Raw genomic sequence first — 56,599 nt, 5'->3', positions numbered from 1 at the left:
CGGATGGCAACGCTCTACGAGGAGGTCGCCGAGGCCGTCGCCGCGGACGTCACCGCGGGCCGGGTCCCCCTCGTGATCTCCGGCGACTGCACCACCTCGCTCGGTGTCGTGGCGGGCCTGCAACGCGCGGGGCTGCGTCCGGCACTCGTGTGGTTCGACGCTCACGGCGACGTCCAGACCCCGGAGACGTCGACGTCCGGCTACCTCGGCGGCATGCCGGTCCGTCAGCTGGTGGGCGGCGCGGACCGGACGGTCGCGCATCGCCTCGGACTTGCCGACGTGCCCGAGCAGGACGTTCTGCTGGTCGACGCGCGCGACCTGGATCCGCCGGAGGAGGTCTTCCTCGCCGGTTCGGCGATCCGCCGCGCGCGGGTGGACGACATCGCCGGAATCGCCGTCGGCGGCCCGGTCTACCTGCACATCGACGTGGACGTGATCGATCCGCGCGACCTGCCCGGTCTGCTGTTCCCCACGCCGGACGGCCCCCGCCTACCCGCCGTCGCGGCCGCGGTGGGCCACGTCCTGGCCGGCTGCGAGGTCGCCGCCATCGGCCTGGCCTGCACCTGGAAGCCGGGCAGCGGCGCCGACCGGGTCCTGGCCGGGCTCGCCGGCGAGCTCAGCGCGGCGATCTGAGCTGCCGACCCGCGTCGCGGGTCCGGGCCGCCCGGATTGTCGGGGGGCTGCCGCATCATGGGTGGCGTGCGTGTACTCGACGGTTTCTCCGCCGCCACCCGTGAGTGGTTCGGCGGTGCCTTCGTCGCGCCCACCGCGGCGCAGGAAGGCGCGTGGAGTGCCGCTCAGGCCGGCAAGCACGCCCTCGTCGTCGCGCCCACCGGTTCGGGCAAGACGCTCGCGGCCTTCCTGTGGGCGCTCGACCGGCTGGCCACCGGGCCGCCTCCGGAGGAGCCACGGCACCGCTGCCGTGTCCTGTACGTCTCCCCGCTCAAGGCCCTCGCCGTCGACGTACAGCGCAACCTGCGCTCGCCGCTGGCCGGCATCCGGCAGGCGGCGCAGCGCCTCGGGCTCCCGGTGCCGGACATCGCCGTCGGCATGCGCACCGGCGACACCCCGGCCGACGAGCGCCGCCATTTCGCCCGCACCCCACCCGACGTCCTGGTCACCACACCCGAGTCGCTGTTCCTGATCCTCACCTCGGCAGCGCGCGAGTCGTTGCGCGGGGTCGAGACCGTGATCCTCGACGAGGTGCACGCCGTCGCAGGCACCAAGCGCGGCGCCCACCTCGCGCTCTCGCTGGAGCGCCTCGACGAGCTGCTCGAGAAGCCCGCCCAGCGGATCGGGCTCTCGGCCACCGTGCGGCCCATCGACGAGGTGTCCACGTTCCTCGCCGGAGCGCGTCCGGTCGAGGTGGTGCAGCCGCCCATCCCGAAGACGATCGAGGTCGCGGTCGAGGTGCCGGTGCCCGATCTCGCGGCCCTCGACGAGCGTCCCGCGCCGGGCAGCTCCGACGAGGAGGTCATCGGATCGGCGGCCGGCACGGCCGAGCGGCCGTCGATCTGGCCTGCCGTGGAGCGGCGGCTGCTGGAGCTCGTGCGCGCCCACCGCTCCACGATCGTGTTCTCCAACTCCCGCCGGCTGGCCGAGCGGCTCACCGCGCGGCTCAACGAGCTCGCGGCCGAAGAGCTGGAAGGTGAGATCCAGGAGCTCGACGCCCTGCGGAGCGACACCGGAGCGGGCACCAGCGCCTTTCCGGCCGAGGCGATCGGCCAGTCCGGCGTCGGGAGCGGCGCCGCGGCCACGGTGGCGAAGGCCCACCACGGGTCGATGTCTCGCGAGCAACGCACCCTGGTCGAGGAGGAGCTCAAAGGCGGCCTGCTCCCCTGCGTCGTGGCCACGTCCAGCCTCGAGCTGGGCATCGACATGGGCGCGGTCGACCTCGTCGTGCAGGTGGAGGCGCCGCCCAGCGTCGCTTCCGGCCTCCAGCGGGTCGGGCGTGCGGGCCACCAGGTGGGCGCGGTGTCCCGCGGTGTCGTCTTCCCCAAGTACCGGGGCGATCTGGTGTCCTGCGCCGTCGTCGCCGAACGGATGACGTCGGGGGCGATCGAGTCGATGCGCTACCCGCGCAACCCGCTCGACGTCCTCGCGCAGCAGATCGTGGCGATGGTGGCGATGGAGCCCTGGCAGCTCGATCAGCTCGCGCAGGTCGTGCGCCGGGCCGCGCCGTTCGCCGCACTGCCCGATTCCGCGCTGCGCTCGGTGCTCGACATGCTCGCCGGGCGCTACCCGTCGGAGGAGTTCGGCGAGCTGCGCGCACGGATCACGTGGGATCGCGTCACCGACCAGTTGCAGGGCCGTCCCGGCGCGCAGCGGCTGGCCGTCACGTCGGGGGGCACGATCCCCGACCGCGGGCTGTTCACGGTCACCACGCCCGGCGGGGCCGACGGCCGCGGCTCGCGGGTGGGCGAGCTCGACGAGGAGATGGTCTACGAGTCGCGGGTGGGCGACACGTTCCTGCTCGGCACGTCGAGCTGGCGGGTGGAGGACATCACCCACGACCGCGTCATCGTCACGCCCGCCCCGGGCCAGCCCGCCCGCATGCCGTTCTGGAAGGGCGAGTCGATCGGCCGCCCGCTGGAGCTGGGCCGGGCGGTCGGGGCGTTCGTGCGCGAGATGTCGGCGCTGCCCGACGACGCCGCCCGGGAGCGCGCCACCGCGGCCGGGCTCGACGAGTGGGCCACCGACAACCTGCTCTCCTACCTCCACGAACAGCGCGACACCACACGCCACGTGCCCAGCGACCGCACCATCCTGATCGAGCGGTTCCGCGACGAGCTGGGCGACTGGCGGATGGTGGTGCACTCGCCGTTCGGGTCGCAGGTCAACGGTCCGTGGGGGCTCGCGATCGCGGCGCGGATGCGCGAGCGGCGCGGGGTCGAGGTGCACGCCGCCAGCGCCGACGACGGCATCGTGCTGCGGCTGCCCGACGCGGTCGACGAGTCCGGCGCCGAGGTCGTTCCCTCGGCCGAGGACCTGCTGCTCGACCCGGCCGAGGTGGAGCAGATCGTCGTCGCGGAGCTGGGTGGCTCGTCGCTCTACGCGTCACGGTTCCGGGAGTGCGCGGCACGCTCGCTGCTGCTCCCCCGCCGCGATCCCCGGCGGCGCAGCCCGCTCTGGCAGCAACGCCAGAAGTCGGCTCAGCTGCTGGCGGTGGCCGGGCGGTACGAGCAGTTCCCCATCACCCTCGAGGCGATGCGCGAGTGCGTGCAGGACGTCTACGACCTGCCCGGGCTACGCGAGCTGATGAACGACGTGCAGGCCCGCAAGGTGAAGGTCGTCGAGGTGGCCACGCCTGCGCCGTCGCCGTTCGCGCGGAGCCTGCTGTTCGGCTACGTCGGGATGTTCCTCTACGAGTCCGACGCACCGCTGGCCGAGCGGCGGGCCGCCGCGCTGGCACTCGACTCCACCCTGCTCGCCGAGCTGCTCGGTTCCGAGGCGATCCGCGAGCTGCTCGATCCGGAGGTGCTGGCCGAGGTCGAGGCGTCACTGCAGCGGCTCACCGACGAACGCCGCGCCCGCGACGGTGAGGGAGCTGCCGACACGCTGCGGTTCCTCGGCGACCTCACCACTGCAGAGGCGGCGGCGCGCGGGATCCGGGCGGAGTGGCTCGCGGAGCTGGAAGCGGCCCGCCGGATCATCCGGGTGCGGATCGCCGGCGAGGAGCGCTGGCTCCCCGTCGAGGACGCCGGCCGGGTGCGCGACGCGCTGGGCGCCGCGCTACCCGTCGGGGTGCCGGAGACGTTCACCGAGCCCGTGGCCGATCCGCTCGGCGACCTGGTGCTGCGATACGCGCGCACCCACGGGCCGTTCCCGGCCGCGGAGTGCGCCGCGCGGTTCGGGCTGGGTGTCGCTGTGGTTGCGGGCGTGCTCGACCGGCTGGTCGGCTCGGGGCGGCTCGTGCGTGGGGAGCTGCGGCCCGCGTCCATGGGCGGGCAGAGCAGCCTGGAGTATTGCGACGCCGACGTGCTGCGGCGCCTGCGGCGGGCATCGCTGGCCCGGCTGCGGGCCGAGGTCGAGCCGGTCGAGCAGCAGGCGCTGGGCCGGTTCCTGCCGGCCTGGCAAGGGGTTCAGGCGGGCGCGGGCGGTGAGCGGCGCGGCCGGATGCGGCGGGCGCCCGGTGCCGAGGACGTGCTCGGGGTGGTGGAGCAGCTTGCCGGCGCACCCCTCCCGGCGAGCGCGCTGGAGTCGCTGATCCTGCCCGCGCGGTTGCCCGGCTACACCCCGGCGTTGCTCGACGAGCTCACCGCGGCGGGCGAGGTCACCTGGACGGGATGCGGCCCGCTCGCCGGCACCGACGGCTGGCTCGCCGTCGCCCCCGCCGACGTCGCCGATCTGCTGTTGCCCGAGCCTGAGCCGGACATCGCGGACACTCCCGTGCATCGGGCCGTGCTGGCTGCGCTGGGCTGGTCCGGCCCCGGCGACGGCCACTCCGGCGGGGCGCTCTTCTTCCGTGAGCTGGCCGACCGGGCGGGGCGCACCCTCGTCGAGAGCGGGGAGACGGGGCCGTCCGACGAGGCCGTGGTCACCGCCATCTGGGATCTCGTGTGGGCCGGTCTGCTGAGCAACGACACCCTGGCCCCGCTGCGTGCGCGGCTCGGGGGCACGGGCAGCCGCGGCGGCCCTGCGCACCGCACCCGGCGATCCGCACCCCGGGGCCGGTACGCCCAGCTGCGTGCCGGGCGTCCGGCGATGCCGAGCAGGAGCGGACCACCATCGGTCGGCGGGCGCTGGGCGCTCGTCCCCGCGCGGGAGCCCGACCCCACACGCCGCGCCCATGCCCGCGCCGAGGCGCTCCTCGAACGCCACGGCGTGCTGACGCGTGGCGCCTTGGCCACCGAGCGGATGAGCGGTGGCTTCGCCGCCGTCTACAAGGTGCTGCGGGCGATGGAGGATTCCGGCCGCGCGCGCCGGGGCTACGTGGTGGAGGGCCTCGGTGCGGCGCAGTTCGCCGTGCCGGGCGCGATCGACCGCCTCCGTTCCCTGTCCCAGCCCGACGGGTCGGTGCCGACGCTCGCTCCCGACCAGGGCTTCGGCCCGGATGGGCGCGAGTACGGCGCCGATCGTCGGTACACCGGGCCGGCAGGCAGCGACGGCGCCGGCCTCCCCCGTGTCGTCCTGGCGGCGGCCGACCCGGCGCAGCCGTACGGCGCGGCGCTGCCCTGGGCCGCCACCGTGGGCGACACCAAGCACCGCCCGGGACGCAAGGCCGGGGCGCTCGTCGTCCTGGTCGACGGCGCACCTGTGCTGTACGTCGAACGCGGCGGGCGTTCCTTGTTGTCGTTCACGGTCGACCGCTCGCGACTCGCGGCCGGGGCTCAGGCGCTCGCCGGCGCTGTCCACGAGGGCTGGCTCGGCTCGCTGGCCGTCGAGCGTGCCGACGGCGTCGGTTCGCTCGGCTCCGAGCTGGCCGAGGTGCTCACCGATGCCGGCTTCCGCGTCACACCCAAGGGGTTGCGCCTGCGGGCGTGATCGCAGCGCTTCCTCAGGTCTGCGCGCCGCCCGGGAGCGCTCTTGCCTGGTCATCGGCGTACTCGCGCGCTCCGAGCATCCTGCCGACGATCAGCACCACGTAACCGCGAACGACCTCCTCGAGGCCCAGCTCACCGTCGTCGTGAAACCAGGTGCTGATCCCGTTGAGCACGCCGAACGCCGCGAACGCGGCGAGCCGGGCATCGGTCGCGGTGAACTCCCCGGACCTCATCCCGGCCGCGATCACGTCCCGCACGCGGCGCTGGTAGTAGCGCCGGTAATCGTCGATCTCGGCGCGGTGGGCCGGAGTGAGCGCGGCGAGCTCGTGCAGCCCCACCATGTGCTCGACGCGGCGGGGGTGCAGGAACTCGAGGTGCGCGCGTACGAATGCGGCGAGGCGCTGTGCGGGCGTGCCCGGTGCGTCGAGAAACGGGAGGTTCTGCTCGTTCAGCTCCCGGGTGACGGTCAGGCAGACCTCGTAGAGGATCTCTTCCTTGGCCGGGAAGTGGTGGTAGAGGCTTGCACCTCGGATGCCGACCGCCTCCGCGATGTCGCGCATCCCCACGGCCGCGTAGCCCTGCCGGGCGAAGATCCGCGCGGCCGCGGCGACGATCTCCTCGCGGCGAACCCGGCCCGACCGCCGCGCGGCCGGAACGGGCCGGCCCGGGGCCGGCTCGTCGATCCGCTTCGGGGCACTCACGGCGGAATCTCCACCGTGCGCAGCTCACGCTTGAGGATCTTGCCCTGGGCGTCCACCGGCAGCTCCGCCACGACGTGCACGGCCTTGGGCACCTTGAACGCCGCGAGCTGCTCCCGGCAGAACGCCACGATCGCGTCGCGCTCGGGGGTGGCTCCGGGCCGCGGCACGACGAACGCGGTGACCGCCTCGGACCACACCGGGTCGGGCCTGCCGACCACCGCGGCGCGCAGAACGGCGGGATGTGCCTGCAGCACCCGCTCCACCTCCTGCGACGAGACGTTCATCCCGCCCGACTTGATCACGTCGGTGAGCCGGTCGTGAAAGAACAGATTGCCCTCGCCGTCGATCCGCACGATGTCGCCGGTGTGCAACCAACCACCGCGGAGCACGTTTTCCGTCTTCGCGGGTTCCCGATGATATCCGAGCATCACCGAGGGCGACCGGCATACGAGCTCGCCGAGCTCGGTGTCGTTGCCGTCGGCGTCGACCACCCGCACCTCCAGGTGCGTCACCGGCTTGCCGATCCAGGACGTGTCGCCGCCGGGTACGTCGGCCAGGGTGGAGAACCAGCCCACCGTGCCGAGCTGGGACAGCTCCGACTGCCCCCAGTAGGTGCCCCACAGCACTCCGGGAGCGGCCTCGGACCAGGCCTCGATCACCGCGGGCGTGACCTGCCCGCCGTATGTCAGGCAACGGCGGACGGCGCTGACGGCGGCGGGTCCGAACCCTGCCTGCCCGGCAAGCCCGAGGTAGAACGTCGGTGTCTGCGCGATCACCGTGACGCGTTCGCGGGCGATGATCTCCAGCGACCGCGCGGCGTCCGTGCTCGCGGGCAGCACCAGGGTGGCGCCCATCAGCGTGAGCGTGGTCATCGAGCCGAGCCCTGAGATGGTGTGGAAGGGCATGACGAAGAGCCAGGTGTCGTCCGGGCCGGTCTGAAGACCCCAGCCCCATGCCGGTGCCGTGGAGATCAGGTAGTTGCGGTGCTGGATCAGCACGCCCTTCGGCGCTGCCTCCGTGCCGCTGGTGTAGACGAGCATCGCGACGTCCTGCTCGTCGACATCGGCCACGGGCTCGGTGTCGGGTTGCTCGGCGAGCGCGCGTTCGAGGGTCTCGTCGAACGTCAGGAGCGGGGCACCGGGGTTAGCCGCAGAGACGCGGTCGGTGAACTCCTTGTCGGTGACTACCACCACCGGCCCGGCATGCGTGAGCTGCTGGCCGATCTCCCGCTGCCCGAACATCACGTTGACGGGGCTCACCGCGGCGCCGATCTTGAGCGTCCCGTAGTAGAGCGCGACGACGTCCACGCTGTTGCGAGCGACCACGGCGACGACATCCCCCCGGCGGACCGAGCGGCCGAGCAGGAGATGCGCGAATCGGTTGGCGCGGCGATCGAGCTCCCCGTAGGTGATCCGGGTGCGCGCCCCCACGGCGTCATAGGCGACGAACGCGGTCTTGTCCGGCTGGGTGCGGGCGTGGCGGCGCAGCTGGTCGCCGATGGTGGCCCGGCCGACCGGGGCCCGGTGCTGCCATGCGATGTCGGACACGGTGGTCAGTCCCTCTCCACGAGCACCATCGTCGCTGCGGCCCCGGCGACGGAGTCAGCGGGGTGCGCACCATCCCTGGGCGTGGCCCGGGTGAGCTCCATCAGTCTCGACTTCCTGTCTGCGGTTAGGAATGAACCGGCCGGTCATCGGCAACAGTACAGACGTCAAGATGCCGACTTCTCGTGTTCACCTAACGATGGTTAGCCTTGCAACATGACCCCAGCCGGCGATGCCCTCACCGATCCCACACCGGGTGCACCGCTGGACCGCGGGTCGCTGACCACGGCCGTGGAAAGCGCCAACCTGCCGACGCTCGTCGTGGTGCTCTACCAACTCACCGGCGATCCCCGCTGGCTCGCCGACCCGTACCGCCCCACCCGGGGTCGCGGGATGGACGACAACGACGACGGCGGGTTCGCCGAGCCGGTGCGGGCTGAGATCCGGGCCGCGGCGGTCGATGCGGTGCTGGCCTGGTCGGCGGGCCGGGAGCCCGCCGTGCCCGCCCCGACCGGCCCTTTTCTCGTCGAGTTGATGAGCCTCGCCGTGGGCGAGCCGGTTCCCGCCGAGTACGAGGCCATGGCGGCGGAGGACATGGGCTTCCGCACCCCGGAACCCGCACGGGCCGTTGCGCCGGGCACGGGGTTCCGGGTCATCGTCATCGGCGCCGGCCTGTCGGGCATGCTCGCCGCGATCCGGCTCCGGGAGGCGGGGATCAGCTGCGTCGTCCTGGAGAAGAACGACGATGTCGGCGGCACGTGGCTGGAGAACGGCTATCCCGGCGCCGGGGTCGACACCCCGAGCCACCTGTACTCCTTCTCGTTCGCGCCGAAGCAGTGGAGCACCCACTTCGGCAAACGCGACGAGGTGCTCGCCTATCTGCGCGAGGTGGCCGACCGCTACGACCTGCGCGGGATGATCCGGTTCGGCACCGAAGCGGCAGGCGCTACCTACGACGCCCGTAGGCAGCGCTGGACGGTACGCACCACGGCCGGCGAGGAGTTCGACGCGAACGCGGTGATCACCGCGGTGGGTGTGCTCAACCGTCCGAAGGTCCCCGACCTGCCCGGACTCGGCGACTTCCGGGGTCCGATCTTCCACTCCGCCCGCTGGCCCGCCGACCTCGACATCACCGGCAAGCGCGTGGCCGTCGTCGGGACGGGGGCGAGCGCGATGCAGATCGTGCCTGCGATCGCCGGCCAGGCCGCCCACGTCACGGTGTTCCAGCGCTCCCCGCAGTGGGTCGCGCCGAACGCCGTCTACTTCGCGCCCATCCCCGATGGCGCCCGGCTACTGATCGAGCGCGTGCCGTTCTACCGCCGCTGGTACCGCACCCGGCTGGCCTGGACCATGAACGACAAGGTGCACCCGTCGCTGCAGATCGACCCGGAATGGCAGCACCCCGAGCGTTCGGTCAACGCCATCAACGACTCGCACCGGCGCTACTTCACCCGCTACCTCACGGACGAGCTCGACGGGCGCGACGACCTCGTGCAGAAGGCGCTGCCGGACTACCCGCCGTTCGGTAAGCGGATGTTGCTGGACAACGGCTGGTTCGCCGCGCTGCGCCGCGACGACGTCGATCTCCTCACCCAGGCGGTCGCGGCGATCACCCCCACCGGCGTCCGGACGGCGGACGGCACGGAGGTCGACGCCGACGTCGTGGTGATCTGCACCGGCTTCGAGACCTACAGGTACCTGCATCCCCTGGACCTGCGTGGACGCGACGGGCAGTCGGTGCAGGAGGTGTGGGGGCCCGAGAACGCCGACGCCTACCTGGGCATGTCGGTGCCCGGGTTCCCGAACCTCTTCCTGATCGGCGGCCCCGGCACCGTGCTCGGCCACGGCGGCAGCTACATCACGATCGCCGAGAGCGAGGTCCGCTACATCATCGAGGCCCTGACGGTCATGACCGAACGCGGGATCGGCGCGATCGAGGTGCGGCCCGAGGTCTACGCCGACTACGCCCGCAGGCACGACGAGGCGCACGCGCGGATGATCTGGTCGCATCCCGGCATGGGCAACTGGTATCGCAACAGCGCCGGCCGCGTCGTCTCCGCGTTGCCGTGGCGGATCGTCGACTACTGGACGATGACGCGCCACGTCCGCTGGAACGACTTCACCACCGAACCCGCCCGCTGACCGCGCGACTCGCAGGCCGGAGTCAGCGGCGACGGCGGCTCCGGAGGTGGCCAGAGGCGTGCCGTTTGCGCTTGCCCGTTCCGCCACCCCCGGCCTGGGTCACGGTGGGAGTGGCGGGCGGCTCGGCCGGGACGAGTGCGGGCGTGGACGCGGCCGTCACCACCGGCACGGGTGCGGACGGGGTCGTGGGCAGGCGGCTGAACACGATCCGCTGCTGGACGAGGGTCCAGGCGTTGTTGGTCAGCCAGTAGATGAGGATCGCGATCGGGAACGGGAAGAACAGCCCGCCGACCAGCGCACCGAGCGGGAAGATCCACGGGGTGAACCGCATGGCCGACGCGGTCGGGCTGTCGGGCGGCTGCTGCTGCGCCGAGTGCCGCGCACTGAAGTGGGTGGCCACGGCCGCGACGAGCATCAACGGCAACGCCACGACCGCGACGTCGACGCGCTCCACGTGGCCCCCGAAGGAGTCCAGCAGCTGCTGGGGCATGCTCAGGTACGCCGACAGCGGCGCCCCGAACAGCCGGGCCTCGAGGAACGAGCGCACCTGGTCGGGTCCGAAGACGTAGTTCGGGAGGGCGGCGTTCTGCTCGAACGTCAGCCCGGGGCGGTTGAAGTAGCGCAGCACGTGCAGGAGCCCGAGGAACACGGGCAACTGCAGCAGCGCCGGCAGGCAGCCGCCGACGAGGTTCACCCCGTGCGCGCTCTGGAGCGCCTTCGTCTCCTTCATCAGCCGCGGACGGTCCTCGGCGTAGAGCTTGCGGAGCTCGGCGAGCTGGGGCGCGATCACGCGCATGGCCCGGGCGGAGCGCACCTGGGCGATGAAGGGCCGGATCAGCAGGGCCCGCAGGGTGAGCACGAGGAAGACGACCGACAGCGCCCACGCGACCCCACTGGACGGGCCGAGCAGCAGGCCGAAGAGCTGGTGCCAGCACCACATGACGGCGGAGACGGCGTAATAGACGGGATCTAGCACGACGCGCCCCCCGGGCAGGGGAGGGCAGGGACGACGAGACCGGGCATGGCGGGACTCCAGGGCAGCCGGAACAGGACTCGTCCGGCGGCGCCACGCGCAGCGCTACACCGCCGGGAGGAGCTCCGACGGGGCACGTGACCGGGTATGGCCGTCGGCGTCCGGGTCGCGCTGGCGGGGAACGGCGCGGGACGCGAGCGCCCGATGGTGCTCCCGCGTCGCCACGGCGACACGGGCCTCGGCACCGGCGAGGAGCGCGAGAGCGGGTCGGTGGGCCAGGCCCCAGGCGCAGAGCAGGGCTCCGAGCACACCCATGAGCAGCGACTGCTCGAGGATCACGGCGGTGCTGACGAGTACGGACCCGAGCAGGAGCAGGCCCAGTGCCTGCGCCGTCGCCGTCCTCATCCCGCAACCGTACCGTTTATCGGTGGCGCCGGGCCCGGCTTCGCACCAGGGTGGCGAGCCATGCGCCCCGTTCCGGCCGACGCACTGCCGCAGCTTCGTCCGTGGTTCGCCCCGGAGCGGCCTGGGCCGTTGATCTTCGAGCACGTCGTCCGTACGGGCCATGGCCGGTGCCGCGTGGACCGGTGGCCGCATCCGCAGGTGGTGCTGGCCGAGCTGCCCGGGAACTACGCCCTGCGCGGTGACCCTGCACAGCTGGGGCCCGGCGACCTCGACGACGTGGCCGGGTTCGTCGACGCTCCGCCGGAGTGGCTGCCCGCCCTGCGCACCGTGGATCCGGCCACAGGCGTGTGGGACAGGCTGGTCGCCGTACTCCCGGACGACGCGGTCGTGTCGCCACCCCGTGATCACGTCCGGCTGCTCACCCGGGCCGACGCACCGGCGCTCGCCGGGCTCGGCGCCGAGGACGCGTGGATCCACGAGACGTGGGGCGGTGTGGCCGGGCTCCTCGCCGCAGGTGTCGCCTATGCCGGCACCGTGGACGGCGAGCCGGTGTCGATCGCCGTGCCGTTCTACGTGGGCGGTGAGTACGAGGACATCGGCGTGGTGACGGTGCAGGCCCATCGCCGCCGCGGCCTGTCGACCGCGAGCGCTGCCGCGGTGGTCAGGGACATCAGGGCCCGCGGCCACGTCCCGTCGTGGACGACGTCCCCCGACAACACCGGAAGCCTCGCGGTCGCCGCGCGGCTGGGCTTCACGCGCGTCCGGGACGACGTCCTCTACGCCGTGCGCACGCCGATCCCGGTCTGAGCCGCGTCGGCGCTACTCTGGCACCAACAGGCCCCGCTGGTACCCGGCCGCCACCGCGGAGGCCCGGTCGCGCACCCCGAGCTTCGCGTAGATGTGCAGCAGGTGGGTCTTCACGGTGGCCTCGCTGATGAAGAGCTTCTGAGCGGCCTCCCGGTTGGTGAACCCCGCGGCCACCAATCGCAGCACTTCCAGCTCCCGGCCGCTGAGAGTGTCCTGGGCCGGCGCCCTGACCTGCCCCATCAGGCGCCCGGCAACAGCGGGCGACAGCACGGCCTCCCCGCGGTGCGCGGCGCGGACGGCCCGCAGCAGCTCATCGCGCGGGGTGTCCTTCAGCAGATAGCCGGTGGCACCCGCCTCGATCGCCGGCAGTACGTCACGGTCGGTGTCGAACGTGGTGAGCACGAGCACTCGCACCGACGGTGCGGCGCGGCGCAGCTGCCCGATGGCCTCGACCCCGCCCATGATCGGCATCCGCAGGTCCATCAGGACGACGTCGACGGGTTCGGCGTCCACGCGGGCGAGTGCCTCGGCGCCGTGCCCGGCCTCCGCCACCACATGCATGTCCGGCTGGCCGTCGATCACCCCACGCAACCCGTCACGGACGACCGGGTGGTCGTCGACGATCAGCACTCTGATCTTCTCGGTCACGCCCGCACCTCCGCGGGGATCGCCGGGACGGTCGCACTCACCGCTGCCCCCTCCCCGGGGGTGCTCTCCACGGCCAGCGTGCCCGCCACCCGCCGCACCCGCTGCTCCATCCCCGCGATGCCGAAGCCGGAGCCTGCGTCCGCTCGAGCGCCGAACCCGGGGGTGAAACCACGCCCGTCGTCGCGCACGTCGAGCACCACCACGTCGTCCATGTAGGACAGTGTCAGCCCGGCTCGGCCGGCCTCCGCGTGCTTCCCGACGTTGGCGAGCGCCTCCTGCGCCACCCGGAACAGCACGACCTCCAGCTCCGGCAGCAGCGGCCGTGGATCGCCGGTGGTCTCGACGACCAGCTCGACGCCCGCGGTCTCCGCCCACGACTTGCCCATCTGGGCGATGGCATCAGGCAGTTGCGTCTCGACGAGCTGTGCGGGCGCGAGCGCGTCGACGGAGCGGCGGGCCTCGCTGAGGCTCTCCCGAGCGAGCGCGCTCGCGGTGTCCATGTGGCGGCGCCGCACGTCCGGGTCGTCGTCGGCGGCACCAGCGGCCTCGAGTTGGGTGACGATCCCCGTCAGGCCCTGCGCAATCGTGTCGTGGATCTCCCGCGCCAGCCGCGCGCGCTCGTCGAGCACTCCGGCCTCCCGCGCTTGCACCAGTAGGCGGGCGTGCAGGCCTGCGTTCTCCTCCAGCGTCTCCGACAAGCGCCGGTTGGCCTCGTTGAGCTCGACGATCATGTCCTGCCTGCGTTGGGACTGCTGCGCCGACAGCACCCCGAAGTAGGTGAGCCCGCCCGCCATCGCGCCGTTGACCACCGCGAGCGCCACCCAGCCCGCGATGACAGCAGGGGTGAACTCGTCGACCAGCCCCCCGCCGAGCTGGGCGTACGCGGCGAGCACCGCCGTGGCCAACACGCCGGCCCAGCGCCAGCCACCACGCAGGTACACGAACGAGTGCGAGTACCCGGCGAAGGCCTGGAACCCGTAGAAGGGGGACATGTGGACGAGCGCCGCCATCAGAACCAGAAGGCCCCCCACGTACACCGAACCCAGCAGCGGATTCGACGCGCGGTCGGACGGCGGGGACGCGAACACGAGCGTCCAGCCCGCGTTGACGATCACGAGCGACCCCGTGACGAGCCAGAAACCCGGTGAGGAGGGAAGGACGAACGGAGTGAGCACGGTTCCGACGACCAGGCCGAAATACGGTGAGTAGCGGTCGAAGAGCGAGTCGAGCTTGCGCTCCCGGGCGTCGAGCCTCTCGTCGCTGCCGGGAAGGGGGCCGACCCCGCCGCTCGTGCACGACCCCGCCGTCGCCGCGCCCGCACCGGTGTCGTTCACGGCCTCACTCCCACCGGAAGAATCTAGCGGCCACCGCCGTCGCGGTCACTGCAATGACCGCCATGACCACGAGCTGTGACGGTGCCGGCCCGTCCCCCAGCCAGGCGGCCTGGAAGGCACCTGTTGCCGGCGGAACGAACTCACCGATGCGCACGACGACGTCAGGGAGCAGGAACTTGGGCAGGTACACGCCCGAGAAGAACTGCGTCAGGAAGAACGCGACGGTGCCGATTCCCGTGGCCAGCCGGGCGCGCGGCGCCAGAGCAGCGATCACGAGCCCGAGCGCGAACACCGCGGACGTGCCCAGCAGGAACGTGAGGACGAACCCGATCGGATGCCGAGGCGCCGGTACGTCGAGTACGAGCACGGCGACCATCAACATCAGCGCCGTACCGGCAGCCGCCGTCACGAGGTTGATGACCAACTGCACGACCAGCACCGCGGACGGCCGCATCGGCGTGGCCGAGAACCGGCGCAGGACGCCCTTCTCCCGGTAGGTCGCGAGCCCGGTGGGCAGGTTCTGCAAGCCGAGCACGGCGATGTTGAACGCCAGCAGGGCCGGCGCGAAGTAGTCCGTGAACCGCAGGCCCCCGAAGACGTCGCCGGGCTCGCGCAGGGCGGGCACGGCAGCGAGGCCCGCGAGGATGAGCGCGGGCAGAGCGATCGTCAGCAGCACGGTCACGGGGTCGCGCAGGAACAGCCGGGTCTCGGCCACAGCGAGCGCGAGCAGCGGGTTCGTCGCGCGACGCTGTTCGCGGATGGTGGCCGGCGCAACGGACGACAGCTCGTTCATCGGTCGGTTTCCTCAGTTCTCGGCCGCGCGGCCGGTCAGGGCGACGAAGGCATCGTCGAGAGTGGCCTGCTCCAGGCGCAGGTCAGCGGGGACGACCTGGTGGCGGGCCAGCGTCGACGTGACGGCGTGCAGCAGGTTGCCGCTCCCCGAGACCTCCACGTGCGGACCGAGGCGCCGTACCGACTCCACCTCGGCGAGGTCGGTGAGCACCGCGTCGAGGAACGGAGCCGACGGGCGGAACCGCAGCCGCTGACCGCCTGCGAGCCGGGCCACCAGCCCGGCCGGGGTGTCGGTTGCGATCACACGGCCCGCGTCGATCACGGCGATGCGGTCGCAGAGCCGCTCCGCCTCCTCCATGAAATGGGTGACCAGCACGACCGTCACGCCTCCGCGGCGGATCTGTTCGATCGACTCCCACGCGTCGCGCCGAGCCTGCGGGTCGAGCCCGGTGGTCAGCTCGTCGAGGATGGCCACGCGGGGGTTCCCGACCAGCGCGAGCGCGATCGACAGGCGCTGCTTCTGGCCGCCCGAGAGGTTCGCGAACGCGGTGTTCCGCTTCGCCGCGAGGCCCCAGCGTTCGAGCAGCTCCCGTGGCTCGGCAGGCGCCGGGTAGAACGAGGCGAAGAGCTCGACGGCTTCCGCGACACGCAGCTTGTCCGGCAGCTCGCTGGCCTGCAGTTGGATCCCGAGCACACGGCGCAGCTCCGTGCGGTCGCGCTGCGGGTCGAGACCGAGTACCGAGATCGTGCCGCCGTCCTGGGAGCGCAACCCCTCGATGCACTCCACGGTGGTGGTCTTCCCGGCGCCGTTGCGACCGACGATGCCGAAGATCTCCCCCTCCTCCACGGCGAGGGAGACGTCGTGCACCGCGATCTCGTCGCGGTAGCGCTTGTGCAGCCGATCCACCTCGATGACGGGCATGTCGACGATGGTGCTGCCGCGCGCGGCTGCGGAGATCGGCCGTCGCGACGGACTCCTGGGCGCCTGCGGTGGACCCCGGCTCCACCGATCGGTGGACCGAAGCGGCCCGCGCTACCGTCGGGCTCGTGCCGGAGGGCGACACCGTCTACCTCACCGGTAAGCGCCTGCATGTCGCGCTCTCCGGCCGCTCACTCGTGCGGGGGGAGCTGCGGCACCCCCGGCTCGTGGAGCACGACCTCGCCGGACGCACCGTGCTCGACGTCGCGTCCGTCGGCAAGCACCTGTTCACGCGCTTCGACGACGGCCGCAGCCTGCACAGCCACCTGCGGCTGGACGGGTCGTGGCACCTCTACCGGCCCGGAATGTCCTGGCAACGGCCCGCGCACCAGGCCCGTGCCGTGCTCGAGACCGCCGAACGCACCGCCGTCGGGTTCTCGCTGCACGACATGGAGCTGCTCCCGACCGGTGAGGAGGCGCGGCTCGTCGGTCATCTCGGGCCCGACCTGCTCGACCCCGCGTGGGACGAGACGCACGCCGCGGAAGCGCTGCGGCGGTTCACGACGCGGAGATCCTCCGAGCTCGGGCTCGTGCTCCTCGAGCAGCGGGTGATGGCGGGCCTCGGAAACCTCTACAAGACCGAGGTGTGCTTCCTTCTCGGGCTCTCGCCGTGGACGCTCGCGCGCGACGTCCCGGACCCGCCGGCCGCGATCGCGCTGGCCCGCGAGCTGCTGCTGCGCAACGCCGACCGCCCACAGCAGTCCACGACCGGTGAGCTGGCGCGCGGCCGTCAGACCTGGGTGTTCGAGCGGGGCGGGCAACGCTGCCGGTGCTGCAGCACCCGCATCCGCACCGCGGAGCAGGGAGACGGCGTCTACGCCCGCATCGCCTACTGGTGCCCCCGTTGCCAGCCGGGCCCGTCCCCACGTCCGGTGTCGCCCCGAAACGAGCGACGCCGCCCGTCCCCAGTGGGGGACGAGCGGCGTCAGCGCTGGTAGGAGGCCTGCTCAGGCGGTGCCGGGCTGCTGCTGCTTGTTGAGCTGCGGGTTGGCCGGAATGGCGGCGGTGTCGCCCGCCGTGACCTCGCCCGCAACCGGTGTGCCGTGCAGAGAGGCGCGGATCTGCTCCAGGCGGCTCGCCCCGGCCATGTCGACCGTGGACTGCTGCACCTCCAGCATCCGGCCCTGCACCGAGTTCTGCGCCAGCTCCGCGGACCCGATCGCGTTGGCGTAGCGCCGCTCGATCTTGTCGCGGACCTCTTCGAGGGAGGGCGTGTTGCCCGGCGCAGCGAGCTCGGACATCTGCCGCAGCGACGCAGCCGCCTGCTCCTGCATCTTCGCCTGCTCGAGCTGGCTGAGCAGCTTCGTGCGCTCGGCGATCTTCTGCTGGAGCATCATCGAGTTGCGCTCGACGGCCTGCTTCGCCTGGCCCGCTGCCTGGATCGACTGGTCGTGCAGCGTCTTGAGGTCCTCGACCGACTGCTCGGCGGTGACGAGCTGCGTGGCGAACGCCTGCGCGGACTGCTCGTACTGCCCGGCCTTGACCTCGTCGCCGGAGGCGCGGGCCTGGTCGGCCAACACGAGCGCCTGCCGGGCCGAGGCCTGCAGCTTCTCGATCTCACCGAGCTGCCGGTTGAGCTTCATCTCGAGCTGACGCTGGTTGCCGATCACCGCTGCCGCCTGCTGGGACAGCGCCTGGTGCTGCCGCTGGGCGTCCTCGATCGCCTGCTGGATCTGCACCTTGGGGTCGGCGTACTCGTCGACCTTGGACGAGAACAGCGCCATCAAGTACTTCCAGGCCTTCGTGAAACCGTTGGCCATCTGCTCCGCCCTCCGAGTGCGGCGCCGCTCGCCGCTGCATGTCGTTGTCCGGGCCTTCCGGCACGGGTCGCCGGTACGTCTGCTCCCATCGTGGCATCGGACAGGCCCGGCTTCCACCGCGCGCCGACGATATCGGGGATGATCCGGAGGCCACCGTCGGGGCGACCCGGAGGTCAGGCTACCGCTCCGGGCGGCTCCGAGGGACCCACGACGTGCGAATACACCACCGGCACCCGCCGCACAAGGCTGACGGGTGCCGGTGAGCGTACGTCGATAGTGGGACCTCAGGCCGCGGCGCAGACCGCCCCGACCGGCTGCAGCGCCACGGGCTGCGGCGTCGGCTGCGGAACCGGGTGGCGCGGGGCCACCGGGGACAACGGCAGGGTGGACGGAGCCGCAGGTCCGTCGGACGCGCCGGCGAGCCGCAGGTCCATGTGCCGCAGCCCGACCGGGCGACGCAGGGTGGCGGCCTCAGCGGCCAGCGCTTCGGCGGCGATCGTCTCGGCCGCCTCGGTGAGCAGTTCGTGCAGCGCGATGTCGAGTGCTTCGCAGATGGCGGCGAGAAGCTCGCTGGAGGGCTCCTTGCGGCCTCGCTCCACCTCGGACAGGTACCCGAGACTCACCCGCGCCCGCCGCGAGACCTCGCGGAGGGTTCGCCTGCGCTCCGTGCGCGCACGCCGCAAAGTGCCGCCGATCGCCTCTCGCATCAGCACCGCCATGCGACCCTCCTCGTCATCCGCCGGCCAACGTGGACACCGCGCCGGTGAGATCACCGTACCGATTCCTGCCGTGTGGCGTCTCCGGACGCGGCAGTCGGTCGCGTCCGCCCACGGCGAACACGCCGCCTACCTCAGCTCTTGTCGGGCACCGGGGCAGTGGCTGCGGACCGCAGCCGCGCCGCCCGGACGACGTAGTCGATTCCCGTGGCGACGGTGAGGGCGAGCGCCACCGCGAGCACCGCCCACCTCAGCGCCTCGACGGCGTCGGGTGCACCGAAGAGCTCGGTGAGCGGGAGCAGGTAGAGCCCGATCGCCAGCGCCTGGACGAGCGTCTTCGCCTTGCCTCCGCGGCTGGCCGGGATGATCCCGTGCCGCAGCACCGAGAACCGCAGCACCGTCACGCCGATCTCCCTGACCATGATCACGATCGTGACCCACCAGGGCAGCATGTCCAGCGCGGACAGCCCGATCAGGGCCGCGCCGGTGAGCGCCTTGTCGGCGATCGGGTCGGCGATCGTCCCGAACGCCGTGACCAGGCCTCGCTTGCGCGCCAGCTCGCCGTCGTACCGGTCGGTGATCGCGGCGAGCGCGAAGACACCGCACGCGGCGAGCCGCCAGCCCGTGTTCGTGCCGTCGTCGACGAACAGCACCGCGACGAACACCGGCACCAACAGCAACCGCACTCCGGTGAGCACATTGGCGATGTTCAGCAACGGCGGCGGGCCGGCGGGTGCAGAACTCACCCCGACTCCCGCCCGGCGCCCGCCCTGGCGGCGCTCCGGGGAGGAGCGGCGTTCAGGTCGCTGCGGGGCAACAGCTCGCGCGGCGAGACGACGAGGTCGGTGCCCTCGGTGCCGACGACGACCGCCCGCACCAGATCACCGACCTCGAGCCCGGAGCCCCGCTCGAACACGCACTCGCCGTCGACCTCGGGCGCCTGGTGCGCGGCCCGGCCGGTGCACTCGAAGTCCTCGTCCTCCTCCGCCTCGACGAGGACCTCGACCTCCGTGCCGATGCGGTCCTCCGCCCGCTGGGCCATGAGCTCGTCGACCAGCGCGCTGATCCGCGAGACGCGAGCGGTGACCTCCTCGGGCGGCAACTTGCCGTCGTAGCCCGCCGCCTCCGTGCCGTCCTCGTCGGAGTAGCCGAAGACACCGACCGCGTCGAGCCGCGCCCCGATGAGGAACTGCTCCAGCTCCTCCAGGTCCTCCGCCGTCTCCCCGGGGAACCCGACGATCACGTTGCTGCGGATCCCGGCCTCGGGCGCGAGGTCACGGATGCGCTCGCAGAGGTCGAGGAAGTTCTCCCGCGACCCGAACCGGCGCATCCGCCGCAGTACCGCGGGGCTCGCGTGCTGGAACGACAGGTCGAAGTACGGCGCGACGCCGGGCGTCGTCGCGATGGCCCGGATCAGGTCGGGGCGCACCTCCGCAGGCTGCAGATAGCTGAGCCGGACGCGGTCGACACCCGGCACGCTGCCCAGCCGGGGCAGGAGCTGCACCAGCGCGCGGGTGCCGCCGGGCAGGTCCTTGCCGTAGGACGTGGAGTTCTCGCTGACCAGGACGATCTCGCGCACCCCCTGCATCCCGAGCCAGGCGGCCTCCGCCACCACGTCGTCCGGCGGGCGGGAGACGAACGAGCCGCGGAAGGACGGAATCGCGCAGAACGCGCACCGGCGGTCGCACCCGGACGCCAGCTTGACCGGCGCGACCGGGCCGTCGGACAGGCGCGTGCGGGAGAGGTTCGGCACCCAGGCGTGACCCGGCACTGCGACGTCCAGCGCTGCGGCAGGCCGCTCGACCGGCGAGATCGGCAGCAACATGCGGCGGTCGACCGGGACGTGCGGAGCGGGCGCGTGGCCGCCGATGACGTCGGAGAGGCGTTCGGCGAGGTCGGGGTAGGCGTCGAAGCCGAGCACGGCATCGGCCTCCGGCAGGCTCTCGGCCAGCTCGGCGCCGTAGCGCTCGGCCAGGCAGCCGACGGCCACCACCTTCGCGCCGGTGGCCTTCGCGGCGTCCGACGCGGCGAGGAGGGTGTCGATCGAGTCCTTCTTCGCCTGCTCGACGAAACCGCAGGTGTTCACGACGATCACGTCCGGGGCCGAGCCCTCGCCGTCGGCATCGACCAGCTCCCAGCCGGAACCCTCCAGCCTGCCGGCGAGCTCCTCGGAGTCGACCTCGTTGCGGGCGCAGCCGAGCGTGAGGAGGGCGGCCCGCCGTGGAGCGCCGCCATCACCGCGTGGAGGGATAGCGGGGTGGGGCACGGCAGGGCGGGGTTCTGGCACGGGCACCAGGGTATCCGTGCCCCCGTGATCTAGTCTGACCCGTCGTGGCAACGGTGGCCGTCCGGCGGGCGAGGACCGCCGACGTGGGGACGATCAAGCAGCTCGTGGATGCTTACGCGGGCCGCGTGCTGCTGGCCAAGGAGATCGTCACCCTGTACGAGTCGGTGCAGGAGTTCCTGGTCGCCGAACTCGACGGAGAGGTCGTCGGCTGCGGCGCGCTGCACGTCCTGTGGGAGGACCTCGGCGAGATCCGCACGGTGGTCGTGCACCCGCGGGTGATGGGCCGCGGCGTCGGCCACGCGATCGTCACCGGACTCATCGGCAGTGCGCGCGAGCTGGGGCTGCGCCGGCTGTTCGTGCTGACCTTCGAGAAGCAGTTCTTCGCCCGCCACGGCTTCGCCGAGATCGACGGCACTCCGGTCGAGCCGGACGTCTTCGCCGCGATGCTGCGCTCCTACGACGCCGGTGTCGCCGAGTTCCTCGACCTCGCCCACGTCAAGCCGAACACCCTCGGCAACGTACGGATGCTCCTGCAACTGCCGGTGGAGCCGGGTGGGGGGAGCGGCCCGCGGTAGGCCGGGCTCGGCTGCGAGGTGCCTCGTCCGCCCGCGACGATTTCCGGCACGGCGACGATTTCCGGCGCGTGCCTGTCGGACCTCGCCGGTAGCCTGCCCGTTATGGCGGCTTCGATCGGCGCTTCGGCCGGCGATGTGCAGCGTGCGCCCGCTCCCGGCTCGTGGCGGATGTGTGCGCGCCGGCCGGCCGTCCCGGTGCGCCCGTACGTGAGCGGCTACGCGGGCTACCGCACGGAGGCCTCGCCGCGCTCGGTCCACCAGGGCGTGGCCTCACCCCATCTCACGTTCGTGCTCTGCCTCGACGGCAAGGTCGAGATGGTCGCCAACCCCGACCGGAGCAAGCCGCCCGGCGCGTTCGTCGCAATGGTCGCCGGGCTGCATCAGCAACCTGCCGAGATCGCCCACGGCGATCCGCAGACCGGCCTTCAATTGCGGCTCACGTGGCGCGGCACCCGCGCGCTGTTCGGAGTGCCCGCCGGGGAGCTCGCAGGCGATGTCGTCGACCTCGAGGCGCTGCTGGGACGGCGCACGGAACCACTGCTGGCCAGGCTCGCCGCGGCCACCGGCTGGGCGGAGCGGTTCGCACTGCTCGACACCGAGTTCGCGGCGCTCACCGCGCGCGGATCCGGCGACAGGGGCGTGCTCCCCGAGGTGGGATACGCCTGGGACCGGCTGGAGGAGTCGGGCGGCAACCTGCGGATCTCGGAACTGGCCCGCGAGGTGGGCTGGAGCCGGCGGCATCTCGGTGAGAAGTTCCGCGTCGAGACCGGCCTCTCCCCGAAGACCGCCGCGCGCGTGATCCGGTTCGAGCGGGCGTGCGACCGGCTACGCGGCCCCCGGCGTCCCTCTCTCGCAGCCGTCGCCGCCGACGCAGGCTACGTCGACCAGGCCCACCTCTCCCGCGACTTCCGCGACCTCGCCGGCACCACCGCCACCGCGTGGCTCGCCGAACGCCAGGCCCACTGACCAGCCCCGCGAGTCGCCCAGGATCAGGTCAGGATTTCAGGATGCCCTGGATGTCGAGGGTGATCTGGATCGTCGACCCCACCACCGGCACGCCTCGGGCGAGGATCTGCTGCCAGTTCACGGTGAAGTGCTCGCGGTGGAGCTCCGTGGTGGCGGTGCAGCCCGCGCGCATGCCGTTCCACTCCTGCATGCCGAGGTAGGTGGCGTCGAGCTGCACGTCGCTGGTCATCCCGTGCAGGGTGAGCTCGCCGTCGATCAGCCAGCGGTTGCCGCCGGGACGACTGAAGCGGTGACTCGTGAAGTGCAGCTTCGGGAAGCGTGCGACGTCGAGGAAGTCGGCCGAACGCAGGTGGGCGTCGCGCTTCTCGGCGTTGGTGAAGACGCTCGCGGCATCGATCAGCACCTCGACCTGGGAGTCCTCGAAGCGCTCGCCGATGTAGATCTGCCCGACGAACTCCATGAACTGCCCGTAGACCCGGGACATCGCGATGTGGCGCGCCACGAACCGGATCGCCGAGTGGTCGGGGTCGATCTCGTAGAGCCCCGGCGTGGGCACGGTGAGCGTCGCGTCCGGAATGAGGGTGAGGCTCCCGAGCGAACTGTGGGTGCCCCACTCGATCTCGGTGCGCTCGTGGAAGCTCTGGTAGCCACCCGCCTCTGCCCGGATGCGGTACGCGCCGGGCATCAGAGCGGCCGCGAAGAAGCCGTAGGGGTCGGTCTCCGAGCGGGCCACGCATTTGTTGGAGCGGTCGAAGATCGCGACATGGGCTCCCGCGAGTGGTTTGCCCTCGCCGTCGCGGACATCGCCGCTGACCAGCCCACCGGTGAGGGGAATCGACATGAGTGCGTGTCGTCCGCCCGTCTTCTGTTTCTTGCCGCTCCGGCGGCGACCGGACCACAACATGCCGCGGATACCTTTCCCGACGTCCTACGCATCGGGTGCGATCCACCCGAGTCACCACACTCTGGCACGTTCCGTGACGGCGCCCCGGAGTGACCCCGGTTTATGGGGTCACTCGACGGAGCGACGGCCCCACCATATGGAGCAGTGCGCGCACAGAGGGTGACTGTCAGTCGTCGGCGTCGTCGGAGTCGGGCTCGGGCCCACCACCGCCCCGCATCAGCCAGAGCACGCTCTCGAGCTCGTCCGGCTTGATCAGAACGTCGCGGGCCTTCGACCCCTCGGACGGCCCGACGACACCCCGCGACTCGAGCAGGTCCATGAGGCGGCCCGCCTTCGCGAACCCGACACGCAGCTTGCGCTGCAGCATGGATGTGGACCCGAACTGGGAGGTGACCACCAGCTCGGCCGCCTGCAGGAGCAGGTCGAGGTCGTCGCCGATGTCGGGGTCGACCTCCTTGGCCTCCCCCGCCTTCTGGGCCGTGACCCCCTCCGTATAGGTGGGCTCGGCCTGCTCCTTGACGAACGTGACGACCGAGGAGATCTCGTCGTCGCCGACGAACGCGCCTTGCATCCGGGTGGGCTTCCCGGCTCCCATCGGCAGGTAGAGCCCGTCGCCCATGCCGATCAGCTTCTCGGCGCCCGGCTGGTCGAGGATGACGCGCGAGTCCGTCAGCGAGGACGTGGCGAACGCCAGCCGCGACGGAACGTTCGTCTTGATCAAGCCGGTGACGACGTCCACCGAGGGCCGCTGCGTGGCGAGCACGAGGTGGATGCCCGCCGCCCTGGCCTTCTGCGTGATGCGCACGACCGCGTCCTCGACGTCACGCGGCGCGGTCATCATGAGGTCGGCCAGCTCGTCGACGATGCACAGGATGTACGGGTAGGGGCGGTACTCCCGCTCGCTGCCCAGCGGCGCGGTGATCTCGCCGGAGCGCACCTTGCGGTTGAAGTCATCGACGTGGCGGACCTTGTTGGCCTGCATGTCCTGGTAGCGCTGCTCCATCTCCTCCACCAGCCAGGCCAGTGCGGAGGCCGCCTTCTTCGGCTGGGTGATGATGGGCGTGATCAGGTGCGGGATGCCCTCGTACGGGGTGAGCTCCACCATCTTGGGGTCGATGAGGATCATCCGGACCTCGTCCGGAGTGGCCCGCGAGAGCAGTGACACGAGCATCGAGTTGACGAAGCTCGACTTGCCGGAGCCGGTGGAGCCCGCCACCAGCAGGTGGGGCATCTTCGCCAGGTTGGCCGTGAGGAAGTGGCCCTCGATGTCCTTGCCCAGGCCGATCACCAGCGGGTGCTGCTCGGCGCGGGCGGTGCTGCTGCGCAGCACGTCGCCGAGGCGGACCATCTCCCGGTCGGTGTTCGGCACCTCGATGCCGACGGCCGACTTGCCGGGGATCGGCGCCAGGATCCGCACGTTGTCGGTGGCGACGGCGTAGGAGATGTTCTTGGTCAGCTGGGTGATCTTCTCGACCTTGACCGCCGGGCCGAGCTCGATCTCGTAGCGGGTGACCGTCGGGCCGCGGGTGAAGCCGGTGACCTGGGCGTCCACCGAGAACTGGTCGAGCACGCCGGTGATCGACTCGATCATCGCGTCGTTGGCGCTGCTGCGGAGCTTGGCCACCGGCCCGGTGGGCAGCAGGTCGCTGGGCGGCAGGATGTAGGTGCCCTCCCCCTCGGTCGGGGAGACGGTGAGGCGCAACTGCTCGCCGACGGCGCCGTCGGGCTCCGGCTCGGCGGGCGGTGTGGCCGGAACCGTGGCGGGCGGCTTGCGCTTCGGGCGCGCCGCAGGCGGCTCGTCGGGGGCCGCGGTGGCCTCCGGTGCGGCCGGGGTCTCGTTGCCGGCGTCTTGGTCGGGGTCCGCCACCCGCGACGCCTGCCGCCGCCGCGACGGGCGCCGCAGCGCCACGGGCGGGGTGTCGGTGACGGGATCGGCCGTGGGCTCGGCCCCGTCGCCCTCGGCAAAGGCCGGGTCGCCCACTCCCGGCCCGAGCAGCCGCTGGAAGCGAGCGGGAACCTCGCGCACCGGCGTGCCCGTGAGCACCAGGAGCGCGTACCCGGACAGCAGCACCAGCACAGGCACCGCCACCCACGCCGTCAAGCCGGTGGCGAGCGGGGTGGCCGCCAGGTAACCGAGCGCGCCGCCGCCGTCGACCCACAGGCCGGGTGCGTCGGGCCGCCCCGCCGCGAGGTGCACGAGCCCGAGCACGCCGAGAGTCAGCAGCAGGGACCCGACCGCCACCCGCGGGCGGGCCTCCGGATGCGGTCGCGTGGCCATGAGGGCGGCACCGGCCAGCGCCAGCACCACCGGCAGCACCGCGGACCCCAGCCCGATGACGAAGCCGACCGCCGCGGACAGCCATCTGCCGACCGGGCCGCCTGCTCCCCACCAGATACCGGCCGCGCTCACGACCGCCAGCACGAGCAGCACGACGCCGAGCCCGTCGCGACGATGCGCGGGGTCGAGCTCACGGGTGCGCCCGAGAGCGCGACCCGCCCCACGACCGAGCCCGGCGATCCCGCGGCCGACCGCGTCGAGCCCGCGGTCGAGCAGGTCGGGCCCGCGGCGGGGCGGTGGCTTGCGGGCGGCGGGGCGGCGGGCGGGCGAGCGGCGCGCCGCTGACCGGGCGGAGTCTCGCACGGCGGGTTTGCGAGCAGCGGGCTTGCGCCCACTCGTCCCGCGGGACGCCGCCGCCGCGGTGCTCCGGCTGCCGCCGGCGGTCGATCGTCCTGCCATGACCCCCACGGTATCCGGGACCGCGCCCCGGTCCGGTGACCGACACCCGCCGGTCGTGTCCGCCGGGACGCCCGTGCAGGCAGTGTCGGGGGTCACTGAGAGAGTGATCGCCGTGACGGACGACGGGGCGCGCGCTTTTGACTTCATCCACGGCTCGTGGCGGGTGCAGAACAGGAAGCTGCGCGACACCACCGATCCGCGTTGCGAGGAGTGGGTGGAGTTCGACGCCACCAGCGAGGTGTTCCCGGTCCTGCGGGGCGTCGGCCACGTCGATCGCATGGACGTCCCGGATCCGCCCGACGGCGCTCCGTTCGAGGGCTTCACGCTGCGGCTGTTCGATCCGGCGGCCGGCACCTGGAACATCTGGTGGAGCTCCAGCCGCCACCCGGGCCACCTCGATCCGCCGATGGTCGGCTCCTTCGCCGGCGACCAGGGCGTGTTCCTCGCCGACGACGTCATCGGCGGCTACGAGGTCACGGTGCGGTTCGAGTGGCTGGCCGGGAAGACCCCCCGCTGGCAGCAGTCCTTCTCCTACGACGCCGGGCGCACGTGGAAGGTCAACTGGCTGATGGACTTCAGCCGGCGCGCGAGCGTTCCCAGCGGTATCTGAGCGGTATCCGGGTCCCGGGCTCAGCCGTACCGGGTGAGCACCACCCAGGTCGTGGTGCGCACGGTCTCCCGCCAGCCCGAGATCCGGTCCAGCACCACGTCGAGCTCGCCTGCGCTCGGGGCCGACACCAGCACGATCAGGTCGAACTCCCCCGTGACCGTCTCGATCTCGGTCACACCCGACAGCCCGCGGAGCCGCTGGACGTACCCCGCCACATCGGGTGTGCGGATCACGAGTCCGACGCGGGCCCGGTGCGCCGCGGCCTCCCCCGGCAGCACCACGTCGGCGCGATAGCCGCGGATCACCCCGGCGCGCTCGAGCCGCTGCACCCGGGCGAGCACGGCCGTGCGGGACAGCCCGATGCTGCGCCCCAGCTCCGCCATCGGGGCGCGCCCGTCGGCGGCCAGGAGCATCAGTAATCGGCGGTCCAGCTCGTCGAGCTGACGATCCGTCGGTGTCACGGGCGACATGGTGGCACTTCGCCGGTCAACACCGACGGATGACTGGCTGCGCCGTCAGGATCGCGTCAAGACACTGGACACATGCCCGAGACCGTCAGCCCCGAGCGCGTGCACGACAGCCTTCGTCGCCACCTCCTGGTGGACGGCTTCGACCTCGTCTTGGACACCCGTGAGAGCCGCGGCTCCTGGATCGTCGACGCGCGCAACGGGACGCGCCATCTCGACCTGTTCAGCTTCTTCGCCTCGGCACCGCTGGGCATGAACCACCCGGCGCTCACCGAGGATCCGGCGTTCATGGCCGAACTGGCGGCGGTGGCGGTCAACAAACCGTCCAACTCCGACATCTACACCACCCATATGGCGGCATTCGTCGAGACGTTCGCCCGCGTGCTCGGCGACCCCGCGCTGCCGCACCTGTTCTTCGTCGAGGGTGGCGCACTGGCCGTCGAGAACGCGCTGAAGACCGCGTTCGACTGGAAGCAGCAGCACAACGCCCTGCACGGGCGTCCGAGCGGGCGCGGCACGAAGGTGCTGCACCTGCGCAAGGCCTTCCACGGCCGCAGCGGCTACACCCTCTCCCTCACCAACACCGATCCGGTGAAGACGGCCCGCTTCCCCACGTTCGACTGGCCACGCATCGACGTCCCGGCGATCCGGTTCCCGATGGACGTCGGCGAGGTGCAGGCGGCCGAGGACCGGGCGCTGGCGCAGGCCAGGGCCGCGTTCGAGGCGCACCCGCACGACATCGCGTGCTTCATCGCCGAGCCGATCCAGGGAGAGGGCGGCGACAACCACCTGCGCCCTGAGTTCCTGCGGGCGATGCAGGCGCTGTGCCACGAGAACGACGCCCTCTTCGTGCTCGACGAGGTGCAGACCGGCTGCGGGATGACCGGCACGGCGTGGGCCTACCAGCAGCTCGACGTCGAGCCGGACATCGTGGCGTTCGGCAAGAAGCTGCAGGTGTGCGGGATCATGGCGGGTGGCCGTGTCGACGAGGTGCCCGACAACGTGTTCCGTGTGCCCTCGCGGATCAACTCGACGTGGGGAGGGGGACTCACCGACATGGTGCGCTCACGGCGCTACCTCGAGGTGATCGAGGCCGAGGGACTGGTGGAGCGGGCCGGCACGCTCGGCAAGAGGCTGCTCGAGGACCTGCGCGCGGTCGACGGGATCGACAACGTCCGTGGGCGCGGGCTGTTCGTCGCCTTCGACCTGCCGTCGCCGCAGGCCCGGGCGGCCGCGCTGCAACGTTTGCACCGCGACGAGAAGGTGCTCGTGCTCGGCGGTGGTGAGCGGTCGATCCGGCTGCGGCCCGCGCTGACGATCGGCGAGGACGATCTCGCCCTGGCCGTCGGGGCGATCGCCCGGGCGGTGGCAGCGTGAACGCGCCTGCTATCGGGTCGTTCATCGACGGCAAGTGGCGTGACGACGCTCCGGGTGGACGCCTGGCGTCGGTGGATCCGGCGCGCGGCGAGACCGTGGCGGAGGCCCTGCTCGGCGACGCCGGCACCTTCGTCGAGGCGTGCCGGGCCGCGCGGGCCGCGCAACGCGCCTGGGCCGCCACCCCGGCTCCGGTCCGGGGACGCGTGGTCGAGCAGATCGGCCGGCTCGTCGAGGCCAACGCCGAGGCACTCGCCGCGCTCGTCACGCGCGAGATCGGCAAGCCACTCGCAGAGTCCCGCGGCGAGGTGCAGGAGGTGGTCGACACCTGCACGTTCTTCGCCGGGGAGGGCAGGCGGCTCTACGGGCAGACCGTGCCCAGCGAGATGCCGGACAAGCAGCTCTTCACGTTCCGCGTGCCCGTCGGGGTGGCCACGATCGTGACGGCCGGGAACTTCCCGGTGGCGGTGCCGTCCTGGTACCTGGTGCCGGCGCTGCTCTGCGGCAACGCCGTGGTGTGGAAGCCCGCCGAGTACACCCCGGCCATCGCCGAGGCGTTCACCGAGCTGTTCGTGCGCGGCGGGTTGCCCGATGGCGTGCTGAACACCGTGCTCACCGACGGACCCGCCACGTTCGACGGGCTCACGGCAGCGCTCGACGCCGGCCTGGTGGACAAGATCGGGTTCACCGGATCGTCGGCAGTGGGCGTGCGGATCGGCGAGCTCGCCGGGCGCCATCTGCAGAATCCGTGCCTGGAGCTGGGCGGGAAGAACCCGCTGGTCGTGATGCCCGACGCCGACCTCGACCTCGTCGTCGAGGGCGCGCTGTTCTCCGGCTTCGGCACGGCCGGTCAGCGCTGCACGTCGCTGGGCACGGTCGTGGTGCACGAGAGCGTGCACGACGAGTTCCTGCGCCGCTTCGACGCCGCGGTCCGCGCGGCGGTGATCGGTGACCCGATGCGGGCCGACGTCCTCTACGGACCGATGATCTCTACGCGGTTCCTGGCGAACTTCGAGCGCCACCTCGACCTCGTGCGCCCGCACCACACGCTGCACGGCTCGTCCGGCACCGGCCGGATCACCGCAGCGAACCCGCGGGAGGCATTCACCGGCAACGCCGAGGCCGGTATCTACGCCCACCCGACGATCGTCGACGGCGTGCGGGCCGAGGACGAGATCTACCGGACCGAGACGTTCGGGCCGATCGTCGGCGTGGCACGGTTCGGGACGTTCGACGAGGCGGTCGAGCTGGCCAACGGACACGGCTACGGGCTCTCGGCGTCGATCTACACCTCCACGCCGGTGCACGCGTTCCGTTTCCGGGAGCGGGTGAGCGCCGGGATGGTGAGCGTCAACAACTCGACCTCGGGCGCGGAGGCGCACCTCCCCTTCGGCGGCAACGGGCGCTCGGGGAACGGCAGCCGCCAGTCGGGAGTGTGGGTGCTCGACCAGTTCACCCGATGGCAGTCGATGAACTGGGACTACGCCGGCAAGCTGCAGAAGGCGCAGATGGACACGGCGCAGCTCCCGGCCGACGTGGACTTCCGCCTGCCCGGTGCGCGGTGACAGCGGCCGCGTAGGAGAGCCGGCCCGGTCGTCGCAGGGCCGACGGACACTGCGACGACCACAGCGGGTGCGTCAGGCGTTCGTGTCGTATGTCGAGAGGCCGCGCTCGCTCCAGGCTTCCAACAGCCGCCGGTCCCCCGACGCAGCGACCAGGTCCTCGTCGGCCAGCTGCTCGGCTGCGGCGCAGTGGACGGCGTCGTAGCCACGCAGGCCGAGGGCGTGCGCTGCCTCCGCAGCGGCCAGAGCGAGAAGCTCGTCGAACTCGATCACCTCGACCTCGGCCCACAGCGCGTCCAGCAGGTGCCGGGCCCGCTCGTACTGATCCTTGTCGAGCCGAGCCATCCGCAGCGCCTGGGCGAGGGCCGCGGCCGTCTCGACGTAGAGCAACCGGCAGGACACCACAGCGTCGGCGTCGTCCCAGAACCGGCGGCAGGCCGGGCTTCCCGGTTCTGCGACGAGCAGTGGGACGAAAGCCGAGGTGTCGAGGTAGCCGATCACCGACGCTGATCGTCGACGAGATCGGTGACCGTCCCGGACGCCTCGACCGGCTCCGGTGCAGGTCTCTTCCGGCGAGACGCCGGGCGGACTCGTCCCTCGGCGCGCAGTTGCTCCAGGCGGTTCGGCCGGTCGATCGGCACGATACGAGCGATGGGCCGGCCGTGGTCGGTCACCGTGACCGTGGCGCCTGCGCGTACATCGGCGAGGTGCTTGCTCAGACCGTCGCGCAGCTCTCGGATCCCGATCTCCATCGCCGCTCCTTGGTGGCTATATTTCGCATGTCGATTATAGCCACTTCGGCGTTCTCATCCGCCCAGCGCGCGGGAGAGCGACGCGGCGACCACGCTCGGACGCCGCGTCAGGCGTTCCTCCGTGTCGGCGAGGGTCATCAGGCGCAGACCGGCGTTCACCAGCAGCCAGCGCAGCGGCTCCGGCTCCCACCGTCGTGAGCGGTGGCCCACCCACGGCAGGTCGGTGACGGGGTCGCCGCGGCCGAGGATCAGGGCGGCGAGGGTACGACCGGCGAGGTGGGAGGTCCCGACGCCGTCGCCGACGTAGCCGCCCGCCCAGCCGGCACCGCCGTCCGTGTCGTCGCGGTCGAGCCCGACGCCCGCGTGCCAGTCGCGCGGGATGCCCAGGGGCCCGCCCCAGGCATAGGTGAAGTCGGCGGGCCGCAGGGCGGGGAACAGGTCGATCGCCGCGGCGCGGAGCCCGTCGAACACCCGCGGGTCCCGGTCGAACGACGGCCGGATCCGCGAGCGCCAATGGTAGGGCGCACCGCGGCCGCCGAAAACGAGCCGGTCGTCGGCCGTGCGCTGGCCGTAGACGATGAGGTGGCGGTGGTCGGTGAACGTCTGCCCGTTCGCGAGCCCGGCCACCCACCAGAAGGACGGCGGCAGCGGCCGCGTGGCGACGATCAGCGAGTACACCGGGGCGACCGAGCGCGGCGCGAGCCCCGCGCTCCACGCCTCGGTGGCCCGCACGGTGACACCGGCCCGCACGGCCCCTCGGTCGGTCACGACCCGGCGCGCCCCGATCGATCGTGCGGTGGTGGCTTCGGCGATGCGTCCGCCTCGCCGCTCGACGGCACGGGCCAGCCCGCGGGCCAGTCGGGCGGGCTGGATGCGCGCACAGTGCGGGGTGACGGTGGCTCCCAGCACGCCGGACGCCCCGACCAGCCCTGCCGCCTCCTCGGGCCCGACCAGCGCGATCTCGTCGTCGCCGGAGCCCTCGGCCTCGGCCCGGGCCCTGATCAGCTGCGCGGGCGTGCGCGCCAGGGCCACCGTGCCACCCTTGCTCCAGTCACACGCGATCCCCTCCTCGACCACGACAGCGCCCACGTCGTCGACGGCGGCGCGCATGGCAGATCGCATCGCGAGCGCGGCCGCCTCGCCGTGGCGCCGCGTGAGGGCCGCTGTGCTCGCCGGGAACAGCGCGGAGCACCAGCCGCCGTTGCGCCCGCTCGCCCCGAATCCCGCCACCTCCCGCTCGACCACGACGACGCGCAGGCCGGGGTCGCCGCGCAGCAGGTGGTAGGCCGTCCACAGTCCGGTGTAGCCCGCCCCGACGATGCAGACGTCGGCGTCGGTGTCGCCGCCGAGCGGCGGTCGCGGCGTGAGCGGGTCCCCGTCGGCGACGACCTGCTCGTGCCAGAGGGAGAGACCGCTCAGAGTCGCGACCACGCCTCCGTCAGCACCCCCCGAAGGATCCCCTCGATCTCGTCGAACTCCGCCGGACCCGCGACGAGCGGCGGGGCCAGCTGGATGACGGGGTCGCCGCGGTCGTCGGCCCGGCAGTAGAGCCCGGCCTCGAACAGCGCCTTCGAGAGGAACCCGCGCAGCAGGCGCTCGCTCTCCTCCGCGTCGAACGTCTCCTTCGTGTCCTTGTCCTTGACGAGCTCGATCCCGAAGAAGAACCCCTCACCCCGCACGTCGCCGACGATCGGCAGGTCGAGGAGCTTCTCGAGCGTCGCGCGGAACACCGGGGACTCCCGGCGCACGTGGTCGTTCAGGCCCTCGCGCTCGAAGATGTCGAGGTTCGCCATGGCGACGGCCGCCGACACGGGGTGGCCGCCGAACGTGTAGCCGTGCAGGAACGAGGTGGCGCCCGAGCGGAACGGCTCGAACAGCCGCTCGCTGGCGATCATCGCGCCGATCGGCGAGTACCCCGAGGTCATGCCCTTGGCGCAGGTGATGATGTCGGGGACGTAGCCGAAGTCGTCGCAGGCGAACATGCTGCCGATCCGGCCGAACGCGCAGATCACCTCGTCGGACACGAGCAGCACGTCGTGGGCGTCGCAGATCTCACGCAGGCGCTCGAAGTAGCCGGGCGGCGGCGGGAAGCACCCGCCCGCGTTCTGCACGGGCTCGACGAACACCGCGGCGACCGTGTCGGCCCCTTCGGCGAGGATCGCCTCCTCCACGCGGTCGGCGGCCCAGCGGCCGAACGCCTTGAGGTCGCTGCTCACGTGGTGCGGCGCGCGGTAGGCGTTGGTGTTGGGCACCTTGAAGGCGCCTGCCACGAGCGGCTCGTACGGGATGCGCAGGTCGGGCACGCCGGTGATCGCGAGCGCCCCCTGCGTGGTGCCGTGGTAGGCGACCGAGCGGCTGATCACCTTGTGCTTGGTGGGCTTCCCAATGAGCTTGAAGTACTGCTTCGCGAGCTTCCACGCGCTCTCGACGGCCTCACCGCCGCCAGTGGTGAAGAAGACCCTGTTCAGATCGCCCGGTGCGTGCGACGCCAGGCGCTCCGCCAGGTCGATCGCGCCGGAGTGGGCGTAGGACCAGAGCGGGAAGTACGCCAGCTCCGACGCCTGCCGCGCCGCCACCTCGGCGAGCTCACGGCGCCCGTGGCCCGCCTGCACGACGAAGAGGCCCGCGAGGCCGTCGATGTACTCGCGGCCCGCGGCGTCCCACACCCGGCAGCCCTCGCCGCGCACGATGATCGGGACCTGCCCGCCGTCCTCGTACGTGGAGTGGCGGGTGAAGTGCATCCACAGGTGGTTGCGGGCGGCCGTGCCGCGGTCGGTGCCGCGGGGTGTGCGGCCGGCGGAGGTCGTGTGGTCGGACGCAGCGACGGTCTCGGGTGTCGTGGTCACCGGGTTCCCCAGTTGTAATGCTGCTTCCGCAGCTTCATGTACACGAACGTCTCCGTGCTGCGGACGCCGGGAAGTGCCCGGATCCGCCTGCCGACCAGCTCCAGAAGGTGCTCGTCGTCCTCGCAGACCGCTTCGACGAGCACGTCGAAGCTGCCGGCCGTGATCACCACGTAGTCGACCTCGGGCATCTCGGCCAGCGCGTCGGCCACGTCGACCACGTCCCCGTCCGTGCGCACGCCGACCATCGCCTGCCGGCGGAACCCGAGCTGCAGGGGGTCGGTGACCGCGACGATCTGGATCACCCCGGCCTCCTGCAGGCGCGCAACGCGCTGGCGCACCGCGGCCTCGGAGAGACCCACGCTGCGGCCGATGGTGACGTAGGGCCGCCGCCCGTCCTCCTGGAGCTGTTCGACGATGGCCTTGCCGACGTCGTCGAGCAGCGCATGAGAGGCCGGATGCGGCTCCGGAGCTGCGAGCACGGTCTGGACCATAGACGGTCGGCAACAATATGGAAACGAAATCCGTAGACGATCCGTCAACGAAACACGGATTTCACCGTGATCTCACAGATGGGTCTCGAATTCCGTCGTCTGCGACGCTAAGGTGCGCGTGCGTCACATCGGGTGACAGGGTGGCCAGGGGAGGAACCATGAGCACAGAGGCGAAGCCCCCGGTCACAGCGCCGAACGGCGCGGCACCCGGCGCGAAGGGCCTGAACGGTGGGGCCCTCGGGCTCGTCTCGGGCGTGGTGATCGGACTGGCGTCCACCGCCCCCGCCTACAGCCTCGCGGCCAGTCTCGGGCTGATCGTGGTGCTGGTCGGCGACAAGGCACCCTCGATCATGCTGCTGGCGTTCGTGCCGATGTACCTGATCGCGGTGGCCTACCGCGAGCTCAACCGCGCCGAACCCGACTGCGGCACCACGTTCACCTGGGCCGGCCGGGCCTTCGGTCCGTGGATGGGCTGGATGGGCGGCTGGGGCATCATCGCCGCCGACGTGATCGTCATGGCCAACCTCGCGCAGATCGCGGGCCAGTACTCGTTCCTGCTGGTGGGAGCCGACTCGCTGGCCGCGAGCACCTTGTGGACCACCGTCGCAGGCGTGGTGTGGATCGCGCTGATGACCTACATCTGCTACCGCGGCATCGAGGTGTCCGCGCGGCTCCAGTACGGCCTGCTCGGCGTCGAACTCCTGGTGCTCGCGGCATTCGCCGTGGTCGCGCTGGTGAAGGTCTACAGCGGTGAGGCCCCCGAGGGCGCGATCACCCCGAGCCTCGACTGGTTGTGGCCGGGCGGCCTCTCCCTCTCCGACCTCGTCGACGCGGTACTCATCGCCGTCTTCCTGTACTGGGGCTGGGACACCGCCGTGGCCGTCAACGAGGAGAGCGACGACCCGGGCCGCACGCCGGGGCGCGCCGCCGTGCTGTCCACGCTGCTGCTTCTCGCCACCTACGCGCTGGTGTCGCTCTCCACGGTCGCGTTCGCCGGAACCGGCACGGAGGGCATCGGCCTGGGCAACCCGGAGAACGCCGACGACGTGTTCGCCGCGATCGGCCCGGCCGTGTTCGGTGACAGCGGCCTCGGCCAGGCGTTCGTCATCCTCCTGATCATCTCCGTGCTGACCTCGTCGGCCGCCTCCACCCAGACCACGATCCTGCCGACGGCACGGGCCACCCTGTCGATGGGCGCCTACCAGGCGCTTCCGGCGCGCTTCGCCTCGATCCACCCGCGCTACCTGACGCCTGGTTTCTCCACCTGGGCCATGGGGATCGCGTCGATCGTGTTCTACGTCGGGCTCACGCTCGTGAGCGGGAACGTGCTGGCCGACTCGATCTCCGCGGTCGGACTGCTGATCGCGTTCTACTACGGGCTCACCGGTTTCGCCTGCGTCTGGTTCTACCGGCGGCAACTCCGCGGGCGCGACCTGTGGATCAAAGGCGTGCTGCCCGGGCTCGGCGGACTGATGCTCCTCGCCGCGTTCGTCCTCTCCAGCATCGACTACGCCTCGCCGGACGCGGGCTCCACCACGCTGTTCGGCATCGGCGGGGTCTTCATCATCGGCATCGGGGCGCTGGTGCTGGGCGCCGTGCTGATGCTGATCTACAGCCGGATGGCGCCGCCGTTCTTCCGCGGGGAGACGCTGCGACCGGGCACCGCCGACCTGCTGCTCGATGCGGACGGGACGATCCCGCACGTGAAGCTGCCCGACTCGGGCGACATGTCCACCGTGATCGCCCCGGACCGCTCGAACCTGCCGCCCGGCCAGGAGCCTCACGAACCGCGTCACGGCGACTGACGAGCACCCACTCCTCGCAAATCTGCGGTGTATGAGATCTTCTGTATCTCAACGTACTATCGCGCCGGTACCGATCGTCCGGCGTATCCGCAGGGAGTCATGAATGAGCGACCTCAACGATCAGGTCATCACCGAGTTCCGAGCCAACGCCGGGGACGTACAGGAGGCGATGGGCGGGCACTTCAAGAACGTCGAGCTGCTCCTTCTGCACGACGTCGGCCGCAAGAGCGGACGGGAGTTCGTCCATCCGTTGCTGTACCTGGCCCACGAAGGCAGCTACCTGCTCGTCGGGTCGGCAGGTGGCGCGCCTGACGAGCCGGCATGGGTCGGCAACCTCGCCGCGATGCAGGAGGTGACCATCGAGGTCGGCGGGCGCACGCTGACGGCGACGCCGACGGTGTTGCGGGAGGGGCCCGAACGGGAACGGCTGTACGCGGCGCTCGTGGACTACTGGCCCGACCTGCGCGAGTACGAGACCCACACCACCCGTACGTTCCCCGTGGTGCGCCTGGACCCGGCCTAGGAGGGTGCTGAACAGCTCCGCCCGTAGCGAGCGGTGATCCAGGTGGTGGCATCGCAAGGCGGAGGAGGGGCCGCTACCGCTGTTGTATCGGGCCCGACGACAACGCCGCGAGGGCGCCGCCTGGGCGCCGCGCAGTAGGGCCGAGTTGTTCAGCGCGCTCCTAGTGACCCTCTGCGTGCGGGGCCGGACCTCCGGCCCCGGCACGCGGGCCGGTCAGACCGGGATCACCGTGGGCACGATCATCGGCCGCCTGCGGTAGGTCTCCCCCACCCACTTCCCCACCACGCGGCGCACCGCCTGTGCGATGCGGTGGGTGTCGGTGATGCCCTCGGCCTCGGTGCGGGACAGCTCGTCCTCCACGAGAGGCAGCACCGCATCGAGCGCCTTGGGGTCGTCGGAGAACCCGCGGCCCGACAACGTGGGGCGAGACATGGCCCGGCCGGTGTTGGAGTCGACGGCCACGGTGATCGAGATGAAGCCGCCCTCGCCGAGCACGAGGCGGTCGCCGAGGGTGCTCTCGCCGATGTCACCCACGGCCAGCCCGTCGACGTACACGCGACCCACCTCGACACGACCGGTGATCGACGCCTTGCCGTCCACCAGGTCGACGACGACGCCGTCCTCGGCCAGCACCACCGACTTCTCCGGCACCCCGGTCTGCACGGCGAGCCGGCCGTTGGCCCGCAGGTGGCGCCACTCCCCGTGCACCGGCATGACGTTGCTCGGCCGCACGGCGTTGTAGAGGAACAGCAGCTCCCCCGCCGGCGAGTGGCCGGAGACGTGCACCTTCGCGTTGCCCTGGTGCACGACCGTGGCGCCCAGCCGGGTGAGACCGTTGATCACGCCGAACACGGCCGTCTCGTTGCCCGGGATCAACGAGCTGGCCAGGATGATCGTGTCCTCGGGCTTGATCCCCACCGAGCGGTGGTCGCCACGGGCCATCCGCGCGAGCGCCGAGAGCGGCTCGCCCTGGGATCCGGTGGAGACGATCACCAGCTCGTTGTCGGGTAGGTCCATCGCCTCGTCGAGCTCGACGAGCAGACCCTCGGGCACGTCCAGGAACCCCAGCTCGGCGGCCAGACCCATGTTGCGGACCATCGAGCGGCCGACGAAGCAGACCTTCCGCCTGTGCTCCGCCGCCGCGACGAGCACCTGCTGCACGCGGTGCACGTGGCTCGCGAAACAGGCCACGATGATGCGCGCGGGCGAGTTGTGGAAGACCCCGTCGAGCACGGGGCCGATCTCGCGCTCGGCGATCACGAACCCGGGGACGTCGGCGTTGGTGGAGTCGACGAGGAACAGGTCCACCCCCTCGTCGCCGAGCCGCGAGAATCCCGCCAGGTCGGTGAGCCGACCGTCCAGCGGAAGCTGGTCGAGCTTGATGTCACCGGTGTGCAGCACCAGGCCGGCCGGCGTGCGGATCGCGACGGCCAGGGCGTCCGGGATGGAGTGGTTGACCGCGAAGTACTCGCAGTCCCACGCCCCGTGCCGCATGCGGGCGCCCTCCTTCACCTCCAGCAGATGCGGGGTGAGGCGGTGCTCCTTGCACTTCTCCGCCACGAGTGCGAGCGTGAATCGGGAGCCGACGATCAGCAGCTCAGGACGCTGGCGCAGGAGGAACGGCACCGCACCGATGTGGTCCTCGTGGCCGTGGGTGAGCACGAGCGCGTCGATATCGTCAAGGCGCTCCTCGATCGCCCGGAAATCGGGCAGGATCAGGTCGACACCCGGAGAGTCCTCGGCGGGGAACAACACACCACAGTCGACGACGAGCAGTCTGCCCTCGTACTCGAACACGGTCATGTTGCGGCCGATCTCGCCGATGCCTCCTAGCGCGACCACGCGCAGGGCACCTTCCGGCAACGGCGGCGGGGGCGCGGCCGGGAGCTCGACAGGGTTGACCGCTTCTGGAGGAGCCGGGCGGCTCTGCTCGCGCCGGGGCGGCCGGAATCGGCGATCGGACCGGGAGCGGTCGGACCGTGCAGGGGGACGACTCAAGTAGTTTTCCTCGTGATAGTGGTGAAGGACGTGCCGAAGGCCGCTCAGCGGTAGGCGACCCCGACCTCGAGGCTTCCGGCACTGGATGCAGACAGGCCGCTCACCTCACCGACGCATCGGTACGCGTCGGGACCGAGCGGCACTTCGGCCGCGCGCAGGTCGGCCGCCACGGCCTCCACCTGCTCGTCGGTGGCCGGGGGCAGCGGTAGACGCGGGTTGCCGACGTCGATGCCGCGCAGCTGAAGCCCGACCTTCGAGAACACCGCCCCGCCGACGCGCCCCATCGCGCGGGTGATCGGCAGGCAGCTCGCGTTCACGGCGCGGGCGCGGCGCACATCGCCCGCCTCGAACGCGTCGAGCATCTCCCGCAGGCGGTCGGCCACGATGTGCCCGATCACGCTGACGAAGCCGACTGCGCCGACCGACAGCCACGGCAGGTTCACCGGGTCGTCCCCGGAGTAGTAGGCCAGGGACGTGGTGGCGATCACCTCGGTGCCGACACGGAGGTCGTTGCGCGCGTCCTTGACCGCCAGGATCCGCGGGTGCTCGGAGAGCCGCTGGAGCGTCTCCATCTCGATCGGGATGACGCTGCGGGGCGGGATGTCGTAGAGCATGACCGGTAGCTCGGTGGCATCGGCGATCGCCGTGAAGTGCAGCAGCAGGCCCGACTGGGGCGGCCGCGAGTAGTACGGCGTGACGACGAGCAACCCGTGCGCGCCCGCCTTCTCCGCGGCACGGGCGAGCTCGATGCTGTGGGCGGTGTCGTACGTGCCCGCCCCCGCCACCACGGTGGCGCGGTCCCCGACCGCGCTCACAACGGCCCGTACCAGGTCGGACTTCTCGCGGTCGCTGGTGGTGGGCCCCTCCCCCGTGGTGCCGTTCACCACCAGTCCGTCATTTCCCAGGTCGAGAAGGTGGGCGGCGAGCGCTTCGGCCTTGTTCAGGTCGAGGCGACCTTCGGCGTCGAAGGGCGTGACCATGGCGGTCAGCACCCGGCCGAACGGCCGGCCTGCCGAGCGCGCTCCAGGAGGGGTGGGGCTCATGGGGTGACGGTACCGCCCGGAAGACATCGAGTGACCCCCAGCGCCGGAGCCGGGTGCATCGAAATGCCCTCCGGGCGGGGCGGCCCGCCCCTAGATTCCGCGGGGTGTGGCGGCCACCGCCGCCACTGCCGCGGCGTCACCTTCCAGCTCGACACGCACGGCGTCGCGGCCGAACGCGTGCAGGACGAGCTCCCCGGGCTCACCCACGATCGTCACGAGGCCGGAGCCGGTGGTGATGACGTACTGGTCGCCGGAGGGGCGACGCAGCGCGATGCCCACTGGGCTGTGGCGGTAGAGCCGGCGCCCCATCCGGGTGATGGCGGACCAGAGTGCACCGTCGCGCTCGGCGTCGGGCCGGCGTGGCTCCCAGCCAGGTTCACCCCGTCGCACGTCCTCGTGGTGGACGAAGAGCTCGATGCCGTTGGCCAGCTCGTCGAGGTTGCCGATGCGAAACGGCGACCACACCGGCGGGCCGGAGCGAAGCTGGCCGACCATCTCGCCCCACGGCACGTTGTCGAAGCCGCGCATCGCCCATTCGGTGACCGGGGCCAGCACCGGCACCACGATCCCGGGCGCCGCCCACGGCTGGCGCTCGCGCACCAGGAGATGGGCGAGCAGATCGCGCGTCGACCACCCCTCGCACAAGGTGGGCCGCTCGGGCCCGACCCGCTCGAACTCGTCGCAGATCCGCGCACGCTCGTTGCTCGCCAGGCTCACCGCGCAGACCCTAGTGGCGCGCGCTCAGCCCTCGGTGACGAAGGGGCTCGACGCGATCTCGGTGCCGTCCTCCAGCGTCGCGATCTCGAAGTCGCCGAACACGTTGGGCACCTCGCGCTGCAGCTGGCGCAGGCACTCGATGGCGAGCTCGCGGATCTCGACGTCGGCGTGCTCGCTCGCTCGCATGGCGATGAAGTGGCGCCACGCGCGGTAGTTGCCGGTGACGACGATGCGGGTCTCGGTGGCGTTGGGCAGCACCGAACGCGCCGCCTGCCGGGCCTGCTTGCGTCGCAGCGTGGCGTTGGGGACGTCGGCGAAGCGCTTCTCCAGCCCTTCGAGCAGCCGCTCGTAGGCCGTGACCGATGCCTTGGCCGCCTCGGTGAACAGCTCGTGGAGCTCCGGGTCGCCGGCGATGACGTCGGGCTCGACCATGGCGGCGTCACGCTCGGGGACGTAGCGCTGGGACAGCTGGCTGTAGGAGAAGTGCCGGTGGCGGATGAGCTCGTGGGTGAGCGAGCGCGAGACACCGGTGAGGTAGAAGCTGACCGTGCCGTGCTCCAGCACGGAAAGGTGCCCGACCTGGAGGATGTGGCGCAGGTACCCGGCGTTGGTGGCCGTGGCCGGATTGGGCTTGGCCCAGGACTGGTAGCACGCACGCCCCGCGAACTCGGCGAGCGCCTGGCCCCCGTCGGCGTCCGTGCTCCACGGCACGCCCTCGGGTGCGACGAACTCGGTCTTGGCGACGAGCTGGACGCCCAGCGGCACGATCTGCGGCATGGGTCCGAAGGGTAGCCCGGCCCCTGACCATTCCGCGTGACACCGGCTGACGCCACGAACGCGTCAGGATTCTCCTTGACTGGCGTCATCGATGACGCCACAGTGATGTCATGGATCTCAGCCAGTACATCACGCAGCTGCGGGAGGACCTCTCCTCCGCAGCGGCCGCGGGTGACGAGCAGACACAGCGCACCGCTGCACTGCTCGGTGCCGCCATCGAGCCGGCCGCCCGGCTGGCTCTCATGAACGCGCTCTCCGATCTCGCGGCCGAAGTCACCGCCGCGCTGCCGGACCGCGTGGTCGAGGTGCGCCTCGACGGCCGCGACGTTCGCGTCGCGGTCAGCGCCGACTCCGCCGCCGAACCCGTCGCGGCGGAGTCGCAGAACCCGCCGCCGTTCCGCGGCTTCCCACCGGGAGCGGACGCGGGGGACATCAGCCGGATCACGCTACGGCTGATGGAGCAGATGAAGAACCAGGCCGAGCAGGCCGCGGCCGCACAGGGCGTGTCGCTCAACTCCTGGGTGGCGCAGGCCGTCCAAGGGGCACTGGCGGGGGGCGGACGGCGGCACGACCGCCGGGACTGGGCACAGGGCGACCGTGACGAGAGGCGCCTACGCGGATGGGTCGAGGGGTGAGCGGCGTGGACGACGCGACGGACTTCGGGACGGACGAGCCGACCGGCTCGGAGGAGCTCGTACGCCGGCAGAGCTGGCCGGTGGACGGCGGCGTCGAGATGGAGCTGACGGTGGACGTCGGCCGCATCCGCGTGCATCTCGACGAGCAGATCGGGGGCACGGGCGAGGGCAGCGCGGGTGACGTGCGCGTGGAGGTGCGCCACGACCCGTCCGCGGGCAACACCTGGACCCAGGGGCTCAGCGGCATCATCAACTGGCTCGGCGGCCACGGCGGTCCCGGCGTCGGGCGCAGCGTCGACGACCTCGCGGCCGACGCGGTGCGGGCTGCGGAGATCAGCTGGTCGGAGACGGGAAAGCGGCTCGTTGTCCGGTCCTCGCAGGACCTGCCGTTGCGCGTGGTGCCGCTGGCGATCACCGTGTCGGCGCCCGCGGGTTCGCGCCTGGCCGCGCGGGCAGGCGCCGGCGACGTCCGGGTGACCGGCCGTGCGGGGTGGGCGGGCGTGCGCACCGGCTCGGGCCGGATCTCCGTGGCCGCCGTGGGCGGCGACGCGGACGTCACCACCGGGTCCGGCGACGTCGAGATCGGAGCCGTGGCCGGCCGGATGCGGGTGCGTACCGGGTCGGGGAAGGTGGCGGTGGCCTCCACCGGAGGGCCCGCCGAGGTGCGCGCCAGCAGCGGGGCCGTCACGGTGGGCACCGTTGATGCCGACCTCGGCGTGCGCACGGGCTCGGGCGACGTCGAGATCTCCGACGCCCGCTGCGGACGCCTGGAGCTGACCACCGGCTCCGGCGGGCTGCGGATCGGTGTGCACCCCGGCGTCCGGGCCGAGCTGGATCTGACGTCCGGTTCGGGAAAGACCCGCAGCGACCTGGAGGTGACCGGGGTGGCTCCCGAGCAGCCCGCTGCGCTCCAGGTGCGCGGCCGCACCGGGAGCGGCGACGTGCTCGTGACACGGGCGGCCGCGGCCGTCTGACCTGCGGCGTCACGAGCGGGGGATCGTGCGCGGATACGGGTGCGGGGGCGCTCGTATCCGCGCACGAGTACATCAGCGCACGGTTCTACGTCAGTGAATGGCTTGCGTGCACGGCCGAGGCGAGCGGGGCGGCGAGATCGCCCCGTTCACCCGCCACCACGCCGTCGAGCTCGAGCCAGTCGGCCATCTCGCGCAATGCCCCCGCCAGCTCGGCGGTGACCCGTGGCAGGTCGGCCCCGGGCTCGGCGAAGGCTCCTGGCACGCGCAGCACCCCGGCCCGGCGGTCGGCCTTGATGTCGACCCGGGCCACCAGCTCGCCGTCGAGCAGGAACGGGAACACGTAGTAGCCGTACTCCCGTTTCGGCTCCGGCACGTAGATCTCGATGCGGTAGCGGAACCCGAAGATCCGCTCGGTGCGGGAGCGCTCCCAGATGAGCGGATCGAACGGGCTGAGCAGCGCCCGCCCGCCGATCCGGCGCGGGAGACGCGCACCCGGCACCCGGTAGCCCGGACGCGCCCAGCCGCGCACCTCCACCGGCTCCAGCTCCCCCGCCTCCACCAGCGCGAGCAGCGCCGCACGGTTGGCGGCCGGGGCGAGCCGGTAGTAATCCCGCAGGTCGGTCTCGGTGGCGACGCCGAGCGCCGCCGCCGAGCGCAGAACCAGCGCGCGGGCCGCCTCCTCTTGCGAGGGCGCAGGCGCCGCAAGCACGTGGGGCGGAAGAACCCGCTCCGGAAGGTCGTAGAGCCGTTGGAAGTGGCGCCGCGTGCCCGTGGTGAGCGCGCCGATGCCGAAGAGGTACTCGCAGATGCGCTTGACGTCGGAGCGCTCCCACCAGGACGCGCCGGGCGGACGCGGCCGCGACGGCCCGCCGACCGCCGTCTCGAGAGCGCCCGCGCCGATCGGGCCCAGCTCCTTGACCGCGGCGAGCACGTCGTCGACGAGGCCCGGGTGCCGCTCGACCAGCGCCCCGTAGTGGCGCCACCAGCCGTCGCGCTTGGCCCCGGCGCGCAGGAGGGGCCAGTCCTCCACCGGGAGCAGGCTGGCCTCGTGGGCCCAGTACTCGGCGAGCAGCCGCGGGCGGCGCGCCGAGTGGGACCATGCGGCGTCGTCGACCAGCTCGCGCTGGTAGGGACCGAGCCGGCTGTAGAGCGGCATGTAGTGGGCCCGGACGGCCACGTTGACCGAGTCGAGCTGCAAGAGACGGATCCGGTCGAGGGTGCGCGCGAGATGGCGGCGCGTGACCGGGCCTGCGGGGCGTGGGTCGGCGAATCCCTGGGCGGCGAGGGCGGCACGACGAGCCGCGGCAGCACCGATCGTCTCGACAGCGGGCGGGGGCGTCACGTTCCGGATGGTGCCAGTTCACCCCGACGTTTCCGCGGCCGCTCCGCCGCGATGACCAGCACGACCGCCACGAGCACCACCGCACCGCCGACGAGCTGCATCGTCGAGAACCGCTCGTTCGCCACGAGGACGCCGAGGAGCACGGCGATCACCGGGTTGACGTAGGCGTAGGTGGCGACCGTCGACACCGGCAGCGACGCCAGCGCGTACGCGTAGGCGCCGAACGCCGCGAGCGAGACCACCACGGCCATGTACGCCCATGCCCACCAGGCCACGACCGACACGGACCCGATGTCGAGCCGGTCTCCGGAGGCCAGCGAGACCGTCATCAGGATGACCCCGCCTATGAACATCTGCCCCGCGGCCAGCGCGAAGGGGTTGGCCGGCGTCGGGAGCCGGGTGGTCGCGAACGTGCCCGTGGCCCAGCCGAGGCCGGCGAGCAGCACGAGCCACGGTCCCCACCACGCGCTGCCCTGCACGCCACCGGACCCACCCGACGGCCCGGCGAGCACGAGGATCGCGAGCCCGGCCACCCCGACCCCGACGCCGACGAGCGTGGCCGGCCGCGGCCGGTCCCCGGTGAGCGCCCGCAGCACGACGATGTAGAGCGGCACCGCGGCGATGAGCAGGGCAGCCAGGCCGGATGCCACCTTCTGCTGGGCCAGCGCCACGAGCCCGTTGCCCCAGGCGGGCAGCAGCAGGCCCGACAGCGCCGTGGTGGCGAGCTGGCCGCGTGTCATCCGGAAGCCTGCACGTCCGGCGACGGCCAGCACCACGAGCCCCAGGAGCGCGCCCCCGATCAGGAACCGCGCGCCACCCGCGAACAGCGGCGGGACGTCGGCGATGATCAGCCGGTTGCCGAGGTAGGTGGAACCCCAGAGCACGTAGACGACGCCGAGGGCGATCCAGGCGAGGGCACCGGGTGAGCGGGGAGCGACTGCGGCGTCCACGTCTTGACGTTGCCATAGCCAACGACTCGCTGTCCCCCGGGTGGGACGACGCACACGTAGCGGTCACCGCCCCCGGATCTGCGCCCCGGACCGACCGCCACGGGGCCGTCGGCTTGAATGACGCGCATGGCCACCGCCACCGTCCATCGCGCCACCGCCGCCGACGTCGACGAGATCGTGCGCATCCAGTCCGGCACGTGGGAGGCCGCGTACGCCACGCTCGTCCCGGCGGAGGCGCTCGCCCAGCTGCGCAGCGAGGAGGCGCACAAAGCCTGGACAGCGGCCGTCGAGGCCGGTCACGGCCAGGTACTCGTCGCCACCGAAGGTGAGTGGACCGTCGGGTTCTGCGCCGCCTCCATCGCCATGCCGCCGGAGCAGGCGGCCCCGCCCACCGGGCCCACGCTGGAGCCCGGGGCATGGGCCGAGATCAGCGCCCTGCTGGTGGAGCCCCGGTGGGGCAGGCGCGGTCATGGCGGGCGGCTGCTCGCCACGGCCGCCGCGAGCCTGCGCGAGGCGGGCGCGGTGTACGGGCTGGCCTGGGTACCGGAGGCCGACGAGGCGTCCCGCCGGTTCTACGCCCACGCGGGCTGGGAGCCCGACGGAACGGTGCGCGTGCTCGACACCGGGGCCGGTGAGCTGCGCGAGGTGCGGATCACCGGATCCCTCGACCTCCGGCTCACCTGACCGGCTGATCGGCCGGGGCCCTCCACTCGTCCACGACGTCGACGTACCTCAGCCCGCCCGAGACGGCGATGTGCCGGAACCAGGACGCACACTCGGGCACCGAGCGCTCACCTCCCGCGCCGCCTCCTCGGCCTCGGCGCGGCTGCGCCACAGCACGACGTCGAGCCAACCGCCGTCGTCCTCCTTCGTCAGGTAGGCCGCCAGGCACGCCGGAAAGCGCTCGCGCAGCGCCCCGACCATCGCCGGCCGCTGCGCGACCAGCTGGCTCTCAGCGCCGTCGTGGATGGTGAAGCGGGCCAGCTCTATCGCCATGGGCACAGCGCGAACGCTAGCCCGGCCCTCCGACAGGACTCAGAGGCCGAGCAACGGCTCCAGGCCCACCGTGAGGCCCTCGCGTTCGCGCACCGCGCGCACGGCCATCAGCACGCCCGGCATGAACGACGCCCGGTCGAAGGAGTCGTGGCGGATCGTCAGCGTCTCCCCCGTGGTGCCGAGCACGACCTCCTGATGCGCCACCAGCCCGGGGAGCCGGACGGAGTGCACGCGGATGCCGTCGACCTCGGCGCCGCGGGCACCCGGAAGCTCGGTGGTGGTGGCGTCCGGCACCGGTCCGTCGCCGGCCTCGGCCCGTGCCGCTGCGATCAGGGCGGCCGTGTGCACCGCCGTGCCGGACGGGGCGTCGACCTTGCCGGCGTGGTGCAGCTCGATCACCTCGACGGACTCGAAGAACCGCGCGGCCTGCCGTGCGAACTGCATCGACAGGACGGCGCCGATACCGAAGTTCGGGGCGATGAGCACGTGTCCGGGGTGTTCCGCGAGCTTCCCGCGCACCGCGGCGAGCTTCGTCTCGTCGAACCCGCTGGTGCCGACCACCGCGGCGATGTCGTGCTCGATGCAGAACCGCACGTTGTCGAGCGCCACGCCGGGATGGGTGAAGTCGACGGCGACCTGCACACCGGCGTCCACGAGCAGCGACAGCGGGTCGCCCTCGTCGACCTGGGCGCGCAGCTCCAGGTCCGGCGCCGCCTCGACGGCGCCGCACACCTGCGCGCCCATCCGCCCCTGCGCGCCCACCACACCGACCCGGATCCCGTTCTCCGCCACGACCGCAGACTAATCAGAGCCCCGGCATCAGCTGAGAACGAGCCCTCCGATCCACACCGCCGCGGCGAGCAGACCCGTGAACAGCTCGATGACGATGCTCCACCCCACCGCGGTGAGCGCATGCTTGGTGGACGGCCACGCCTGCCCGTGCCCGCGCAGCCGGGCCAGCTCGGCGAGGTAGACCCCGAGCACGAACCCGAGGAACAGACCCACCACCGGCACGACGAAGAACCCGACCACGCCCAGCACCGCTCCCGCGGCGAGCGTGCGGCCGGGCACTCCGGAGTCGCGTAGCCGGCGGCCGGGCAACAGGTACTTCGCCACGCTGCCCAGCACGACGATCCCGGTCGCGATGCCGAGTACCGCCCAGCCGAGGGCGTCCCCGCGCGGGACCGCCCAGACGGCCACACCGGCGAGCACGAGGATCAGCCCGGGCAGCACCGGCACCACTATCCCGGCGATGCCGACGACGATCAGCAGCCCGGCGACAAGGGTCTCGGGGGACACCGCACCGATACTGGCATGCCGGACGAACAGGACGCGGGCCAGGAGCGCGCTGGACAACTCGGCCCTACTGCGCGGAGTTGTCCAGCACCTCCTAGCCGAGCGAGCGGAGCGACGGCGGGAGGTCGCGTTTCTTGTCGTACGGGCCGACCACGGCCGCCGTGAGGGGCGCAGTCAGCAACGTGCGGGCAAGGTCGGCCACCTGCTCCGGGGTGACGGCCGAAATGCGGTCGAGGCTCTCGGTGACCGCGCGCTGGCGCCCGTGGTCGAGCTCGCCCCGGCCGAGCCGGTTCATCCGCGACGGCGTGTCCTCCAGCCCGAGGACGAGCCCGCCGCGCAGGTTGCCCTGGGCCCGCGCGACCTCCGCGGGTGTCAGTCCGCCCGCCGCCACCTCGGCGAGCACCCCCCGCACCACCGCGACGACCTCGTCGAGGTGCTCGGGCGCGCACCCGGCGTAGACGGCGAGGTGGCCCGCGTCGGAGTAGCTCGTGACCGCCGAGTAGACGGAGTAGGCCAATCCGCGCTGCTCACGGACCTGCTGGAACAACCGGGAGCTGGGGCCGCCACCGAGCGCGGTGTTGAGCACGGTGAGCGCGGTGCGCAGCGGGTTGTGGCGCGACAGGCCCGGCACGCCGAGCATGACGTGCGCCTGCTCGGTGTCCTCGGGGCGCAGCACCAGCCGTGGGCCTGGAGGCAGCACCGCCGGTTCCGGACGGCGCGGCCCGACGGGCAACGCAGTAGGCCCGGCCTCACCTGCCGCCCTGCCGAGGGCGCCCGCCACGAGCTCCACGACCTCGTCGTGCACGAGGTTGCCGGCGGCGGCGACCACCATCCGCGGGGTGGTGTACTGCCCCCGCCAGAAACCGTGCAGGGTCTCGCGGCTCATCGACCGCACCGAGTCCTCGGTGCCGATCACCGGACGACCCAGTGGGTGCTCGCCGAACAGCGCCTCGTCGAACAGCTCGGCGAGCAGATCCTCGGGGTCGTCATCGCGCATCGCGATCTCCTCGAGCACCACCCCCCGCTCGGTCTCGACGTCGGGCGGGCTCATCGTCGCGTCCGTGACGACATCGGCGAGCACGTTCACCGCGAGCGGCAGGTCGGTGTCGAGCACCTGCGCGTAGTAGCAGGTGTGCTCCTTCTCGGTGAACGCGTTGAGCTCGCCGCCGACGGCGTCGAACTGCTCGGCGATCTCCACCGCGGTGCGCCGGCTCGTGCCCTTGAACAGCAGGTGTTCGAGGTAGTGGGCGGCACCGGCCTGCAGCGGCGTCTCGTCACGCGAGCCGATGCCGATCCAGATCCCGAGCGACACCGAACGGACGCCGGGCACGCTCTCGGTGAGCACGCGCAGACCGCCGGGGAGCACGGTGCGGGAGACGCCGCCGGGGGCGGGGGCCGCAGCCCCCGCCCCCGGCGTCAGAAGGACGTCGGTCAACTGGGCGAGACCTCGGCGGCCGCGGCGTCGACATCGGCGCCGGACTCCCCGGCAGCGACGTCGCTGGCGGCGGCGTCACCAGCGGGCGCGCTGCCGTTCTCGGACTCCTCGCCCACCGGCACCAGGCTGATCTTGCCGCGGTTGTCGATGTCGGTGACCTCGACGCGGATCTTGTCGCCGACCTTGACGACATCCTCCACCTTGGCGATCCGCTTGCCCTGGCCCAGCTTCGAGATGTGCACCAGGCCGTCCTTGCCCGGCACCAGCGAGACGAAGGCGCCGAACGCGGCGGTCTTGACCACCGTGCCCAGGAACCGCTCGCCGATCTTCGGCAGCTGCGGGTTGGCGATCGCGTTGATCATGCCGATCGCCGCCTCGGCCGACGGGCCGTCCGCCGCACCGACGTAGATCGTGCCGTCGTCCTCGATCGAGATGTCGGCACCGGTCTGCTCGGTGATCGAGTTGATCATCTTGCCCTTCGGGCCGATGACCTCGCCGATCTTGTCGACCGGCACCTTGATCGCGGTGACGCGCGGCGCGAACTGGCTCATCTCGTCGGGCCGGTCGATCGCCTCGCCGATGACCTCGAGGATCGTCAGCCGGGCGTCCTTGGCCTGCGAGAGGGCCGCGGCCAGCACCTCGGACGGGATGCCGTCGAGCTTGGTGTCGAGCTGCAGCGCCGTGACGAACTCGGAGGTGCCGGCGACCTTGAAGTCCATGTCGCCGAACGCGTCCTCGGCACCGAGGATGTCGGTGAGCGCGACGTAGCGCGTCTGGCCGTCGACCTCGTCGCTGACCAGGCCCATCGCGATGCCCGCCACCGGCGCCTTCAGCGGCACGCCGGCGTTGTACAGCGCCATCGTGGACGCACAGACCGAGCCCATCGACGTGGAGCCGTTGGAGCCCAGCGCCTCCGAGACCTGCCGGATGGCGTACGGGAACTCCTCGCGCGTGGGCAGCACGGGCAGCAGCGCCCGCTCGGCCAGCGCGCCGTGGCCGATCTCGCGGCGCTTCGGCGACCCGACCCGACCGGTCTCACCGGTGGAGTACGGCGGGAAGTTGTAGTGGTGCAGGTAGCGCTTGTGCGTCTCCGGGCCGAGCGAGTCGATCTGCTGCTCCATGCGGAGCATGTTCAGTGTGGTGACACCCAGGATCTGGGTCTCGCCGCGCTCGAACAGCGCCGAACCGTGGGCGCGCGGAATCACCTCGACCTCGGCCGACAGCGGCCGGATGTCGGTGATGCCGCGACCGTCGATGCGGACCTGGTCGCGCAGGATGCGCTGGCGCACCAGCTTCTTGTTCAGCGCGCGGAACGCCGCGCCGATCTCCTTCTCGCGACCCTCGAACTGCGGGGCGACCTTGTCGAGCACTGAGGCCTTGACCTCGTCGAGGCGCGACTCGCGCTCCTGCTTGCCGCCGATGGCGAGCGCCTGGGCCAGGTCGTCCGAGGCGTTCGCGGCCACGGCCTCGAACACGTCGTCCTGGTAGGCGGGGTAGGTCGGGAAGTTGCCGGTGGGCTTCGCCGCGACGTCGGCCAGCTGCTGCTGCGCGATGCACAGGCTCCGGATGAACGGCTTCGCCGCCTCCAGCCCGGACGCCACGACCTGCTCGGTGGGCGCCTGCGCGCCACCGGCCACGAGCCCGATCGTCTCGGTGGTGGCCTCTGCCTCGACCATCATGATCGCGACGTCGTCACCGACGACCCGGCCCGCGACGACCATGTCGAACACGGCCCGCTGCAGGTCCTCGTACTGCGGGAACGCCACCCACTGGCCGTCGATCAGCGCCACGCGGACGCCGCCGATGGGGCCCGAGAACGGCAGCCCGGCGAGCTGCGTGGACGCCGACGCGGCGTTGATCGCCAGTGCGTCGTAAGGGTCCTGCGGGTCGAGCGAGAGGACCGTGACGACGATCTGGATCTCGTTGCGCAGACCGTCGACGAACGACGGGCGCAGCGGCCGGTCGATCAGGCGACAGGTCAGGATCGCGTCGGTGCCCGGGCGCCCTTCACGGCGGAAGAACGAGCCGGGGATCTTGCCGATCGCGTACATCCGCTCCTCGACGTCCACCGTGAGCGGGAAGAAGTCGAAGTGCTCCTTGGGCTGCTTGGACGCCGTGGTGGCGGACAGCAGCATCGTCTCGTCGTCCAGGTAGGCGACGACGGAACCGGCGGCCTGGCGCGCGAGGCGCCCGGTCTCGAACCGGACGGTGCGGGTGCCGAAGCTCCCGTTGTCGATGACGGCGGTCGTCTCGTGGACGTTGTCCGCTGTATCGGTTGTCTGGTCATCTGTCATGAAGTGGACATCTCCTCTTCCAGAGGGGAGACCCCACGCCACACCGGGAGGACCCTCGGCCGAGCCGGTCATCGATCGAAGCACCCGGGCCGCGTGCGGGATGGGCCCGGGAGCCACTACCGAGGACCGGCGGATCAGCTACCGGAGGCGTGGCGTCGTGGAGTTGTGGTGCCGGCCCGGACCCCGCTCGGGGTGCCGGGCCGGCCGAGGTTCAGCGGCGGAGGCCGAGGCGCTCGATCAGTGACCGGTAGCGCTGGACGTCGACCGAAGCCAGGTACTTCAGCAGCCGGCGCCGCCGGCCGACCAGCAGGAGCAGGCCCCGCCGGGAGTGGTGGTCGTGCTTGTGCATCTTGAGGTGCTCGGTCAGGTCGCTGATCCGCTTGGTCAGCAGCGCAACCTGCGCCTCGGGGGAACCGGTGTCACCCTCGTGGACACCGTAGGTGTCCAGAATCGTCTTCTTCTCTGCGGCGTCGAGTGCCACGTGCTCCTCTTTCGTTGCTGTGCCGTGAGGCCGACGCCATGATGATGATGAGCGCCGGGAGTCGGTCATGGCCGCCACGGACTGCAGCCGGACCCAGCACTCCACGTTACCAGGCACGATGGCGTCGCCGTCAGCGCCGCCCCTCGCGTCCGACGGGCTACTCGCCGGCCAGCGGCACCCGGTGCACCGGCCGGTATCGGGAGCCGCCCTTGGCCGGCTCGCTCACCATCAGCAGCACCTCCTGTGGCCGCCACCACGGCCCCTCATGAGAGGCCCACGGTGCCGACGGAACGTGGTCGGCTCCCCGGCCCGGACGCCGTTGCCTGCGCAGGACCGTGAGGTGCGCGACGAACTCGGCGGGATCGCCGCCCGCCGCCGTGACGAGGTGAGACAGCCGCTCCGGCGCGTCGGCCTGCACCCCCGCCCAGCGCACTCCGGAGAAGGACCCCGCCCCGGCGATCCGCAGCTTCGGCGCGGCCAGCCCGGCGGCCGCCCGATCGAGCCGCCTGGCGAGCACTCCCGGATCGGCCTCCCCATGGAACGCCAACGTGAGGTGCCAGGAGGCCGGATCGACCGCGCGCCAGCCCGACGGGGGCTCGCCCGTGGCCGCCACCAGTGCCGACACCACCTCCGCCGGCGGCCACAGCGCGGTGAACAGGCGCACGGTCAGGCCCCCGGCCGGCTCGCGGCCTGCCGCAGGACCTCGGCAAGCTCCGGGAAACCCGGGCCGAGCGCGGCGGCCGCGGCGGCCAGGCGGGCAGGCTCGGCGATTCCGCGCAACGCGGCGGCCGCCGTGCCGGCGGGGGGCTCACGGCGCCCGCGCTGGGCAGGGACGCGCGGCTCGTTCCACTGCCACCTCGCCTGCGCGACCTCCGCGAGCAGCGCATCGACCGCGCGTGTCTCCAGCGGAGTGCGCACCACGTGGCAGCGCTTGTCGAGCAGCAGCAACCGGGCGAGCACAGCGGGATCACCGATCTTGACGCGGCGGGCGCTCACCAGCTGGCTCAGCATGGCCGGGCTGATCCCCAGCGTGCGGGCGAGCCGGGACTGGGAGATGCCCAGCGCCGAGGTGAGCCGGCGGACGCGATCGCCGAGCGGCGCACCGTAGAGCTCGCGCTGCCGCTCGCGGTTGACCGCCATCCGGGACCGCAGCGGCTCTGCACCTGCCTCAGCCATGCGCAGGATGCTGGCACCTCCCCCACCGGCTGCGTGGCCGAACGGGAAAAGTGCCCGGCGGGTGTCAGCCGCCCAGCAGCTCACGCGCGCGGTCCACGTCGCGCTGCATCTGCACGATGAGCGACTCCACGTCGTCGAAGCGCTCCTGCCCGCGAAGCCGGTGCTCGAAGTCGAGTGCGACCTCGAACCCGTAGAAGTCCTCGTCGACGTCGAGCACGTAGGCCTCGACGGAACGCACGCGCCCGGAGAACGTGGGATTCGTGCCGACCGAGATAGCCGCGGGCAGGAGCCTGCTTCCCTCCTTGACCGTGGTGATGCCGAAACGTCCCGCGTAGACGCCGTCGGCAGGAAGCGCCGTATAGGGCGGGGTGGACAGGTTGGCTGTGGGGAAGCCCAGGTCCCGGCCCCGCCGGTCGCCGTGCACCACCACACCTTCGATGCGATGGGGACGCCCCAGCGCCGCCGCGGCGGTCTCGACGTCGCCTGCGGCGATGCACGAGCGGATGTACGTGGAGGAGAACGTGATCCCGTCGTCGGTGATCAGGTCGAGCCCTTCCACCCCGAACCCGAACTTCTGCCCGAGCTCGGTGAGCAGCGCCACGTCGCCCTTGGCCTTGTGGCCGAACGTGAAGTTGCGCCCGACCACCACGTCCGCGGCGTGCAGCCGCTCGACGAGCACCTCGTGCGCGAACTCGGCGGGTTCGGTGCGGGCCAGCTCCGCGGTGAAGGGCAGCACGCAGAAGGCGTCCACCCCGAGCCCCGCCACGAGGTCGGCCCGGCGCCGGAGGCTGGTCAGCCGCGCCGGGTGGCTGCCCGGCCGGATCAGCTCGGCGGGGTGCGGATCGAACGTCACCAGCGCGGTCGGGAGACCACGTTCCCGCCCGCGTTCCACCGCCCGACCGATGAGCTGCTGGTGGCCGCGATGCACCCCGTCGAACACACCGACGGTGACGACGCTGCGACCCCAGCCGCTCGGCACGGACTCGAGCCCCCGCCAGCGCTGCACGGGTCGAGCCTACGGAACCGGCTGCGCGGCCCCACGCTCGCCCGCACCCCCGTCGAGTGACCTCTTCTCCCGTCGGCGAATCGCCCGATCGCCGGCGGCCGGTCGCCCGGTCCTCCCGCCCCCCGGCACCCTGCCGGGTGCCGGGAAGGAAGAATCGCCGCACGTGAACGCCGTCCCCTCCGGCCTGGTCGTGGTCGACAAGCCCGCCGGACTGACATCGCACGATGTGGTCGCCCGGCTGCGCCGGATCCTCGGCACGCGCAAGATCGGCCACGCCGGCACGCTCGACCCGATGGCCACCGGCGTGCTCGTCTGCGGCGTCGGACGCGGCACGAAGCTGCTCGGGCACCTCGCGCTCGACACGAAGGCGTACACGGCGACGGTCCGCCTCGGCGCGGCGACGACCACGGACGACGCCGAGGGCGAGATCGTCAGCACGGCCGACGCGGGAGCGGTCGACGATGCGGCGATCGCGGCCGGGATGGCCGCGCTGACGGGCGCCATCGAGCAGGTGCCGAGCTCGGTCAGCGCGATCAAGATCGACGGGAAGCGCGCCTACGCGCGTGTGCGGGCAGGCGAGGAGGTCGTGATCCCGGCCCGTCCGGTGACGGTGTCGCAGTTCCGGCTCCTCGCCCGGCGCGGCGACGACCTCGACGTCGTGGTGGACTGCTCGTCCGGCACGTATGTGCGGGCGCTGGCCCGCGACCTCGGCGCGGCGCTGGGGGTCGGCGGTCACCTGACGGCGCTGCGCCGCACCCGCGTCGGCCCGTTCACCCTCGAGCACGCCCGCACGCTGGAGCAGCTCGAGAGCGCACCCGAACTGACGCTCCCGCTCGACCAGGCCGTCGGAGTGGCGTTTCCGCGCCGGGACCTCGACGCCGCTCTCGCCGCTGACATCGCGCACGGCCGCCCGCTCCCCGCCGCCGGGGTGGACGGCACCTACGGCGTCTTCGCCCCCGACGGCCGGGCGCTGGCCCTCGTGAGCGAACGCGGCGAGCTGGCCCGTCCGGTGGTCGTGCTCGCCCCCGCGTAGAGCGGGCACGGGGGCGACCAGCCCGGACGTCGGGCGACTCGCGGTCGGGATACGGGCTGCTCCGGGGTCAGCGGGAGTGGGTGGCCAGCAGGCCCCGCGCGACGAGACCGGCCCGCCAGTCCATGGCGGCGCGTTCCTCCTCGGCCTCGGACGGTCGCCCGCGCACGGCCCACAGGTGCTCGGCCTGCCGCCATGCGTCGTGCCGCGAGAGCAGGACGCCCACGCCGTCGGAGCCGAGGAGCGCCACCACGGCCGCGTCATCGCGCAGCCGGTCGGCGATCAGCCCGACGATCATCTGCACGGCGGCCCGCTCGGCAGGGCCCGGGGTGCGCCCGAGGAGCGTGCAGGTGCTCACCACGGCCGACGGGAGGTCGTGCCCCACGATCGTGAGTCCACCCGCCAGGGTGATCCGCGCGGGGTCGATGTTCTCCGGATCCCACCGCCCGAGCACCTCACGCCACGCCCGCGGCACCCTGGCCCCACGGGCGTAGCAGCTCACGGCCCTCAGATAGCGGCGGGCGAGCTCCGTGACGAGCACGGCGACGAACTCCGGATCGACCGTCGACCCGGCCTCGACCGTCGCCTCCACGACCCCGGTGAGGAGCCGGTTGACCGGCCCTGCGCCGTCCCCGCGCCGCCCCGCGTCCGCTCCCGGCTGCAGCCGGGAGAGCACGTGGACCATCGCGTCCGGAGTGACCGGTTCGAGCGCGCCCTCCCGGCCCCCGAGGGCCGACCCCCGGTGCTCCGGGGCCGGGGTCTCGGCCGCTCCGCTGGCCCGGGTGCGCCCGGCCGGCCTGGGTGCTCCCCATCGCGCGGCCGAACCCGCGATCACCCGCAATCCGTTCACCTCGACCGTCATTGCGCCCATTCCCATCGCTCCCGTCGTCAGGTCCGCGGGTTCGATCCCGCCTCGGCTCTTCGGCGCCGAGACCGTTGGTCGCGCGTTTCCCCGGTGACGCACGGCGAGCGGTGTCGGACCGCGGGATGAGTCGCGTGGGGCGCGCGGTGATACGGCGACCGCCTCACCGCTGCGATGTAGGGGGTCCGTAGGGGCATACGTAGGGCGTTGTCCTGACGACATCGGCGCCCGTTCACCCGACTCTGGGACACCCGTTAGAAGGAGCCCTGGCGATGACTGTGACCACCGTGACGACGGCGCCCGCGACGACGACCACGAAGATCCAGGACCTCCGGAACACCGAACTGCTCGCGCTCGCCCGGCAGGGCGACGGCAGTGCCTGGGCGGAGGTCGTCGTCCGGTACCGGGGGCTGGTGGCGTCGGTGGTGCGCGCCTACCGCCTGCAGGACGCCGACGCCCGTGACGCCGAGCAGCGCACGTGGCTACGCCTGGTGGAGCACCTCGGTTCGCTACGTGACCCCGACCGGCTCGGCGGCTGGCTCGCGACCACCGCGTCGCGGGAGTGCCTGCGGATCCTGCGGGAGAGCCAGATCCTCGTGGGCCTCGAGATGGACGCGGTGCCCGCCACGGAGCCGGGTGTCGAGGAGCAGGTGGTCGACGCCGACACCGCGGCCCGGCTGTGGCAGATCGTGGGCACGCTGCCGCCCCGGGGAAGGACGATCATGCGCGCGCTGTTCGCGGACGAGCCGCGACCGTATGCCGAGGTGGCCCACGCCACGGGCATCCCGATCGGCAGCCTCGGCCCCAGCCGCGCCCGGCTCATCGACCGTGTGCGGCGCAGCTTCGACGACGGCACCTACGCCACCGGGGCGCAGTAGGCGGGGCCGATCAGCCGCTGGAGCGCCTGCGCCGCGCCTCGGGGATCGACCGGAACAGCACCGCGGTGGCCTGCACCCGGGTGTGCACGCCGATCTTGGCGTAGATCCGGCTGACGTGGACACCGACGGTCTTCTCGCTGATGAACAGCCGCTGCGCGATCTCCCGGTTGGTCCGGCCGCCGGACAGCTCGGTGAGCACCTCCAGCTCGCGGGCCGTCAGCGCGGCGAGCTCGTCGCCCTGCGCCTCCTCCGCCGGAGGGTCCGGCTCGGGCACGGGGACCGGGGCGTCGATCCGCACCCGCGCCCGCTCCGCCAGGTCGACGACCTCCTCCAGGAACGGGGTGGCCCCGAGCTCGCGCGCCAGATGCCCGGCATGCCGCAGGGCTTCCGTCGCCGCAGCCGACTGCGCACGTTGCGCGAGCAGCGCCTCGGCACGGCGCAGGTGGGCGTAGGCCGACGGGTAGGGCTGCTGCTGGGAGTGCCAGAACTCGGCCACGCTCTCCCAGAGATCGGGGTCGGAGCGCCC

The 56,599-nt window shown here is 72.2% G+C and carries 54 protein-coding genes (2 of these 54 only partly in view); 17 read left to right on the top strand and 37 right to left on the bottom strand.

Annotation, left to right across the window (positions count from 1 at the left end):
- On the top strand, nt 1–633 hold the 3' portion of the coding sequence (locus MMF94_RS27670) for an arginase family protein (protein ID WP_241040132.1). It extends 114 nt beyond the left edge of the window; 633 of the gene's 747 nt are visible here — the last part of the coding sequence; its start codon lies off the left edge, out of view; it ends in the stop codon at nt 631–633.
- A 66-nt stretch (nt 634–699) separates the two neighbouring features.
- On the top strand, nt 700–5,484 hold the full coding sequence (locus tag MMF94_RS27665; protein ID WP_241040131.1) for an ATP-dependent helicase: 4,785 nt from the start codon (nt 700–702) through the stop codon (nt 5,482–5,484).
- 13 nt (nt 5,485–5,497) lie between these two features.
- Here MMF94_RS27665 and MMF94_RS27660 read toward each other — a convergent pair whose 3' ends face one another.
- The gene (locus MMF94_RS27660) at nt 5,498–6,184 is read right to left on the bottom strand and encodes a TetR/AcrR family transcriptional regulator (protein ID WP_241040130.1); all 687 of its coding nucleotides are present in this window, start codon (nt 6,182–6,184) and stop codon (nt 5,498–5,500) included.
- Nucleotides 6,181–7,731 (bottom strand): class I adenylate-forming enzyme family protein, encoded by a 1,551-nt coding sequence (locus MMF94_RS27655; protein ID WP_241040129.1) that lies wholly within the window; start codon nt 7,729–7,731, stop codon nt 6,181–6,183. Before MMF94_RS27655 ends, MMF94_RS27660 begins: the two co-directional genes overlap by 4 nt.
- A gap of 213 nt (nt 7,732–7,944) precedes the next feature.
- Here MMF94_RS27655 and MMF94_RS27650 point away from each other — a divergent pair, with 213 nt between their 5' ends.
- Nucleotides 7,945–9,870: a flavin-containing monooxygenase gene (locus tag MMF94_RS27650; RefSeq protein ID WP_241040128.1), complete on the top strand. Its 1,926-nt coding sequence runs from the start codon at nt 7,945–7,947 to the stop codon at nt 9,868–9,870.
- A gap of 22 nt (nt 9,871–9,892) precedes the next feature.
- Here the strand turns inward: MMF94_RS27650 and yidC are convergent, their stop codons facing one another.
- Complete coding sequence (gene yidC, locus MMF94_RS27645) at nt 9,893–10,846, bottom strand: membrane protein insertase YidC (RefSeq protein ID WP_241040127.1); 954 nt, start codon at nt 10,844–10,846, stop codon at nt 9,893–9,895.
- 102 nt (nt 10,847–10,948) lie between these two features.
- Entirely contained in the window at nt 10,949–11,248 is a 300-nt protein-coding gene (locus MMF94_RS27640; protein WP_241040126.1) for a DUF6412 domain-containing protein, read from the bottom strand.
- 60 nt (nt 11,249–11,308) lie between these two features.
- On the opposite strand from MMF94_RS27640, the gene MMF94_RS27635 reads away from it, so the two are divergent.
- The gene (locus MMF94_RS27635; RefSeq protein WP_241040125.1) at nt 11,309–12,055 is read left to right on the top strand and encodes a GNAT family N-acetyltransferase; all 747 of its coding nucleotides are present in this window, start codon (nt 11,309–11,311) and stop codon (nt 12,053–12,055) included.
- 12 nt (nt 12,056–12,067) lie between these two features.
- Here the strand turns inward: MMF94_RS27635 and MMF94_RS27630 are convergent, their stop codons facing one another.
- From MMF94_RS27630 to MMF94_RS27615, 4 genes are read right to left on the bottom strand one after another with little or no spacing between them, the layout of a single operon-like run.
- The gene (locus MMF94_RS27630; RefSeq protein ID WP_241040124.1) at nt 12,068–12,703 is read right to left on the bottom strand and encodes a response regulator; all 636 of its coding nucleotides are present in this window, start codon (nt 12,701–12,703) and stop codon (nt 12,068–12,070) included.
- Nucleotides 12,700–14,037 carry a sensor histidine kinase gene (locus MMF94_RS27625; protein WP_241040123.1) on the bottom strand — a complete coding sequence of 446 codons (1,338 nt, stop codon included), beginning with the start codon at nt 14,035–14,037 and terminating at the stop codon, nt 12,700–12,702. Before MMF94_RS27625 ends, MMF94_RS27630 begins: the two co-directional genes overlap by 4 nt.
- A gap of 4 nt (nt 14,038–14,041) precedes the next feature.
- Complete coding sequence (locus MMF94_RS27620; protein WP_241040122.1) at nt 14,042–14,830, bottom strand: ABC transporter permease; 789 nt, start codon at nt 14,828–14,830, stop codon at nt 14,042–14,044.
- 12 nt (nt 14,831–14,842) lie between these two features.
- Entirely contained in the window at nt 14,843–15,751 is a 909-nt protein-coding gene (locus MMF94_RS27615) for an ABC transporter ATP-binding protein (RefSeq protein ID WP_241040121.1), read from the bottom strand.
- 125 nt (nt 15,752–15,876) lie between these two features.
- Between MMF94_RS27615 and MMF94_RS27610 the strand changes: the two genes are divergently transcribed.
- Entirely contained in the window at nt 15,877–16,746 is an 870-nt protein-coding gene (locus MMF94_RS27610) for a DNA-formamidopyrimidine glycosylase family protein (protein ID WP_241040120.1), read from the top strand.
- 9 nt (nt 16,747–16,755) lie between these two features.
- On the opposite strand, the gene MMF94_RS27605 is transcribed toward MMF94_RS27610, so the two are convergent.
- The 4 genes from MMF94_RS27605 to rimO form a co-directional block, all read right to left on the bottom strand.
- On the bottom strand, nt 16,756–17,568 hold the full coding sequence (locus tag MMF94_RS27605; protein ID WP_241040119.1) for a PspA/IM30 family protein: 813 nt from the start codon (nt 17,566–17,568) through the stop codon (nt 16,756–16,758).
- Nucleotides 17,569–17,852: 284 nt separating this feature from the next.
- A complete protein-coding gene (locus MMF94_RS27600) occupies nt 17,853–18,287 on the bottom strand; it encodes a helix-turn-helix domain-containing protein (protein WP_241040118.1) in 435 nt (144 codons plus the stop codon).
- Between the two features lie 131 nt (nt 18,288–18,418).
- On the bottom strand, nt 18,419–19,030 hold the full coding sequence (gene pgsA / locus MMF94_RS27595) for a CDP-diacylglycerol--glycerol-3-phosphate 3-phosphatidyltransferase (protein ID WP_241040117.1): 612 nt from the start codon (nt 19,028–19,030) through the stop codon (nt 18,419–18,421).
- Nucleotides 19,027–20,550 carry a 30S ribosomal protein S12 methylthiotransferase RimO gene (gene rimO / locus MMF94_RS27590; protein WP_379660522.1) on the bottom strand — a complete coding sequence of 508 codons (1,524 nt, stop codon included), beginning with the start codon at nt 20,548–20,550 and terminating at the stop codon, nt 19,027–19,029. The genes pgsA and rimO overlap by 4 nt, the downstream gene beginning before the upstream one ends.
- Before the next feature lie 65 nt (nt 20,551–20,615).
- On the opposite strand from rimO, the gene MMF94_RS27585 reads away from it, so the two are divergent.
- Both MMF94_RS27585 and MMF94_RS27580 read left to right on the top strand, forming a co-directional pair.
- Entirely contained in the window at nt 20,616–21,146 is a 531-nt protein-coding gene (locus MMF94_RS27585; RefSeq protein WP_241040116.1) for an amino-acid N-acetyltransferase, read from the top strand.
- Between the two features lie 102 nt (nt 21,147–21,248).
- Nucleotides 21,249–22,112, top strand: coding sequence for a helix-turn-helix domain-containing protein (locus MMF94_RS27580; protein ID WP_241040115.1), 864 nt, complete (start codon nt 21,249–21,251; stop codon nt 22,110–22,112).
- Between the two features lie 28 nt (nt 22,113–22,140).
- Here the strand turns inward: MMF94_RS27580 and MMF94_RS27575 are convergent, their stop codons facing one another.
- Together MMF94_RS27575 and MMF94_RS27570 are read right to left on the bottom strand one after the other, a co-directional pair.
- Nucleotides 22,141–22,953: a YceI family protein gene (locus tag MMF94_RS27575; protein WP_241040114.1), complete on the bottom strand. Its 813-nt coding sequence runs from the start codon at nt 22,951–22,953 to the stop codon at nt 22,141–22,143.
- A 229-nt stretch (nt 22,954–23,182) separates the two neighbouring features.
- Nucleotides 23,183–25,753, bottom strand: coding sequence for a DNA translocase FtsK 4TM domain-containing protein (locus MMF94_RS27570; RefSeq protein ID WP_241040113.1), 2,571 nt, complete (start codon nt 25,751–25,753; stop codon nt 23,183–23,185).
- A gap of 112 nt (nt 25,754–25,865) precedes the next feature.
- Here MMF94_RS27570 and MMF94_RS27565 point away from each other — a divergent pair, with 112 nt between their 5' ends.
- Nucleotides 25,866–26,363, top strand: a complete 498-nt coding sequence (locus MMF94_RS27565) for a hypothetical protein (protein ID WP_241040112.1) — start codon at nt 25,866–25,868, stop codon at nt 26,361–26,363.
- 20 nt (nt 26,364–26,383) lie between these two features.
- Here MMF94_RS27565 and MMF94_RS27560 read toward each other — a convergent pair whose 3' ends face one another.
- Complete coding sequence (locus MMF94_RS27560; RefSeq protein ID WP_241040111.1) at nt 26,384–26,824, bottom strand: Lrp/AsnC family transcriptional regulator; 441 nt, start codon at nt 26,822–26,824, stop codon at nt 26,384–26,386.
- Between the two features lie 81 nt (nt 26,825–26,905).
- On the opposite strand from MMF94_RS27560, the gene lat reads away from it, so the two are divergent.
- On the top strand, nt 26,906–28,207 hold the full coding sequence (gene lat / locus MMF94_RS27555) for an L-lysine 6-transaminase (protein WP_241040110.1): 1,302 nt from the start codon (nt 26,906–26,908) through the stop codon (nt 28,205–28,207).
- The gene (locus tag MMF94_RS27550; RefSeq protein WP_241040109.1) at nt 28,204–29,769 is read left to right on the top strand and encodes an aldehyde dehydrogenase family protein; all 1,566 of its coding nucleotides are present in this window, start codon (nt 28,204–28,206) and stop codon (nt 29,767–29,769) included. The genes lat and MMF94_RS27550 overlap by 4 nt, the downstream gene beginning before the upstream one ends.
- A gap of 72 nt (nt 29,770–29,841) precedes the next feature.
- Here the strand turns inward: MMF94_RS27550 and MMF94_RS27545 are convergent, their stop codons facing one another.
- The 5 genes from MMF94_RS27545 to MMF94_RS27525 all read right to left on the bottom strand — a co-directional run bounded on the left by MMF94_RS27545 (nt 29,842) and on the right by MMF94_RS27525 (nt 33,855).
- Entirely contained in the window at nt 29,842–30,267 is a 426-nt protein-coding gene (locus MMF94_RS27545; RefSeq protein ID WP_241040108.1) for a type II toxin-antitoxin system VapC family toxin, read from the bottom strand.
- Nucleotides 30,264–30,518, bottom strand: a complete 255-nt coding sequence (locus MMF94_RS27540) for a type II toxin-antitoxin system Phd/YefM family antitoxin (protein WP_241040107.1) — start codon at nt 30,516–30,518, stop codon at nt 30,264–30,266. Before MMF94_RS27540 ends, MMF94_RS27545 begins: the two co-directional genes overlap by 4 nt.
- A gap of 54 nt (nt 30,519–30,572) precedes the next feature.
- On the bottom strand, nt 30,573–31,949 hold the full coding sequence (locus tag MMF94_RS27535) for an NAD(P)/FAD-dependent oxidoreductase (protein ID WP_241040106.1): 1,377 nt from the start codon (nt 31,947–31,949) through the stop codon (nt 30,573–30,575).
- A complete protein-coding gene (locus MMF94_RS27530) occupies nt 31,934–33,259 on the bottom strand; it encodes an aspartate aminotransferase family protein (RefSeq protein ID WP_241040167.1) in 1,326 nt (441 codons plus the stop codon). The genes MMF94_RS27535 and MMF94_RS27530 overlap by 16 nt, the downstream gene beginning before the upstream one ends.
- Before the next feature lie 101 nt (nt 33,260–33,360).
- Complete coding sequence (locus tag MMF94_RS27525) at nt 33,361–33,855, bottom strand: Lrp/AsnC family transcriptional regulator (RefSeq protein ID WP_241040105.1); 495 nt, start codon at nt 33,853–33,855, stop codon at nt 33,361–33,363.
- A 158-nt stretch (nt 33,856–34,013) separates the two neighbouring features.
- Between MMF94_RS27525 and MMF94_RS27520 the strand changes: the two genes are divergently transcribed.
- Nucleotides 34,014–35,660, top strand: a complete 1,647-nt coding sequence (locus MMF94_RS27520; RefSeq protein WP_241040104.1) for an APC family permease — start codon at nt 34,014–34,016, stop codon at nt 35,658–35,660.
- Nucleotides 35,661–35,763: 103 nt separating this feature from the next.
- Nucleotides 35,764–36,183: a nitroreductase family deazaflavin-dependent oxidoreductase gene (locus MMF94_RS27515; RefSeq protein WP_241040103.1), complete on the top strand. Its 420-nt coding sequence runs from the start codon at nt 35,764–35,766 to the stop codon at nt 36,181–36,183.
- A gap of 213 nt (nt 36,184–36,396) precedes the next feature.
- On the opposite strand, the gene MMF94_RS27510 is transcribed toward MMF94_RS27515, so the two are convergent.
- The 4 genes from MMF94_RS27510 to thyX all read right to left on the bottom strand — a co-directional run bounded on the left by MMF94_RS27510 (nt 36,397) and on the right by thyX (nt 40,718).
- Nucleotides 36,397–38,025 (bottom strand): ribonuclease J, encoded by a 1,629-nt coding sequence (locus MMF94_RS27510; RefSeq protein WP_241040102.1) that lies wholly within the window; start codon nt 38,023–38,025, stop codon nt 36,397–36,399.
- 200 nt (nt 38,026–38,225) lie between these two features.
- Complete coding sequence (gene dapA, locus MMF94_RS27505) at nt 38,226–39,224, bottom strand: 4-hydroxy-tetrahydrodipicolinate synthase (RefSeq protein WP_241040101.1); 999 nt, start codon at nt 39,222–39,224, stop codon at nt 38,226–38,228.
- Nucleotides 39,225–39,314: 90 nt separating this feature from the next.
- Complete coding sequence (locus MMF94_RS27500; protein ID WP_241040100.1) at nt 39,315–39,941, bottom strand: TIGR03085 family metal-binding protein; 627 nt, start codon at nt 39,939–39,941, stop codon at nt 39,315–39,317.
- Nucleotides 39,942–39,965: 24 nt separating this feature from the next.
- Nucleotides 39,966–40,718 (bottom strand): FAD-dependent thymidylate synthase, encoded by a 753-nt coding sequence (thyX, locus tag MMF94_RS27495; RefSeq protein WP_241040099.1) that lies wholly within the window; start codon nt 40,716–40,718, stop codon nt 39,966–39,968.
- Nucleotides 40,719–40,828: 110 nt separating this feature from the next.
- Between thyX and MMF94_RS27490 the strand changes: the two genes are divergently transcribed.
- Both MMF94_RS27490 and MMF94_RS27485 read left to right on the top strand, forming a co-directional pair.
- Complete coding sequence (locus MMF94_RS27490) at nt 40,829–41,353, top strand: toxin-antitoxin system HicB family antitoxin (RefSeq protein ID WP_241040098.1); 525 nt, start codon at nt 40,829–40,831, stop codon at nt 41,351–41,353.
- Nucleotides 41,354–41,358: 5 nt separating this feature from the next.
- On the top strand, nt 41,359–42,327 hold the full coding sequence (locus MMF94_RS27485) for a DUF4097 family beta strand repeat-containing protein (protein ID WP_241040097.1): 969 nt from the start codon (nt 41,359–41,361) through the stop codon (nt 42,325–42,327).
- A gap of 85 nt (nt 42,328–42,412) precedes the next feature.
- Here MMF94_RS27485 and MMF94_RS27480 read toward each other — a convergent pair whose 3' ends face one another.
- Nucleotides 42,413–43,669, bottom strand: coding sequence for a winged helix-turn-helix domain-containing protein (locus MMF94_RS27480; protein ID WP_241040096.1), 1,257 nt, complete (start codon nt 43,667–43,669; stop codon nt 42,413–42,415).
- The gene (locus MMF94_RS27475; protein WP_241040095.1) at nt 43,666–44,619 is read right to left on the bottom strand and encodes an EamA family transporter; all 954 of its coding nucleotides are present in this window, start codon (nt 44,617–44,619) and stop codon (nt 43,666–43,668) included. The genes MMF94_RS27480 and MMF94_RS27475 overlap by 4 nt, the downstream gene beginning before the upstream one ends.
- A 126-nt stretch (nt 44,620–44,745) precedes the next feature.
- Here MMF94_RS27475 and MMF94_RS27470 point away from each other — a divergent pair, with 126 nt between their 5' ends.
- Entirely contained in the window at nt 44,746–45,303 is a 558-nt protein-coding gene (locus MMF94_RS27470) for a GNAT family N-acetyltransferase (protein ID WP_241040094.1), read from the top strand.
- A gap of 48 nt (nt 45,304–45,351) precedes the next feature.
- On the opposite strand, the gene MMF94_RS27465 is transcribed toward MMF94_RS27470, so the two are convergent.
- The 9 genes from MMF94_RS27465 to MMF94_RS27425 form a co-directional block, all read right to left on the bottom strand.
- Nucleotides 45,352–45,615, bottom strand: a complete 264-nt coding sequence (locus MMF94_RS27465; RefSeq protein ID WP_241040166.1) for an antibiotic biosynthesis monooxygenase — start codon at nt 45,613–45,615, stop codon at nt 45,352–45,354.
- 39 nt (nt 45,616–45,654) lie between these two features.
- Nucleotides 45,655–46,407, bottom strand: coding sequence for a 4-hydroxy-tetrahydrodipicolinate reductase (gene dapB, locus MMF94_RS27460; RefSeq protein ID WP_241040093.1), 753 nt, complete (start codon nt 46,405–46,407; stop codon nt 45,655–45,657).
- A gap of 27 nt (nt 46,408–46,434) precedes the next feature.
- Nucleotides 46,435–46,971: a DUF456 domain-containing protein gene (locus tag MMF94_RS27455; RefSeq protein ID WP_241040092.1), complete on the bottom strand. Its 537-nt coding sequence runs from the start codon at nt 46,969–46,971 to the stop codon at nt 46,435–46,437.
- 34 nt (nt 46,972–47,005) lie between these two features.
- On the bottom strand, nt 47,006–48,346 hold the full coding sequence (locus MMF94_RS27450; protein WP_379660516.1) for a M16 family metallopeptidase: 1,341 nt from the start codon (nt 48,344–48,346) through the stop codon (nt 47,006–47,008).
- Nucleotides 48,343–50,640, bottom strand: a complete 2,298-nt coding sequence (locus MMF94_RS27445) for a polyribonucleotide nucleotidyltransferase (RefSeq protein WP_241040091.1) — start codon at nt 50,638–50,640, stop codon at nt 48,343–48,345. The genes MMF94_RS27450 and MMF94_RS27445 overlap by 4 nt, the downstream gene beginning before the upstream one ends.
- Before the next feature lie 211 nt (nt 50,641–50,851).
- Nucleotides 50,852–51,121 carry a 30S ribosomal protein S15 gene (rpsO, locus tag MMF94_RS27440; RefSeq protein WP_241040090.1) on the bottom strand — a complete coding sequence of 90 codons (270 nt, stop codon included), beginning with the start codon at nt 51,119–51,121 and terminating at the stop codon, nt 50,852–50,854.
- Between the two features lie 157 nt (nt 51,122–51,278).
- A complete protein-coding gene (gene thpR / locus MMF94_RS27435; RefSeq protein WP_241040089.1) occupies nt 51,279–51,785 on the bottom strand; it encodes an RNA 2',3'-cyclic phosphodiesterase in 507 nt (168 codons plus the stop codon).
- Between the two features lie 2 nt (nt 51,786–51,787).
- A complete protein-coding gene (locus MMF94_RS27430; protein ID WP_241040088.1) occupies nt 51,788–52,297 on the bottom strand; it encodes a helix-turn-helix domain-containing protein in 510 nt (169 codons plus the stop codon).
- Nucleotides 52,298–52,361: 64 nt separating this feature from the next.
- Entirely contained in the window at nt 52,362–53,303 is a 942-nt protein-coding gene (locus MMF94_RS27425; protein WP_241040087.1) for a bifunctional riboflavin kinase/FAD synthetase, read from the bottom strand.
- Nucleotides 53,304–53,466: 163 nt separating this feature from the next.
- Between MMF94_RS27425 and truB the strand changes: the two genes are divergently transcribed.
- Nucleotides 53,467–54,336, top strand: coding sequence for a tRNA pseudouridine(55) synthase TruB (gene truB / locus MMF94_RS27420; protein ID WP_241040086.1), 870 nt, complete (start codon nt 53,467–53,469; stop codon nt 54,334–54,336).
- Nucleotides 54,337–54,403: 67 nt separating this feature from the next.
- On the opposite strand, the gene MMF94_RS27415 is transcribed toward truB, so the two are convergent.
- The gene (locus MMF94_RS27415) at nt 54,404–55,204 is read right to left on the bottom strand and encodes a DUF5995 family protein (RefSeq protein WP_241040085.1); all 801 of its coding nucleotides are present in this window, start codon (nt 55,202–55,204) and stop codon (nt 54,404–54,406) included.
- A gap of 263 nt (nt 55,205–55,467) precedes the next feature.
- On the opposite strand from MMF94_RS27415, the gene MMF94_RS27410 reads away from it, so the two are divergent.
- Nucleotides 55,468–56,073, top strand: a complete 606-nt coding sequence (locus MMF94_RS27410; RefSeq protein ID WP_241040084.1) for an RNA polymerase sigma factor — start codon at nt 55,468–55,470, stop codon at nt 56,071–56,073.
- Between the two features lie 10 nt (nt 56,074–56,083).
- Here the strand turns inward: MMF94_RS27410 and MMF94_RS27405 are convergent, their stop codons facing one another.
- Nucleotides 56,084–56,599, bottom strand: partial view of a helix-turn-helix transcriptional regulator gene (locus MMF94_RS27405; protein ID WP_241040083.1) — the 3' end only. Its footprint extends 2,469 nt past the window's final position; the window shows 516 of its 2,985 coding nt (coding positions 2,470–2,985); its start codon lies off the right edge, out of view; its stop codon occupies nt 56,084–56,086.

Source organism: Pseudonocardia alaniniphila, from assembly GCF_022524485.1.
In the GTDB taxonomy this organism is placed as follows: domain Bacteria; phylum Actinomycetota; class Actinomycetes; order Mycobacteriales; family Pseudonocardiaceae; genus Pseudonocardia; species Pseudonocardia alaniniphila.
This window is presented reverse-complemented; position numbering and strand designations above follow the sequence as displayed.

Excerpts from the sequence above, each read along its gene's own strand:
- MMF94_RS27650 (WP_241040128.1), top strand. The coding sequence starts at position 7,945 with ATGACCCCAGCCGGCGATGCCCTCACCGATCCCACACCGGGTGCACCG.
- MMF94_RS27640 (WP_241040126.1), bottom strand. The coding sequence starts at position 11,248 with ATGAGGACGGCGACGGCGCAGGCACTGGGCCTGCTCCTGCTCGGGTCC.
- MMF94_RS27635 (WP_241040125.1), top strand. The coding sequence starts at position 11,309 with ATGCGCCCCGTTCCGGCCGACGCACTGCCGCAGCTTCGTCCGTGGTTC.
- MMF94_RS27620 (WP_241040122.1), bottom strand. The coding sequence starts at position 14,830 with ATGAACGAGCTGTCGTCCGTTGCGCCGGCCACCATCCGCGAACAGCGT.
- MMF94_RS27615 (WP_241040121.1), bottom strand. The coding sequence starts at position 15,751 with ATGCCCGTCATCGAGGTGGATCGGCTGCACAAGCGCTACCGCGACGAG.
- MMF94_RS27605 (WP_241040119.1), bottom strand. The coding sequence starts at position 17,568 with ATGGCCAACGGTTTCACGAAGGCCTGGAAGTACTTGATGGCGCTGTTC.
- MMF94_RS27600 (WP_241040118.1), bottom strand. The coding sequence starts at position 18,287 with ATGGCGGTGCTGATGCGAGAGGCGATCGGCGGCACTTTGCGGCGTGCG.
- MMF94_RS27580 (WP_241040115.1), top strand. The coding sequence starts at position 21,249 with ATGGCGGCTTCGATCGGCGCTTCGGCCGGCGATGTGCAGCGTGCGCCC.
- MMF94_RS27575 (WP_241040114.1), bottom strand. The coding sequence starts at position 22,953 with ATGTCGATTCCCCTCACCGGTGGGCTGGTCAGCGGCGATGTCCGCGAC.
- MMF94_RS27570 (WP_241040113.1), bottom strand. The coding sequence starts at position 25,753 with ATGGCAGGACGATCGACCGCCGGCGGCAGCCGGAGCACCGCGGCGGCG.
- lat (WP_241040110.1), top strand. The coding sequence starts at position 26,906 with ATGCCCGAGACCGTCAGCCCCGAGCGCGTGCACGACAGCCTTCGTCGC.
- MMF94_RS27540 (WP_241040107.1), bottom strand. The coding sequence starts at position 30,518 with ATGGAGATCGGGATCCGAGAGCTGCGCGACGGTCTGAGCAAGCACCTC.
- MMF94_RS27530 (WP_241040167.1), bottom strand. The coding sequence starts at position 33,259 with ATGCACTTCACCCGCCACTCCACGTACGAGGACGGCGGGCAGGTCCCG.
- MMF94_RS27525 (WP_241040105.1), bottom strand. The coding sequence starts at position 33,855 with ATGGTCCAGACCGTGCTCGCAGCTCCGGAGCCGCATCCGGCCTCTCAT.
- MMF94_RS27520 (WP_241040104.1), top strand. The coding sequence starts at position 34,014 with ATGAGCACAGAGGCGAAGCCCCCGGTCACAGCGCCGAACGGCGCGGCA.
- MMF94_RS27515 (WP_241040103.1), top strand. The coding sequence starts at position 35,764 with ATGAGCGACCTCAACGATCAGGTCATCACCGAGTTCCGAGCCAACGCC.
- dapA (WP_241040101.1), bottom strand. The coding sequence starts at position 39,224 with ATGAGCCCCACCCCTCCTGGAGCGCGCTCGGCAGGCCGGCCGTTCGGC.
- thyX (WP_241040099.1), bottom strand. The coding sequence starts at position 40,718 with ATGCCGCAGATCGTGCCGCTGGGCGTCCAGCTCGTCGCCAAGACCGAG.
- MMF94_RS27490 (WP_241040098.1), top strand. The coding sequence starts at position 40,829 with ATGGATCTCAGCCAGTACATCACGCAGCTGCGGGAGGACCTCTCCTCC.
- MMF94_RS27470 (WP_241040094.1), top strand. The coding sequence starts at position 44,746 with ATGGCCACCGCCACCGTCCATCGCGCCACCGCCGCCGACGTCGACGAG.
- MMF94_RS27465 (WP_241040166.1), bottom strand. The coding sequence starts at position 45,615 with ATGGCGATAGAGCTGGCCCGCTTCACCATCCACGACGGCGCTGAGAGC.
- MMF94_RS27445 (WP_241040091.1), bottom strand. The coding sequence starts at position 50,640 with ATGACAGATGACCAGACAACCGATACAGCGGACAACGTCCACGAGACG.
- MMF94_RS27430 (WP_241040088.1), bottom strand. The coding sequence starts at position 52,297 with ATGGCTGAGGCAGGTGCAGAGCCGCTGCGGTCCCGGATGGCGGTCAAC.
- MMF94_RS27415 (WP_241040085.1), bottom strand. The coding sequence starts at position 55,204 with ATGGGCGCAATGACGGTCGAGGTGAACGGATTGCGGGTGATCGCGGGT.
- MMF94_RS27410 (WP_241040084.1), top strand. The coding sequence starts at position 55,468 with ATGACTGTGACCACCGTGACGACGGCGCCCGCGACGACGACCACGAAG.